The organism is Pseudomonadota bacterium (genome assembly GCA_016711215.1).
Lineage (GTDB): Bacteria > Myxococcota_A > Polyangia.
In genome coordinates, this window is the sequence record JADJTL010000001.1 from 1,179,731 (window position 1) to 1,237,272 (window position 57,542).

The 57,542-nt window shown below is 70.8% G+C and carries 42 protein-coding genes, 3 tRNA genes and 3 pseudogenes (2 of these 48 running past the window's edge); 29 read left to right on the forward strand and 19 right to left on the reverse strand.

The window, feature by feature from the left end; all coding sequences use genetic code 11:
- On the forward strand, positions 1–190 hold the 3' portion of the coding sequence (locus IPL40_04610) for a YbjN domain-containing protein (protein ID MBK8480443.1). Its footprint begins 296 nt before the window's first position; the window shows 190 of its 486 coding nt (coding positions 297–486); the start codon falls outside the window, past its left edge; the stop codon is at positions 188–190.
- 27 nt (positions 191–217) lie between these two features.
- Here IPL40_04610 and IPL40_04615 read toward each other — a convergent pair whose 3' ends face one another.
- The gene (locus IPL40_04615; protein MBK8480444.1) at positions 218–1,885 is read right to left on the reverse strand and encodes a glycerol-3-phosphate dehydrogenase/oxidase; all 1,668 of its coding nucleotides are present in this window, start codon (positions 1,883–1,885) and stop codon (positions 218–220) included.
- Positions 1,886–1,966: 81 nt separating this feature from the next.
- A complete protein-coding gene (aspS, locus tag IPL40_04620; protein MBK8480445.1) occupies positions 1,967–3,871 on the reverse strand; it encodes an aspartate--tRNA ligase in 1,905 nt (634 codons plus the stop codon).
- A 174-nt stretch (positions 3,872–4,045) separates the two neighbouring features.
- On the opposite strand from aspS, the gene IPL40_04625 reads away from it, so the two are divergent.
- A complete protein-coding gene (locus IPL40_04625; GenBank protein MBK8480446.1) occupies positions 4,046–4,951 on the forward strand; it encodes a metallophosphoesterase in 906 nt (301 codons plus the stop codon).
- A gap of 12 nt (positions 4,952–4,963) precedes the next feature.
- On the opposite strand, the gene amrB is transcribed toward IPL40_04625, so the two are convergent.
- Entirely contained in the window at positions 4,964–5,824 is an 861-nt protein-coding gene (amrB, locus tag IPL40_04630) for an AmmeMemoRadiSam system protein B (protein ID MBK8480447.1), read from the reverse strand.
- 190 nt (positions 5,825–6,014) lie between these two features.
- On the opposite strand from amrB, the gene IPL40_04635 reads away from it, so the two are divergent.
- The 7 genes from IPL40_04635 (at position 6,015) to IPL40_04665 (ending at position 12,869) form a co-directional block, all read left to right on the forward strand.
- Positions 6,015–7,340, forward strand: a complete 1,326-nt coding sequence (locus tag IPL40_04635) for a cyclic nucleotide-binding domain-containing protein (GenBank protein MBK8480448.1) — start codon at positions 6,015–6,017, stop codon at positions 7,338–7,340.
- Positions 7,341–7,452: 112 nt separating this feature from the next.
- On the forward strand, positions 7,453–8,796 hold the full coding sequence (locus IPL40_04640; GenBank protein ID MBK8480449.1) for a carbohydrate-binding family 9-like protein: 1,344 nt from the start codon (positions 7,453–7,455) through the stop codon (positions 8,794–8,796).
- Positions 8,797–9,140: 344 nt separating this feature from the next.
- Positions 9,141–10,322 carry a hypothetical protein gene (locus tag IPL40_04645; protein MBK8480450.1) on the forward strand — a complete coding sequence of 394 codons (1,182 nt, stop codon included), beginning with the start codon at positions 9,141–9,143 and terminating at the stop codon, positions 10,320–10,322.
- A gap of 101 nt (positions 10,323–10,423) precedes the next feature.
- Complete coding sequence (gene mtnP, locus IPL40_04650) at positions 10,424–11,323, forward strand: S-methyl-5'-thioadenosine phosphorylase (protein MBK8480451.1); 900 nt, start codon at positions 10,424–10,426, stop codon at positions 11,321–11,323.
- A complete protein-coding gene (locus IPL40_04655; GenBank protein ID MBK8480452.1) occupies positions 11,320–12,237 on the forward strand; it encodes a sugar kinase in 918 nt (305 codons plus the stop codon). Before mtnP ends, IPL40_04655 begins: the two co-directional genes overlap by 4 nt.
- Before the next feature lie 31 nt (positions 12,238–12,268).
- Entirely contained in the window at positions 12,269–12,754 is a 486-nt protein-coding gene (gene tsaE, locus IPL40_04660) for a tRNA (adenosine(37)-N6)-threonylcarbamoyltransferase complex ATPase subunit type 1 TsaE (GenBank protein MBK8480453.1), read from the forward strand.
- Between the two features lie 38 nt (positions 12,755–12,792).
- A tRNA-Arg gene (locus IPL40_04665) sits at positions 12,793–12,869 on the forward strand.
- 35 nt (positions 12,870–12,904) lie between these two features.
- Here IPL40_04665 and IPL40_04670 read toward each other — a convergent pair.
- The 3 genes and pseudogenes from IPL40_04670 to ychF all read right to left on the reverse strand — a co-directional run bounded on the left by IPL40_04670 (position 12,905) and on the right by ychF (position 18,990).
- Positions 12,905–15,096 (reverse strand): annotated as a pseudogene (locus IPL40_04670) (ATP-dependent RecD-like DNA helicase).
- Between the two features lie 307 nt (positions 15,097–15,403).
- Entirely contained in the window at positions 15,404–17,875 is a 2,472-nt protein-coding gene (locus tag IPL40_04675; protein ID MBK8480454.1) for a 4-alpha-glucanotransferase, read from the reverse strand.
- A 74-nt stretch (positions 17,876–17,949) separates the two neighbouring features.
- Positions 17,950–18,990: a redox-regulated ATPase YchF gene (gene ychF, locus IPL40_04680; protein MBK8480455.1), complete on the reverse strand. Its 1,041-nt coding sequence runs from the start codon at positions 18,988–18,990 to the stop codon at positions 17,950–17,952.
- Between the two features lie 297 nt (positions 18,991–19,287).
- Here ychF and IPL40_04685 point away from each other — a divergent pair, with 297 nt between their 5' ends.
- The 5 genes from IPL40_04685 (at position 19,288) to IPL40_04705 (ending at position 24,640) form a co-directional block, all read left to right on the forward strand.
- Complete coding sequence (locus tag IPL40_04685) at positions 19,288–20,262, forward strand: amidohydrolase (protein MBK8480456.1); 975 nt, start codon at positions 19,288–19,290, stop codon at positions 20,260–20,262.
- Positions 20,263–20,356: 94 nt separating this feature from the next.
- The gene (locus IPL40_04690; GenBank protein MBK8480457.1) at positions 20,357–20,956 is read left to right on the forward strand and encodes a DUF924 domain-containing protein; all 600 of its coding nucleotides are present in this window, start codon (positions 20,357–20,359) and stop codon (positions 20,954–20,956) included.
- Between the two features lie 134 nt (positions 20,957–21,090).
- Positions 21,091–21,654 carry an elongation factor P gene (gene efp / locus IPL40_04695; protein MBK8480458.1) on the forward strand — a complete coding sequence of 188 codons (564 nt, stop codon included), beginning with the start codon at positions 21,091–21,093 and terminating at the stop codon, positions 21,652–21,654.
- A 114-nt stretch (positions 21,655–21,768) separates the two neighbouring features.
- Positions 21,769–23,055 (forward strand): EF-P lysine aminoacylase GenX, encoded by a 1,287-nt coding sequence (locus tag IPL40_04700; protein MBK8480459.1) that lies wholly within the window; start codon positions 21,769–21,771, stop codon positions 23,053–23,055.
- A 436-nt stretch (positions 23,056–23,491) separates the two neighbouring features.
- Positions 23,492–24,640 (forward strand): hypothetical protein, encoded by a 1,149-nt coding sequence (locus tag IPL40_04705; protein MBK8480460.1) that lies wholly within the window; start codon positions 23,492–23,494, stop codon positions 24,638–24,640.
- Positions 24,641–24,719: 79 nt separating this feature from the next.
- Here the strand turns inward: IPL40_04705 and IPL40_04710 are convergent, their stop codons facing one another.
- The 4 genes from IPL40_04710 to IPL40_04725 all read right to left on the reverse strand — a co-directional run bounded on the left by IPL40_04710 (position 24,720) and on the right by IPL40_04725 (position 29,718).
- Complete coding sequence (locus IPL40_04710; protein MBK8480461.1) at positions 24,720–26,348, reverse strand: fumarate hydratase; 1,629 nt, start codon at positions 26,346–26,348, stop codon at positions 24,720–24,722.
- 185 nt (positions 26,349–26,533) lie between these two features.
- Positions 26,534–29,365: an excinuclease ABC subunit UvrA gene (gene uvrA / locus IPL40_04715; GenBank protein ID MBK8480462.1), complete on the reverse strand. Its 2,832-nt coding sequence runs from the start codon at positions 29,363–29,365 to the stop codon at positions 26,534–26,536.
- 30 nt (positions 29,366–29,395) lie between these two features.
- Positions 29,396–29,480: transfer RNA gene (locus IPL40_04720), tRNA-Leu, on the reverse strand.
- A 161-nt stretch (positions 29,481–29,641) separates the two neighbouring features.
- Positions 29,642–29,718, reverse strand: a tRNA-Met gene (locus tag IPL40_04725).
- Between IPL40_04725 and IPL40_04730 the strand changes: the two are divergent.
- A pseudogene (locus IPL40_04730) lies at positions 29,682–30,200 on the forward strand (hypothetical protein). The gene IPL40_04725 and the pseudogene IPL40_04730 overlap by 37 nt on opposite strands.
- Positions 30,178–30,651: pseudogene (locus IPL40_04735) on the forward strand (hypothetical protein). The pseudogenes IPL40_04730 and IPL40_04735 overlap by 23 nt, the downstream one beginning before the upstream one ends.
- Here the strand turns inward: IPL40_04735 and IPL40_04740 are convergent.
- Positions 30,555–32,237, reverse strand: a complete 1,683-nt coding sequence (locus tag IPL40_04740; GenBank protein MBK8480463.1) for an ABC transporter substrate-binding protein — start codon at positions 32,235–32,237, stop codon at positions 30,555–30,557. The pseudogene IPL40_04735 and the gene IPL40_04740 overlap by 97 nt on opposite strands.
- 50 nt (positions 32,238–32,287) lie before the next feature.
- Here IPL40_04740 and IPL40_04745 point away from each other — a divergent pair, with 50 nt between their 5' ends.
- From IPL40_04745 to IPL40_04755, 3 genes are all read left to right on the forward strand, one after another.
- Positions 32,288–33,421, forward strand: coding sequence for a tetratricopeptide repeat protein (locus IPL40_04745; GenBank protein MBK8480464.1), 1,134 nt, complete (start codon positions 32,288–32,290; stop codon positions 33,419–33,421).
- A gap of 23 nt (positions 33,422–33,444) precedes the next feature.
- The gene (gene rlmB / locus IPL40_04750) at positions 33,445–34,194 is read left to right on the forward strand and encodes a 23S rRNA (guanosine(2251)-2'-O)-methyltransferase RlmB (GenBank protein ID MBK8480465.1); all 750 of its coding nucleotides are present in this window, start codon (positions 33,445–33,447) and stop codon (positions 34,192–34,194) included.
- 85 nt (positions 34,195–34,279) lie between these two features.
- Positions 34,280–35,128 carry a hypothetical protein gene (locus tag IPL40_04755; GenBank protein MBK8480466.1) on the forward strand — a complete coding sequence of 283 codons (849 nt, stop codon included), beginning with the start codon at positions 34,280–34,282 and terminating at the stop codon, positions 35,126–35,128.
- Positions 35,129–35,239: 111 nt separating this feature from the next.
- On the opposite strand, the gene IPL40_04760 is transcribed toward IPL40_04755, so the two are convergent.
- The 7 genes from IPL40_04760 to IPL40_04790 all read right to left on the reverse strand — a co-directional run bounded on the left by IPL40_04760 (position 35,240) and on the right by IPL40_04790 (position 44,439).
- Positions 35,240–36,217 carry a DUF4340 domain-containing protein gene (locus IPL40_04760; protein MBK8480467.1) on the reverse strand — a complete coding sequence of 326 codons (978 nt, stop codon included), beginning with the start codon at positions 36,215–36,217 and terminating at the stop codon, positions 35,240–35,242.
- Positions 36,218–36,226: 9 nt separating this feature from the next.
- Positions 36,227–37,960: a GldG family protein gene (locus tag IPL40_04765; protein ID MBK8480468.1), complete on the reverse strand. Its 1,734-nt coding sequence runs from the start codon at positions 37,958–37,960 to the stop codon at positions 36,227–36,229.
- Positions 37,961–37,969: 9 nt separating this feature from the next.
- Positions 37,970–38,680, reverse strand: coding sequence for an ABC transporter permease subunit (locus tag IPL40_04770; GenBank protein MBK8480469.1), 711 nt, complete (start codon positions 38,678–38,680; stop codon positions 37,970–37,972).
- Positions 38,681–38,717: 37 nt separating this feature from the next.
- Positions 38,718–39,674 (reverse strand): ATP-binding cassette domain-containing protein, encoded by a 957-nt coding sequence (locus IPL40_04775; GenBank protein ID MBK8480470.1) that lies wholly within the window; start codon positions 39,672–39,674, stop codon positions 38,718–38,720.
- A 47-nt stretch (positions 39,675–39,721) separates the two neighbouring features.
- On the reverse strand, positions 39,722–41,359 hold the full coding sequence (locus tag IPL40_04780; protein MBK8480471.1) for a hypothetical protein: 1,638 nt from the start codon (positions 41,357–41,359) through the stop codon (positions 39,722–39,724).
- Positions 41,360–41,432: 73 nt separating this feature from the next.
- The gene (locus IPL40_04785; GenBank protein MBK8480472.1) at positions 41,433–41,921 is read right to left on the reverse strand and encodes a hypothetical protein; all 489 of its coding nucleotides are present in this window, start codon (positions 41,919–41,921) and stop codon (positions 41,433–41,435) included.
- 109 nt (positions 41,922–42,030) lie between these two features.
- A complete protein-coding gene (locus IPL40_04790) occupies positions 42,031–44,439 on the reverse strand; it encodes a hypothetical protein (protein MBK8480473.1) in 2,409 nt (802 codons plus the stop codon).
- Positions 44,440–44,604: 165 nt separating this feature from the next.
- Between IPL40_04790 and IPL40_04795 the strand changes: the two genes are divergently transcribed.
- The 3 genes from IPL40_04795 to IPL40_04805 are packed head-to-tail and all read left to right on the forward strand — an operon-like array spanning position 44,605 to position 48,882.
- Positions 44,605–45,207, forward strand: coding sequence for a gluconate 2-dehydrogenase subunit 3 family protein (locus tag IPL40_04795; GenBank protein MBK8480474.1), 603 nt, complete (start codon positions 44,605–44,607; stop codon positions 45,205–45,207).
- Entirely contained in the window at positions 45,204–46,919 is a 1,716-nt protein-coding gene (locus IPL40_04800; protein MBK8480475.1) for a GMC family oxidoreductase, read from the forward strand. The genes IPL40_04795 and IPL40_04800 overlap by 4 nt, the downstream gene beginning before the upstream one ends.
- Complete coding sequence (locus IPL40_04805; protein ID MBK8480476.1) at positions 46,849–48,882, forward strand: cellulase family glycosylhydrolase; 2,034 nt, start codon at positions 46,849–46,851, stop codon at positions 48,880–48,882. The genes IPL40_04800 and IPL40_04805 overlap by 71 nt, the downstream gene beginning before the upstream one ends.
- Here IPL40_04805 and IPL40_04810 read toward each other — a convergent pair.
- Positions 48,773–51,160 carry a hypothetical protein gene (locus tag IPL40_04810; protein ID MBK8480477.1) on the reverse strand — a complete coding sequence of 796 codons (2,388 nt, stop codon included), beginning with the start codon at positions 51,158–51,160 and terminating at the stop codon, positions 48,773–48,775. The genes IPL40_04805 and IPL40_04810 overlap by 110 nt on opposite strands.
- A gap of 63 nt (positions 51,161–51,223) precedes the next feature.
- Between IPL40_04810 and IPL40_04815 the strand changes: the two genes are divergently transcribed.
- The 7 genes from IPL40_04815 to IPL40_04845 form a co-directional block, all read left to right on the forward strand.
- The gene (locus IPL40_04815; protein MBK8480478.1) at positions 51,224–51,625 is read left to right on the forward strand and encodes a TIGR02266 family protein; all 402 of its coding nucleotides are present in this window, start codon (positions 51,224–51,226) and stop codon (positions 51,623–51,625) included.
- Between the two features lie 7 nt (positions 51,626–51,632).
- On the forward strand, positions 51,633–52,454 hold the full coding sequence (proC, locus tag IPL40_04820; protein MBK8480479.1) for a pyrroline-5-carboxylate reductase: 822 nt from the start codon (positions 51,633–51,635) through the stop codon (positions 52,452–52,454).
- 85 nt (positions 52,455–52,539) lie between these two features.
- Positions 52,540–52,884, forward strand: a complete 345-nt coding sequence (locus IPL40_04825; protein ID MBK8480480.1) for a DUF167 domain-containing protein — start codon at positions 52,540–52,542, stop codon at positions 52,882–52,884.
- Between the two features lies 1 nt (position 52,885).
- Positions 52,886–54,337: a tRNA lysidine(34) synthetase TilS gene (gene tilS / locus IPL40_04830; protein ID MBK8480481.1), complete on the forward strand. Its 1,452-nt coding sequence runs from the start codon at positions 52,886–52,888 to the stop codon at positions 54,335–54,337.
- A gap of 44 nt (positions 54,338–54,381) precedes the next feature.
- A complete protein-coding gene (gene ftsH, locus IPL40_04835) occupies positions 54,382–56,265 on the forward strand; it encodes an ATP-dependent zinc metalloprotease FtsH (protein ID MBK8480482.1) in 1,884 nt (627 codons plus the stop codon).
- Positions 56,266–56,346: 81 nt separating this feature from the next.
- Complete coding sequence (folP, locus tag IPL40_04840) at positions 56,347–57,177, forward strand: dihydropteroate synthase (protein MBK8480483.1); 831 nt, start codon at positions 56,347–56,349, stop codon at positions 57,175–57,177.
- 99 nt (positions 57,178–57,276) lie between these two features.
- Positions 57,277–57,542: the 5' portion of a phosphoglucosamine mutase gene (locus tag IPL40_04845; protein ID MBK8480484.1), read on the forward strand. The gene runs 1,087 nt beyond the window's last position; 266 of the gene's 1,353 nt are visible here — the first part of the coding sequence; the start codon lies at positions 57,277–57,279; the stop codon falls past the right edge of the window.

Consider the following 57,542-nt stretch of genomic DNA (forward strand, 5'->3'; position numbering starts at 1 on the left):
AATACCAACCGAGGGCCTGACCTATAGTCAGTTCCGCGATGGGCTCAACGCCGTCAGCTACTACGCTGACTGCCACTACCTCGATGTGATCAACCTGGCGCAAAGCGCGAGCTATGTGCCGGCGCCGGTCGCCGACGAGAAGTGGTGGGCGAGCGAGGTCGAGGCCTTCGAGCTAGAGAAGCCCAACTGAGCGCGATCGCAGCAGCGCGCCCCACCGCTAGCGCCGCCAGGCTCGATTGCGCGCCACGAGCTCGTGGTAGGCGACGACCTGGCGCGCGCGCTCGTCCGCGCTCCAGCCGAGCGCCTCGGCCAAAGCCTCCGCGACCGCTTCGCTGGCCGCCAGCCCCTGGTCGCTCGCTCGATAGAAGAGCTGGACGCGGCGCACCAGGACGTCGTCGAGGTTGAGCGCCAGCTCCTCGCGCGCGGCGTGCGCGACTTCGGCCCAAATGAAGGGCAGGCCGCTGACGATGCGCCGCCCGAGCGCCGGCCGCTCGGCGACCCGGGCGACCAGGCGCGTCGCGACGACGCCATAGGTCGTCGCCAGGTGGTGCGCGAGGCGCTCGTCGCCGCCGAGTCCCTCGCGCAGCCCGGCAACGAGGCGCTGCAGCTCCGCCTCGCTGCGCAGGCCGCTGGCGCCCGGCAAGGGTCGATCGGCGGTGGTGCTCGGTCCGCGGGGCGGGCGGTCGGCGTCGAGCAACGGACGCGCTGCCTCGAGGGTCTCAGCGGCCAGGCGACGGTAGGTCGTCAGCTTCCCTCCGGCGACGACGATGATCCCGTCGGCGCGGATCGCGATGCGGTGTTCGCGCGAGACGGCGCTCGTATTGCCGTGCTCGGACGTGGCCGACGCCAGCAGTGGACGCACGCCGCTCCAGCTGGCGAGGACGTCGTCGGCGCGCAGCCCGGCGTCCGGGAAGTAGTGGTTCGCCGCCGCCAGCAGGTATGCGACCTCCTCGGCCGCGGCCTGCGTGCCCGCGGCTGGCGCTTGGAGGTCGGTGTCGGTCGTGCCGACCACCGTATGCTCGAAGAAGGGAAGCACGAAGAGCACGCGAGCGTCCCGCGGATGGTAGGCCACCAGCGCGCGCGGCACGCTGAGGCGATCGCCCCGCAGGACGATGTGCACGCCCTTTGTCGGCCGCAGCCAGGGATGGTGTTGCGGATCGACCAGCGTCAGCAGCTCGTCGGTTTGTGGGCCGGCGGCGAGGACCCAACAGCGCCCCCTGATCTGCAGCCGCGCGCCGCTGAGTTGATCGCGCAGGGCTGCCGTCGCAACCCGACCCTGAAGCGTCTCGAACGCCTCGAGCGCGCAGTAGCTGGCAGCGGCCGCACCGGCTTGCCGGGCGTCGAGCACGTTCTCCAGCACGAGGCGCGCATCGTCCGTCTGGCCATCGTAGTAGAGGACACCGCCGCGCAGCTCCTGCTGGCGTAGCCCTGGCAGCAGTCCGACCAGGCGCCTCGGGCCGAAGTATTGGTGGCGCGCGTGGCCTTGGAAGAGCGCCAGCGCGTCGTAGATCCAGAGCCCGAGCTCGACGAGCGCGGCCGGCCAGCGATCACCGCGATAGACCGGCGCGACGAAGGGCAGCGGTCGCACGAGATGGCGCGCGAGTCGGCTCAGCTGTCGGCGCTCCGCCAGGCTCTCGGCGACCAAGGCCAGCTCGCCATGCTCGAGGTAGCGCAGACCGCCGTGGATCAGCCGACTCGAGCGGCTGGAGGTGCCCGACGCCCAGTCGCGGCGCTCGACGAGCGCGACGCGGTAACCGCGCAACGCAGCGTCGCGCGCGATCGCGGCGCCATTGATTCCGCCACCGACGACGACCAGGTCGAAGCACTCGGACGCCAAGCGCGCCAGCGTCGCACGTCGTTGATCGGGGGCCGAGGGTGGCTGCATCGTCGAATCGCGCCGGCGATGATAGCAGGGCACCCGCGCAAAAGGGGAGGTGCCCAGCGCGCGGCGCGGAGCCGCCGCCGATCAGTCGGCCAGCCGCACGTGCAGCTCGCGCAGCTGCGCCGCCTCCGCCGGGCCAGGAGCGCTGGTCAGCAGGCAGGTGCCCTTCTGGGTCTTGGGGAAGGCGATGACATCGCGCAGCGAGGTGGCGCCGCACATCAGCATCACCAGCCGATCGAGGCCGATGGCGATGCCGCCGTGCGGCGGGGGACCGAAGCGAAACGCCTCGAGCAGGAAGGAGAACTTGGCCTCGGCTTGTGCTGGGCTGAGGCCGATCGCGGTGAAGAGCTGCGCTTGGATCTCCGGCTCGTGATTGCGAATCGATCCGCCGGCGATCTCGACGCCGTTAAGCACGAAGTCGTAGGCGCGGGCGCGCACGGAGCCCTGCGCCGGGGTGCCGAGCAGCGGCAGGTCCTCCGGGCGCGGCGCGGTGAAGGGATGATGGCAGGCGACCCAGGCGCCAGCCTCGCTGCGCTCGAGCAGCGGAAAATCCGTGACCCAGAGCGGCGCCCAGGCAGCGTGGTCGATCAGCCCGAAGCGCTCGGCCATCTGCGCGCGCAGCAAGGCGAGCGCGTTGTTGGCGATGCCCGGTTGATCGGCGAGGAAGAGCAGCACGTCGCCCGCCGTGGCGCCGAGCCGGGCGTCGATCGCGCGCATCGTCTCCGGCCGCAAGGCCTTGGCGAAGGGGGCCTGCCAGCTCGTCTCGCCAGCGGCCGGCTGTAGGCGCGCATAGGCCACGCCCTTGGCGCCGACCGGACGCACCAGCTCAGGTAGGGCGTCGAGGTCCTTGCGCGAGAGCTCGCTTGCGCGGCCGGGCAGGCGCAGCGCCTTGACGATCCCCCCGGCCTCGATCGCGCCGTCGAAGACGCGGAACCCAGAGCCGGCGCAGAGATCGCTGACGTCGGTCAGGCGCAGGTCATAGCGCAGATCGGGCTTGTCGCAGCCGTAGCTGGCGATGGCCTCCTGATACGTCATCCGCGGAAAGGGCACGGGAAGCGTCACGCCGAGCGCCTGGGTGAAGAGCCGGGCCATCAGGCGCTCGACGATGCCGTAGAGCAGCTCTTCATGGGCGAAGGCCAGCTCGAGGTCGATCTGCGTGAACTCGGGCTGCCGGTCACCGCGCAGATCCTCATCGCGGAAGCAGCGCACGATCTGGAAATAGCGGTCGAAGCCAGCCACCATCAGCAGCTGCTTGAAGAGCTGCGGCGACTCCGCCAGCGCGTAGAACTGCTGTGGGTTGAGGCGACTCGGCACCAAGAAGTTCCGCGCTCCACCCGGCGTGTGCTTGATCAGCACCGGTGTCTCGAGCTCGAGAAAGCCCTCCGCGCTGAGCTGCTCACGCGTGGCGCTGCTAACCGCCGCCCGCAGCGCGAAGTTGCGCTGCAGGGCGGGGCGCCGCAGATCGAGGTAGCGGTAGCGCAGGCGCAGGCTTTCGCGCGTGTCGGTCTCGTCGTCGAGGGAGAAGGGCGGCGTTTGCGAGCGCGAGAGGATCTCGAGCTGCGCCACGCTGACCTCCACGGAGCCGGTTGGGAGCTTGGGATTGACGTTGTCGCCGCGGTCGGCGACGCGCCCGCGCACGGCGATGCAGAACTCGCCACGCAGATCGCCAGCCAGGCGATGAGCCTCGGCGCCGACATCCGCGCGAAAGACGAGCTGCGTGATGCCGTAGCGGTCGCGCAGGTCGACGAAGATCGCGCCGCCGTGATCGCGGCGGTTGGCGACCCAGCCCATCAGCACGACCTCCTGGTCGCGATGCTCGGGACGCAGGTCGCCGCAGGTATGGGTGCGACCGACCGCCAGCAGGACGCTCGGCGTCGTGGCCGCGGCCTGCGGTGCGGCGGCGGGGTCGGCCGTTGACGAGACTGCGGACGGTGGTGCGGTAGTCGCGGTAGTGATGTCGGACACGAGGACCTCCAGCGACCTCCTCATAGCCCGCTGCTCCCGGGCCCGTCAACGCAGCGGGTCGCTGCGCGATCGGTTCTTCGGCTCCTGGGCGCCAGGCGCCAGGCCGTGGCGCTGATCCCGCGCCGTCGGCAATGGGGCCTTACCAGTGGAGCATTGCCCGCGGGGCATTAGCGCTGGGGCATCGCATTGCCGTGGGCGATGAATAGTCATAGCGTACGCGCGATGCGCATCGCTCACCTCTCGGATCTGCATCTGCGCACCGACCTGCCGATACCGCGCAGGGCGTGGCTGAGTCAGCGGGTCCTCGGCGCGATCAACCTGTCGCTGAGGCGCGGGCGGGAGTACCCGGAGCGCCTCGTCGAGGTGCTTTGGGCCGAGCTGAGGCAGGTGGCGCCCGATCATCTGATCGTCTCGGGCGAACTGACGAACCTCTCGCTGGGCGGCGAGTTCGAGCGGGCGCGGCGCGCGCTCCTGGCCCTGGGCCTGCCGAGCGCGGCGATCACGGTCGTCCCGGGCAATCATGACGCCTATACCTGGGGCAGCGTGCGCGACGGCGACTTCGCGCGGGTGATGGCTGACTTCCTGCACACAGACCTGCCTAGCGGCAGTGCGGGGCCCTATCCGCTGGTGCATCTGCGCGGACCCGTCGCGATCGTCGGTCTCAGCAGCGCCGTATGGTCGCCGCCGCTGATGGCTACCGGCCGCGTGGGCGCGACCCAGCTCGCGGCCGCCGAGGCGCTGCTCGGCCATCCCGAGGTGCGCACGCGTACGCGAATCGTCGTCGTGCATCACCCGCCGCGCTCGCCGCATGCACACTGGCATAAGCGGCTGGTCGACGGCGCGTCGCTGCTCGCGATGCTTGAGCGGACCGGCGCCGACCTGCTGCTCCACGGCCATCTGCATCGAAGCTGCGCCGACAGTCTGCCCGGCCCCGCGGGCCAGGCGATCCGCGTGATCGGGCTGACCTCGAGCACCTGGCTCAGCCCGGATCCCGCGCGGCGGGCGCGCTACAACCTCTTGGAGGTCGACGCCCCGGGCGCGTCGCCAAGGGTAGGGTCGCGCCGCTTCGCCCCGGCGCTGCGGGCCTTCGTCGCCGATTCCTGAGCGCCGCGGTCGTCAGTAGACCACGCCGGCGTAGCCGACGAAGCTGGCATTGGGGCGCACGTCGGCGCTGGTGGCGTAGCGCAGGCGCTCGCCGCTGCTCGCGCCCAAGCGCTGTGCGCATTGCCAGGCGGCGGCCACGGCACCAGGGCAACACGCATTGCGGTGCAGGCGGCCGGTTTGCAGCACCTCGAGGGGCGTGCCCTCACAGGCTGCGGCGAGGAAGAGCGGGTCATTGGTCTCGCGCACCCAGCGCTCGGCGCCGGCGCCGCTGCCCTGTGGCGTCCAGCCGTAGTTCGGACCGTAGTGCGTCAAGTCCGTCGAGGCGATCACCGCGATCGGACGGCCGAGTCGTCTCGCGGCCTCGACCACGGCGTCCGCGAGCTGCAGCGTCGCGGCCCGCGGCGGCGCGCCGAGGATCACGAGGCGCGCGGCCGGGAAGAAATGCTTGATCAGCGGAAACACCACCTCGGCGGAGTTGTCCTGCGTGTGGTTGAGGGGGCTCTCCGCGCGCAGCGGCGCGGCGGTGGCGAGCTGCTGCACGAGGGCCTCATCGGTGTCGAGCGGGCCGAAGGGCGTCCAGCACTGGCCGTGCTGCATCACCGTGCTCGCGGCGTCGGGCCCGAGGTGGCCAGCGAAGAGCACGATCGTCTCGGAGGCGCTGGCGGCCGCAGCGAGCTCGCGCACGACGTTGTAGGCGATCGCGCCAGAGAAGGCCCAGCCGGCGTGCGGCACGATGCCCCCGACGAGCTGCGTGCGCTGGCTGTCGACCGCGCCGCGCTCGAAGCGACCGAAGCTCGCCTGGCAGCCCGCGGGCGTCGCGGGATACCAGCTTCCGGCCAACTCGGCCACGCGAAGCTGTTGCGGTCTGGCCATCGATCGCTCCCCGCGCGGCCGCGCGAGGTTCGCCCGCGCAACAGGTTTCGCCCGCGCAACACAGAGTGCCACTCGTGGCGGTGAGGTCAACGTTATCGCCCGGGCGGCCGGGGTCGTGGTGGCAGCGGGGCGTGTATACTCCCGCCCGAGGCGCGCGGCGCTTGACGGGGAACGCGCGCGGGATGGGGAGATGATGAACGCATTGGACGAGCGACTGGATCGGGCCGATGAGGCGTGGATCGCCGGACAACAGGCCGCGGCGCTGCGCCGCTACTGCGAGCTGCTGCGCGGGGCGCCTGATTCCCTCTACCTCTGGTATCGCACGGCGGCTGCTTTGGGCGCGCTGCAGGGCTGGGCGGAGGCCGCGCGGGGGCTCGAGCTCTGCGCAGAGGCGCTCGCGGAGCAGGGCCAGCTCCTGCTCGCCTTGGGCGCGGCGCAGGACCTCGGGCACGCCGATCCTGCTGCGGCTGCGCGGGTCCTGCGCGCGATCGCCGAGCGCTATGGTGCCGGCTCCCCGCGTCTGGCCACGGGGCGATCGAAGCCGCCCCCGCCACCGGCCCCCGACGCCATTGCTCCCGAGCCCGAGGAGCTGAGGGTGGCCGAGGGCCCGGCCTTGTTTGCGTTGGCGCATGAGCTTTGCGGCGACGCGCTCCAGCACTGGCGCCGGATCAGCGCGGAGCCCTCCCCGCTGCCGCCCCACGCGCTCCTTTCGGCGCTCAGCGCGGAGGATATCGTCGAGCTCGGTGGCCTCCTGCAGCGGCGCGAGCTGGCGGCGGGAACGGTGATCGTGCGGCAGGGCGACGCGGGGACCTCGCTCTTCCTGCTCGCGCATGGGCTGGTGGCGGTGGAGCGCGACGGCGTGACGCTGGCGCACCTGCGGCCCGGCGCGTTCTTCGGCGAGATGGCCCTGCTGACGCAGGAAGGGCGCCTGGCCAGCGTCACGGCTGAGCGGCCGGCGCTGGTCTTCGAGTTGGCGCGCGGCGCGCTCGAGGACGCCGTCAGCGGTGCACCGCGCCTGGCCGAGGGGCTCGCGCGTGCGGCGCGGCAGCGCCTGTTGCGGGCGCTGCTTGCGACCTCGCCGCTCTTTCGGCCCCTCGAGCCCGAGCGGCGCGAGGCGTTGGTCGCGCTCTTCAGCGCGCAGGTCTATGAACGCGGTGAGGTGGTCGTGCACGAGGGGGGGGCGGCCGAGGGGCTCTACGTCGTGCTCAGCGGCACCGTGCGCGTGGTTCGCGACGACCAGGGGGAGCCGCTGCTGCTGGCCGACTTCGGTCCGGGGCAGGTCTTCGGTGAGATCTCGCTGCTGCACCAACGTCCGGCCACAGCGACCGTGACAGCCGTCGACCGCGCCGTCGTGCTCTGTCTACCGCGCGCGGCCTTCAATGCGCACGTCAGTGAGTTCCCCGAAGTGGTGGCGCACGCCTATCAGCTCGCCCTCGAGCGCGAGGCCAGCAACGCCGAGCTGGGGCGGAGCCGACCGCTTCTCATCGACGAGCTCGATGGCGCAGTGATCGTCTAGTCGCGCGTCAGACGGGCGTCCTGATTCCGCGTGGCGGGAGCCTTGCCAAGGCTCCGGCTGCTGATCTAGAGAGCTGATCCCACAGGGGCGTGAAGCGAGGAGGAGGGGTCGAATGTTGCAGATAGGGACGAGGCGCGCGCTGCTCGCCTGTGTCGGTCTGGTGGGCGTGCTCGCGTGTGTCGAGCAAGAGCCCGATCGCCCGACCGCCACCGACTGGGCGGCGATCGGCAAGCAGTTGCTCAAGAGCGATCCCAAACCGCAGTTTCCGGTGAACGCCGACCTCGAGGGCAAGGTGATCTACCTCGGGCTCGATGTCAGCCCGCAGCCGATCATCGCCGGCAAGCCCTTCACGCTGACGCACTACTGGCGAGTCAAGCAACCGGTGCCGGGCTGGGAGACCTTTACGCATCTCACCGACCCCAGCCTGAAGCAGTTCATCAACGCCGACCACCGGGCGATCGGTGGTCGGTATCCGGCGAGCATGTGGAAGGCCGGCGACGTGATTCGCGACGAGCACACCGTCTCGCTGCCCGCAGGGTGGCCGGCGACCCGACTCGAGGTCTTCACGGGGCTCTGGCGCGAGAGCCTGCGGATGCGGATCAAGGGCCCGCAGGACGATAAGAGTCGCGTGCTCGCCGCTTCGATCCCCGTCGCTGCCGGCCCGACGACCCGTCAGGAGCGCCCAGCGTTGGTGCGTCTGATCGCGCGACAGGCCACGGGCGCGCTGAAGATCGATGGCAAGCTCGACGAGGCGAGCTGGCGCGCGGCCGCGCCCACCGGCGCCTTCGTCGATACCTTGACCGGCGCGGCCGGCGAGGTGAGGACGACCGCCCGGATGCTTTGGGACGCGCGCGGGCTCTATGTCGCCTTCGAGAACGCCGACAGCGACATCTGGACCACCCTGAAGCAGCGCGACGACAAGCTCTGGACCCAGGAGGCCGTCGAGATCTTCCTCGACGCCGACGGGGACGGGCGCGACTACATCGAGCTGCAGGTCAACCCAGCCGGCGCGATCTTCGACAGCTACCTGTCCGACTACCGCGAGAACGACAATGCGTGGAACTCGGCGATCGAGGCCGCAGTGCAGGTCGACGGCACGCTAGACCGGCGGGACGACGTGGACCGTAGCTGGACGGTGGAGCTCTTCTTGCCGTGGCGCGACGTGCGCGGCAAGGAGGGCGTGGTGGGCCTGGGCACACCCCCCTCCCTCGGCGACCGCTGGCGGATCAACTTCTTCCGGCTTGATGCCCCGAAGGGGAAGGCGCAGCTTGCGGTCGGATGGTCGCCCCCGCTGGTCGGCGACTTCCATAAGGTCGACCGCTTCGGTGAGCTGGTTTTCGGCGACGCGACCGGTGCCACCGTCGCCGCCACGGCCACGCCTCCAGCCCCTGCCGCAGCGGCGAAGGCCGCGCTCAGCACGACGAAGCAGAAGCAACACAGGCCGGCGCAGAAGTAGCAGCTCCCGTGGCGCTCTCAGCGGCGGCGGCGGATGCGCAGCCCGTTCTGCGCCCTGGCGTTAGCGCGCAGGAGCGGCGCAGGCGAGCCTTGCGGCGCGGCGCTGCGCTGGCCGTGGCCAGCGTTGGGTTGACGGCCTGCGCCTCCTCGCGCCCCCTCTCCCCAGGCGCCCGCCCGGCGCTGTCGCCAGGGCTGTCGCCAGGCGCGTCGGCCACGAGGTCGCGCGTCTCGCTCCGACCCGGTGGCGCGCCGGCGACCCACTACGGGCTGGCGTCACCCTGGCTACCTCAGGGCGTCGCCCTTCGCCTTGCCGCCGCAGTCGGGCGCGCAGCGCGCGATGCGCAGGTGCCGTCGCCATGGCTCGACCGCGAGGCGGTTCAGGCCGCGCGCGACGTTTGCCGCGGACTGCCGCGCGCAGGCCCGCCGTCCCCCCGGCTGCTGGAGTTCGCGCTGCGGACGCGGGGATTGATCGAGCCGTTGCCCGATGTCGTGGTCGGCGACTGGCTGGCTACCGGGACTGAGCATGCCGCGGAGGCGCTGCGAGAGCGCCTTGCCGGCCTGCTGAAGCGGACGCGCTACGCCCGGGCGGGCGTCGCGGTCTGTCGATCGCTGCTTCGACCCGAACGCCGGCGCGTCGTCGCGCTGCTCTTGGAGAGCGCTGTGCGACTGGAGCCAGTGCCGCGCCAGGCGGCACTGGGGCAGCGCCTGCGCCTCCGCTTCCTGCGCCGCCAGCCCGGTCCCGCCCTCGCGTTGACCGTGACCTTTCCAGACGGGAGCGTGCGCGGCCTGCCGCTGCAGGTCCGCCAGGGCGGCTACGATGCCCTGGTCACCTGCGAAGCGCGCGGAAGGTACCGGATCGAGATCAGCGGGGAGGGCCCCTACGGCGACGAGGTGCTGGCGAACTTCCCGCTCGATTGCGCCGCCGCGCCGCCCACCACGCTCGAATTGCCGCCGAGCGCGCCGACGCTTGGGGCTGGGCCATCGACTGGGCTATCGACTGGGCCATCGACTGGGCTATCGACTGGGCCATCGACTGGGCTATCGACTGGGCTATCGACTGGGCCCGCCGGATCGACGGCGGAGCAACTCGAGGCGGAGCTGTCGCTGCTGACGGCGACGCTACGCAGCCGATCGGGTCGGGCGGCGCTCGAGCCCGACGCGACGCTGGCCGGCGTGGCCCGCCGGCACGCGGAGGACATGCTAGCGCAGGGCTATCTCGGACATCGGGCGCCGCGCTTTGGCGGGCCGGTCGAGCGATTGCGCCGCGCTGGCCTGGCCTGTGCCGTGCTGCGCGAGAACGTCGCGCGTGGCTACGCTGTAGACGAGCTGTTGCACGCGTTGGCCGAGAGCCCTGCCCACCGCGCCAACCTGCTCGCCGAGGACGTCACGACCCTCGGCAGCGGCCTGGCCATTGACAGGGAGGCTCAGCCGCCCGTGCTCTTCGTGGCCCAGCTCTTCGCGGGGGGCCCCTGCACGCGTGTCACCCCCACGCCTGCTGCCTCCACGCCCGTCGCCCCCACGCGTTGACCGGCGGCGAAACCGCATGCTAGAGACCCGCGCGGCGGGTGGACGCCGTGTGCGAGGCCGCGACAGACCGCGACAGACCGCGACAGACGGGGAGTGTGCGAATGTCGGCTCCAGCCATTGGCGTGGTCGGTGGAAGCGGTCTCTACGAGATCGAGGGCCTCACCCAGGCGCGTGAGCTGCGGCTGGAGACGCCCTTTGGTGCGCCCTCGGACGCCTACGTCGTCGGCGAGCTCGCCGGGCGACGGGCAGTCTTCCTCCCACGGCATGGCCGCGGCCATCGCTTGCTGCCGGGCGAGATCAACTACCGCGCCAACGTGCACGGCTTCAAGCAGCTCGGCGTGCGCTGGCTGGTCTCTGTCAGCGCCGTCGGCAGCATGCGCGAGCAGATCGCGCCGGGTGAGCTGGTTATCGTCGATCAGTTCATCGATCGGACGCAGGGTCGCGCGGGCAGCTTCTTCGGCGAGGGCGTCGTCGGCCACGTTCAATTCGCGGATCCGATCTGTGGCGGGCTCGCCGCGGTGTTGGCCGCGGCGGCCGAGCAGAGCGGGGCAGTGGTGCATCGCGGTGGCACCTACCTTTGCATCGAGGGGCCCCAGTTCTCGACCCGCGCCGAGTCCCGGCTCTACCGGCAGTGGGGCGTGGACGTGATCGGCATGACCAACCTGCCCGAGGCGCGCCTGGCCCGCGAAGCCGGCATTTGCTACGCGACCTTGGCGATGGCCACCGACTATGACTGTTGGCATGAGGGCCACGAGGACGTCTCGGTGCAGGCCGTCCTCGCTGTCATGGCCGGCAACGTCCAGCGCGCGCGCGGTATTCTCGCCGCGACGATTCGCACCGTCGATCTCGGCGGCGCCTGTCCGCATGCCGAGGCTGGACGACGGGCGGTGGTGAGCTCGCCGGAGGGCCTCGACCCCCGCAGTCGATCGCGCTTGGACGTTATCCTCGGCGAGAGCATCGCCAGCGAAAATCGCCCCCAGGCAGAAGGACCTGCCAAATGAGCCTGCTCGTCGTCGGCAGCGTGGCGCTCGACTCGGTCACCACCCCCCTCGATGCTCGCGAAGAGATGCTCGGCGGCTCGGCGTCGTTCTTTGCCATGGTCGCCTCGCTGATTACGCCCGTGCGCCTGGTGGCGGTGGTCGGGGAGGACTTCCCCGCGGAACACCTGGCGCTCTTGCGCGAGCGCGGCGTTGACCTGGAGGGGTTGCAGCGGACGCCAGGACGCACCTTTCGCTGGCGCGGGCGCTACCTCCCCAACTTCGTCGACCGCGAGACGCTCGATACTCAGCTCAACGTCTTCGAGCACTTCCATCCGCGACTGCCCGCGCCTTGGCGCGACTCGCGCTACGTATTCCTCGGCAACATCGCTCCACAGCTGCAGCTCGAGGTGCTGCAGCAGGTCCAGCGACCGGCGCTGGTCGGCTGCGACACGATGAACTTCTGGCTGCACGAGCCCTGTGTGACGACGTTGAAGGAGGTGCTGAAACGCACCCAGGTGCTCTTCCTCAACGATGAGGAGGCGCGCCTGCTCTCGGGTCAGCATAACCTCGTCAAGGCGGCCGCGGCGATCCGCCTGCTCGGCGTGGATCATGTGGTGATCAAGCGCGGCGACGCCGGGGCGCTGCTCTTCGACGACGGTGGGCCCTTCTGGGCGCCGGCCCTTCCGCTCGCGCAGGTGGTCGACCCGACGGGCGCAGGGGACTGCTTTGCCGGCGGCTTCATGGCGTACCTGGCGCACACCGGCGACCTCGGCCTGGCCAATATCCGGCGCGCGATGATCTTCGGTAGCACGACGGCCTCCTTCGCCGTCGAGGATTTCAGCGTCGACCGCTTTCGCTCGGTGAGCCGCGCTGACCTGTTGCAGCGTTGTGCTGAGTTCGCGCGCCTCGTGCACTTCGATCCGGTGCAGCTCTAGGGCGCCGCGCGGGACGCGCCTCAGGTCGTTCGTGAACCACGACGTCGGCACGATTGCTTGCAACACCGCGCGGCGCACGCGCACCTGCGGCCGCCGGCTCGGGCTGCTGCTCCAGCCGGGCGACGTCGTCGGGCTCGAGGGCGAGCTGGGCGCTGGCAAGACGCTCTTCGTTGGCGGTGTGGCGGCTGGACTGGGCCTCGCGCCGGGCTACCGGGTGGCGAGCCCGACCTTCACCTTGATCAACGAGTACCCGGGCCGCTTGCCGATCGTTCATGTGGATCTCTATCGGCTCGACGACCAGGCCGAGATGCAGGAGATTGGCATCCTCGATTACCTCGGCGGTCCCTGCGTCTGCCTGGTCGAGTGGTTCGGTCGCCTCGCCGGCGCCCGGCTGCCCGACCATCTGCAGGTGACGATCGAGGTCACCGGCGACCACACGCGGCGCTTGAGGGTTGCGGGTAGCGGCCCGCGCGCGAGCGAGCTGGTGCGGCGCTGGATCGCCGCGTGCGCGTCTTGACGTTGGCGCGGCGTGCCGCCGATACTGCGGCGTGCGTTGCGCCCGTAGCTCAGTCGGATAGAGCGTCGGACTTCGAATCCGCAGGTCGGGTGTTCGAGTCACCCCGGGCGCACCAAGCCAGCCTCCGCCGCTACGACGCGCCCGGCCCCGGCGCAGGCGATCGCCGAGGCGGCTGCAACGCTGCTCGACGCGGTCGTTGCGGACGGCGATTCCCAGCGCCTTGCGGCTGCCGACGATGACCACCAGCCGTCGAGCGCGGGTCAGCCCGGTGTAGACCAGGTTGCGCTGAAGCATCGCATAGTGCTGCGTGTGCAGCGGCATGACGACGACGGGGTATTCGCTGCCCTGGGCCTTGTGGATCGAGCAAGCGTAGGCCAGCACGAGCTCGTCGAGCTGGCCGTGCTCGTAGCGCACCAGGCGCTCGTCATAGCTGACCGTGAGCTGCTGCTCGTCCTCGTCGATCGACGCGACCCGGCCGATGTCGCCGTTGAAGACGTCGAGATCGTAGTTGTTGCGGAGCTGCATCACCTTGTCGCCGATCCGCAGCAAGCGGCTACCGCGGACTAACGCCGGTCCCGTGGGATTGAGCAGGGACTGTAGCTCGGCGTTGAGGTTGATCACCCCGAGCAGCCCCTTTCGCATCGGCGTCAGCACCTGCACGCCGAGGGTCGGGTCGACCTTGAAGCGGCGCGGGATGCGCTCGCCGACGAGGTCCTTGATCGTCGCGAGGATCTGGTCTGGGTCGCCCCGCTCGATGAAGTAGAAGTCGCTGAGTTCTCCGCTCTCCTGCTCGCTCGTCATCGGCGGTAGCTCGCCGTGGTTGATGCGATGGGCGTTGACCACGATCTGGCTGCGCTGCGCTTGGCGAAAGATCTCGGTCAGGCGCACGACGCCGGCCCAACCCGAGCCGATGAGGTCGCGCAGCACGTTGCCCGGCCCGACCGAGGGGAGCTGATCGACGTCGCCGACGAGGATCAGCTGCGCCGCCGGCGGCAGCGCCTGCACCAGCGCGTGGAATAACACGATGTCGATCATCGAGGTCTCGTCGACGATCAGGGTGTCGACCTCGAGTGGACGCTCGCCGTCGCGCTCGAAGCGCTGCGTGCGCGGCGAGAACTCGAGCAGGCGGTGAATCGTGCGCGCCTCCTGGTCCGTGGTCTCGGCGAGGCGCTTGGCGGCGCGGCCCGTCGGGGCGCAGAGGAGGATACGGCGCCGTCCCCTACGAGCAGGCGCAGGATCGCATTGACGATCGTGGTCTTGCCGGTACCCGGGCCACCGGTGATCACCAGCACCTTGCGCCGGGTGGCCTCCTCCACGGCCTGGCGCTGCTGCTCGGCAAGAGCGAGCTCGCGTTCCCGCTCGAAGCCCTCGATCGCCAGCGCGGCCCCCGCCAGGGGCGCCAGCGGGACCTCGCCGAGCTCCAGCAGTCGGGCCGCGGCTCCGCTCTCCGCGGCGTGCAGGGCCTTGAGGTAGATCGCGTCGTCCTCGGGGAGGGGCTCGCGCACGAGGGTGCCGGCGGCGAGCTGCGCGGCGATGGCCTCTTCGACCGGCAGCACGTCGAGCTCGAGGAGCTGCGTGGCGGCCGCGACTAGCCGCTCGTGCGGGAAGAAGACATGGCCCTGGTCCGCCAACTCGCCGAGCAGGTAGCGCACCCCGGCCTCGGCCCGCTGGGGTGAGTCGCGCGGGATCCCGAGCGAGGCGGCGATCTTGTCGGTGCTCTTGAAGCCGATGCCGACGACGTCCGAGGCGAGCTGGTAGGGGTTCTGGCGCACGACGGCGATCGCTCGCTCGCCGTACTGCTTGAAGACCCGCACGGCGTAGGCGGTGGAGACCCCATGCGTCTGCAGGAAGATCATCACCTCCTTGATCGCGCGTTGCTCAAGCCAGGCCTCGCGAATGCGCAGCGAGCGCAGGGGTCCGATGCCCGCGACCTCCCGCAGACGCTCGGGCTGGTTCTCGATCACGTTGAGGGTCTCGAGCTGGAAGCGCTCCACCAGGCGCGCCGCGATGCCGCGACCGAGCCCCGGGACGAGGCCCGAGGCGAGGTACTTCTCGATGCCGACGAGCGTCGCCGGTTGGATCGTCAGGTAGCTGTGGACGCGGAACTGCTCGCCGTACTTGCGGTCGTTGACCCACCAGCCGCGCAGGCGCAGGTTTTCACCCGGCTGCACGCCGAGCAGGCTACCCACCGCGGTGACCGTGCGCTGCTGCTGCAGGACGGTGATCCGCACCACGCTCCAGGCCGTCTCTTCGTTGGCGTAAACGACGCGGTCGAGCGCACCCTCGAGGACCTCGGGCGGGTCGCCGACGGGAGCTTCGGCGCGATGGCGATGGCCAGACATGCCGCGGCATCCTAACAGGGCGCTCGCCGGGCCGAAACCGCCCCCCGGGGCGCTTGCGGCCCGGCGCGCTGGGGCTTGCGCGGCGGGTCGGCCGAGCGGCGGGCGAGACTGGCGATCGGCCGCCCTCGACATGCCGCGGGTTGTCGACCAGAGGCAGCGGCGGTTGCGTGCGGCAAGCCGAACGCGCCCACCTGCCGTCGCCGTGTGAGCGCTCCGGTGAAGGCCCGTCGTGCGCGCCAGCGGGTGCCGGCGTGCGTGGCGTCTCCCGTCTGTGGTCGTCAGCAGCCCGCGACCACCCGGCCGGGGCTCAGCGAGCCGGCCTTTCCTTTGGCCGCGCGCTCTCGGTGCCGAGGCGCAGGACGAGTTGATCGAAATCGCGCCGCGAAATGGGCCCTGTCCGGCCGCGGAAAGGGCGGAAGCCGCCGTCGCCCTCGGGTGGTGTGTGCTCGGAGAGCCCCGGCACGTTCCAGATACCCTTGGACTCACTATCGGCCGGATCGTTTGGCGGCAGGCAGGCAAGCAGCGGCGTGGCGACCATCTGAGAGGAGGCCTTGGCGAGCGCCCGCCGATACGCTGCGTCGAGCTCCGAGGTCCACGGCCCGTGGCCACCCGACGGGGGGTTCTGCGGATCGATTCCCGCCGGAAGCTCGCCGGCGCGCTCCAGCCAGGTGAGCAGCTCGTAGCGCCAATGCGGTAGGCGCGCTTGCCAGCGGCTCGCCTCCTCGTCGGAGATCTTGCCCAGGCGGCGGAGCAGCCGGAGGTCAGCGCCATTCCATACCGCCCCGACGGGCGGCATGTCCCAGGTGGAATACGCCGCCAGCGCGCTCGACTCGTAGGACCTCGGCGACGCGAGGGGTGGAACGACGCTCCCTCGGAAGGCGTCCCAGTCGTAGGCCCAGCGGGCCAGCGCGTAGCCGTAGAGCCCCGCCTGTCTTCTCTTCTCGTCGAAGCCAGCGGGTGGGGTGCCGAGGTTCTCGGCGATCACCAGGCAGTGATGGCGACGACTCAGGAGGGTGATCACCGCCATCAGCTCCGGGAAGGGGTAGGCCACGTAGCCAGATCGCGCTGCGTCAAAGGCGCCGTCGGCAGTCCAGGCCGGCGAGAAGAGCCCGTGGATCCAGAACGCGTTGTCGAGACGTAGCCCGCCGGCGTTCGCCATCGAGCGCGTCAGCCTCGCCGCGAAGCGCGTCAGCCCATCGCGGATCATCGCCAGCGGATTTCGGATTGATCCGCCCCAGTCCTGGGGCAGATTCGGCGAGGTATCGTCGGGTGGCGCCCCTGCGTGCATGCCGCGCAGGTAGCCGTCGGGCCATTGCTCAACCTGAGGACCATTGGTGACGACGGGCTGGTCCCTGATCCAACCGAGGGCCATCGGGGCTGCGCCGTCGGCGCGCGGATCGACGGCGGCCTCGCGAACTGCCAGCTCTTGCACCGCATAGGCCCACTCTGTGAAGAGCGCGAGCTCCGGATCGCGCAGCTTGCGGCGGCGGCCCAGGTCGAGGCCGGCGTCGCGTTGGGCTGGATGCTGGGCGACCCAGGCCTGGTACGCGCCCCAGGCCTTCCCCGGGACGCCGCCAGCGCCTGCCTGCGCCTTGAACCAACCCCAGAGAGTAACGAGCCCCTGCGTCGTCAGCCTCGAGATCAACGTGGGATTGAGCTGCCGAGCGCTAAGGGCCCTTGTGCGCCGCGAGGCAAGGGATCCCTGGAAGACCGGGTCTGAGAAGCCGATCTGCCGCGCCAGCACGCCGAGATCGACCATTCGCGGGTCGCCGTGACCGGTGTGCAGCGTGTCGTAGGGGCTCGCCGCGCTCGGGTTCACCATCGTCGTCGGTGGCGTCGACACGCCGTCAAAGCCGGCGCTGCGCGCCGCCGCCACGACCCGCCGCAAGGTCTCGAGATTCCCCGCGCCGACGCCCTGCGCGCCCTCGAGGTTGAGCGCCGCGATCGGCGTCTCGAGGATGGCGATGCGCTTGCCCGCGGGAAGCTCGTGCGCCCGCTGTGGCGCGATCACGAGCGTCATCGCGCCCGCTATGCTCCGAGGCGAACCGCCCAGCCCGTGGCTCACGCGAACCTGGTGCATGCCGAAGCGCCGCTCGCCGACCTCCGCAGTGAGGGTTCGCACCAGCGCGGGCACATCGAGCATCCGGTAAGCGGGTGCCGGCGACGCGTCCGACTCGGCACCACCAAAGGCTGTGCCTCCTGCGCGGCGGCGAGGCGCAGGCCGCAGGCGCGCGCTGATGTCCCTCCAGGCGCCTGCTTCCTTCGCTTCGTCCTCGAGGCGCAGCTCGACCTTGAGGCCAGACCACGCACCCGCTGCGCCACCCGCCAGGCCGAGGCGCAAGCGCGGCATGCCCTCCGTCTCCGGATGACCTTCCTGGAAGGCATGGAGCCAGGGCAACGCGTTGGCCCGCCGCTCGGCGTTCAGCGCCTTGAGCGCTGCGCCGAAGCCCATGCCCTCGCCGCGCCACGGCGCGATCACCGCCCCGCCGACGCGCTCGAAGAAGCGAGGGTCGGCGTGCACCTCGCGCCAATCGACCGAGCTCAGGTATTTGGGGTGGGCGAAATGCGCACCGAGGTGCCGCTGGGCACGGGCCTCAGCGGTCCGCTTCGCGCTTGGCTCGGCTGCAGCGACGTCCTGCGCCGCTGCCAGCGACAGGAGGGCCGCGAGCAGCAGGGCAGACGGGTCGGCCGCCGCCGCCCTAACCAAGGCCTGGCCCGCGACGATCGCTTGGCTGCGGTTGGCGCTCGCGTCTGGTGTTCGTGTCTGGCGCCATTCCAAGCTCCAGCGCTGAGTGAAAGGGGGCGCCGCTCCAATCAGCGCCGCCCGAGGGGGCGTGCATGCCCCGGCGGCCCTTACACGTTGAAGCGGTAGTTCACGACGTCGCCGTCCTGGATCTCGTAGTCTTTGCCTTCCAATCGGATCTTGCCGGCGGTCTTGAGGGCCGCTTCTGTGCCGAGGCGCTCGAGGTCCTCCAGACGATAGACCTCGGCGCGGATGAAGCCGCGTTCGATGTCGCTATGGACCTTGCCGGCCGCGCGCCGGGCCACGGTGCCTCGCCGCAGCGGCCAGGCCCGGCATTCATCCGGACCCGCGGTGAGGAAGCAGATCAGGTCGAGCAGTCGGTAGGCGGCGCGGATAAAGACGTTGCGCGCCGGCTCGCCCAACCCGAGCCCGACGAGAAACTCCTGCTGCTCCTCTGCAGGCAAATCGGCGATCTCGGCCTCGATCGCGCCGCAGAGGCCGAGCGAGAGGGCGGAGGGACCGCGCTCCTGAAGCTCTCGCAAGCTGGCCTGCGCCGGATCGCCCCACGCGGTTTCGCTCAGGCTGAAGAGGGTGATCGATGGCTTGATCGACAGGAGCTGGATACCGACGAAGGTGGCCTCCTCCTCATCGCTGAGCCCCAGCGCGCGCAGGGGCTGGCCCGCTTCGAGCTGCGCCACGCAGCGCTCGTTGATCGCCACCTCGGGACCCTTCTTTGACTCCTTGCGCAGTCGCTCCTGGCGGCGCTCGAGCACCTGCAGATCGTGAAGCACCAGCTCATCGCTGAAGAGGGCGTCGTCGCGCGCCGGATCGGCCGGGCGGGCAACCAGGGGGTTGTCGAAGCCGCGGACGACGTGCACCAAGACGTCGACGTTGCGCATGTGCTGCAGCACGTCAGGGCTGAAGGCCCCCGTATCGGCGCGGCCCCCTTCGCCACCGACGTCGACGAAGGTGACCTCGCCGTAGGTCTTGCGCTTGGGCGAGAAGATCGTGGCCAGGCGGTCGACGCGGACGTCGGGCACCTTGATATTGCCGAGCGCGACGCCGCCGCGGTCGCTGCGAGCGCCGGGCGCCAACGCCGAAAACACCGTCGATTTTCCAGAGCCGGCGTAACCGGCGAGTCCCACGCGCATGGCCAACCTCCCGACGCCGCTGCGCGGCCAGTGTCGTCTACAGCAGGGCGTGCGAGGCGTCCAGCGTTGGTTTGGCGCGGACGCGGTGTCGTACCGGCAGCGACGAGCAAGAGCAACCGCCCATGATCAAGGGCGAAGTCGTCGCCCTTGCCGCGCCTCTCAGGCACTGCGGGAGGTTAACCCGCTACAGCGCGCGCGGACTCCGCCTTCTACCGTCGTCGCCCCTCGCTTCGACCCCGCCCGCGCCGTGCAACCCTTTGCGATCGTACCCCTGCAGTGCAGGCGGGTGCAGCGCCGGTGCGTTGCTTCCGGCCACCCGGCGGTGCGCCCCGCGTAGTGGCGCCGGAGCTGCCAACGCCACTACTGGATGCGCACACGCACGTCTACAGCAGGCAGCTGGTGCGCCAGGTCAACGGGCGGTTGGGCCGGTCGGAGTTCACGGAATTCACCGCGGCACAACTGGTCGAGCGCCTTGACCGCCAGGGCATTCAACGCGCAATCGTCATCTCCGGCGCGTACCTCGCTGCGGCCGACGTCTACCCGAACGCGTTGCCGCCGAAGGAGGAGCTCGCAGCGACGCGCAGAGAGAACGACTTCGCCGCCGCTGAGGTCTCTGGCTGGTCCGATCGCCTGATCCTTTTTTGCAGCGTGAACCCCAAGCGCCCGTGGGCAGCCGACGAGGCTGCGCGTTGCCAGCGTGAGCTTGGCGCACGCGGGCTGAAACTGCACTTCTGGAACTCGCTGGTCGATCCGCAGGAGGCGAGTCACCGCACGGCGCTGCGTGCAGTGCTGATCCGAGCCGAGGCGCTCGACTTACCCGTGCTGCTGCACGCGTACAACGGCCAGCTAACGCACTTCGGTGCGCCCCAGATCGACTGCGTCGTCGCAGACACCCTCCAAGCGTGCCCGGAGCTACGTGTCTGTTTCGCTCACGTCGGAGGAGCGGGGGGCTTCGATCCCTCGGTGGAGGAAGCCTTCGAACGCCTGACCACCTTGGCCGCACGGCCGGCATTCGCCCAACGAAGCTGGGTCGACCTGGCAGCGGTGGCCTTCGCGCGGAGGACGCGAAGCTACGAGCGCTCCTCAGTGGCCCAGCTCTCCCGACTCGCCCGGCTACTTGCGCGCTGGGCTCCCGACCGCATCCTCTGGGGCAGCGACAACATCGAGGACTACCTGGCCCAGACTGCCGCCGTCTGGCCGCTGGCGCCCGAGGTTTGGCGGACCATCGCGCAGAGCGACGGGCACCACTTTGTCACGCGGGCGACACGGTAAGCGACGCCCCGTCGCGACGCCCCGCCTTCTGTAGAGGGCGTGCGCGCGCCTGGCGCGCTAGGCTGGGCGTCCCAGGTCCAGGAGGGCGAAGGCGATGGTCGAGGCAGCAGAGGTCCTAGCGTTTTGGTTCGGCGAGATCCGCGCGGATGGAAGCGTCGACGGCCAGCGCGCCGCGCTGTGGTGGAAGAAGGATCCCCTGACCGACGAGACCATCCGCGGGCGCTTCGAGCCGCTGGTGCGGCAGGCTGCGTCGGGAGAGCGCGACAGCTGGGCAGAGACGGCAGAGGGCCGGCTGGCGCTGATCATCTGCCTCGATCAGTTCCCCCGCAATATCTACCGCCAGGACCCACGCGCTTGGGCCTTCGACGCGATCGCCCAACGCCTCTGCCTGGAGGGCCTGGACCGCGGCCACGATCAGCGGCTACCGGTGATCCAGCGCGTCTTCCATTACATGCCGCTGGAGCACGCCGAGGATCGCGACTTGCAGCAGCGCTGCCTCGAGCGCTTCGAGCAGCTACAGGTCGACGCGCCGCCGGCGCTGCAGGAGGCCTGCGCCGCTTACCTGAGCTACGCCGAGCAGCATCACGCGATTATCCAGCGCTTTGGCCGCTTTCCGCACCGCAACCAGGTTTTGGGCCGGAAGTCGACCGAGGAGGAGACGGCGTTTCTCAAGCAACCCGGGTCGTCATTCTGACCTCGGGTCGTCGTTCTGACCTTCCCACGGCGAGCCGGCGTCGCTCCGGAGGCGAGCGCCCTGCCGCGCAACGAGACGGCTATTGACAGCCCGCGCGCAGGTTGCTCTACTGCGCCGCCGCCACGAGGGAACGCATGTACGATACCTCCGACTTCCGCAAGGGACTGAAGGTCCTGATCGACGGCCAGCCGTATATCGTCGTCGATTTTCAGTTCGTCAAGCCGGGCAAGGGCGTGGCCTTCACGCGCGCGCGCGTCAAGAACATGCTGACCGGCTCGGTGCTCGACAAGACCTACCGCTCCGGCGAAAAGCTCGAGCCCGCCAACATCGACGAGCGCCAGATGCAGTACCTCTACCAAGAGGGAGAGAACTACTGCTTCATGGACCAACAGAGCTTCGATCAGGTCTTCGTGCCGGGGGAGATCCTCGGCGACAGTGCCAAGTACCTCTCGGATAACCTAGAGGTCTCGGTCGTCTTTTTTGCAGAGCGCCCCGTCGACGTGACCTTGCCGAACTTTGTCACACTCGAGGTGGTCGAGACCGACCCCGGTTTCCGCGGCGACACGGCGACCGGCGCCACCAAACCCGCGCGGCTCTCGGCGGGCGCGGTGATCAACGTGCCGCTCTTCGTCGAGCAGGGCGAGTGGCTCAAGGTCGATACCCGCACGGGCAGCTACGTCGAGCGCGTGAAGCGCTGACGCAATTACGTCGAGCGCGTGAAGCGCTGACGCAATTACGTCGAGCGCGTTACGTCGAGCGCGTGAAGCGCTGACGCAATTACGTCGAGCGCGTGAAGCGCTGATCCCCTGACGATGGCCACGGCACGCTGCCTCTGCGCCGAGCTCGGTCCCGAGCGCCTGGCCCAGGGGGAGGCCTTCGTCTGTGGGCGCGTGTTGGGCGTCGATCCTGCGCGGCGTGAGCTGATCGTCGTCGACCGCTCAGGTCGGGCCTGCGTCGCCTTACCGGAGCCCTTGCCGCTGCCGAGCCCGGGGGACATCGCGCGCCTCGAGCTGGGCCCCGCGTGGCCGGCCTGCGCCGCCGCTCTTCAGGTGCTGACGCCCTATCGTCGCGCCGAGCCCTTTCCCTCGCCCGGCGCGGATTACTATCGGCTGAACGCGGGCACCAGCAGCCGCGCGGAGCGGCTTCGCTTGCGCGCGCGTTTGTTGGCCGCCGTGCGCGGGTTCTTCGACGCAAGGGGCTTCGTCGAGATTCAGAGCCCGCAGCGCGTCGCCTGTCCGGGGCTAGAGCCGCAGCTCCTGGCCGAGCCGGCGGGGGAGGGGTTCTTGATCACCTCCCCCGAGTATCAGCTCAAGCGCCTGTTGGTCGCCGGTTTCGAGCAAATCTACTTTCTCGGCGGCTGCTGGCGCGCCGACGAACGCGGACCGCTGCACCTCAATGAGCTCTGCATGCTCGAGTGGTACCAGGCCTACGATGAGCTCGAGGCGCTGCTGCTGCTGACCGAGGCGCTGCTGCGCGCGGTGGCGCAGCAGGTCCTCGGCACGCTGCGACTGCGCTGGGGCGGTATGGAGGTCGATCTCGGACAGCCCTTCCGCCGCCTGAGCGTCACGCAGGCGCTGCGCGAGCTCGCCGGGCTGCAGCTCCGCGGGCCGCTCGACGATCCGCGGATGCTGCGTGAGGCCGCGCTGGCGGCGGGTATCGGCCCCTTCGCTGCCGACGCCGACTACGACGAGGTCTTCTCGCGCATCGTCCTCGAGCGCATCGAGCCAGCCCTGGCGACGATGGGCGCCGTCTTCTTCACCGACTTCCCGGCCCCGCTCGCCGCGCTGGCCCGCCGCCACCCGCGCGATGCAGCGCTGGCGCGACGCTCTGAGCTCTATGTGGCGGGCGTCGAGCTGGCCAACGCCTTCGAGGAGCTCACCGATCCAGACGAGCAGCTCGCCCGACTCCGTGCTGATCAGGCGCTGCGCGCGCGCCGTGGGCTGCCCATCTACCCGATCGATCAACGCTTCATCGAGGCGCTGCGCGAAGGCATGCCACCGAGCAGCGGTATCGCCCTCGGCGTCGACCGCCTACTGCTGCTGCTGAGCGGCGCGAGCCACATCGACGAGACGGTGGCCTTCGCCACCCCTGAGCTTTGAGGGCGCTGACCGAGGCGTCTTCGCTCCGGATCGCCTGCGGCAGCGAAGGGCCAAGCCGTTGGCGGCGCGGATGTTGCATTGCGATTGCAAGATGTTGCAATTATTCTCTCGGATGGTGGCCCAGGGCAGAATCCCCTCTCGTTTTCAGCGAGCAGCGTCGGCGATGCAAGCGACAACAAGAGCGACCGGGCAAACGACAGGGCGGCGAAGACTGCTGGCGGCGCTGGTCGCAGCGCTCGTTGCACCCCAGTTGCCATCGCTTGGCGCCAACCGCGGGCCGCAGGGGCGGGCCTGGATCAGGCTGGCCGCGGCTCGGCCTCAACCCAGGGCGCGCCGCCTCTCCGCCGCGGCGTGGGCGATCGCGGAGCACGCGCCACAGACCTTGGCACGGGCCAGATGGGCTTATGGCGTGGTCTGGATGGGAGATATCACGCCGGTGCAGCTCATGGCGCACGCGCTGCTGGAGAATGCCTACGCGACTGCGTCGACCGCTCCTGCGGCGGCCAAGCTCTATCCCTACGAGACCTTCCTGGCGTGGCGCCTTCGCGACCTCAGCCTGGTGGAAATCCTGCAAGTGCGGCGCGCGGTGAAGGCCGGGGCGAGGCAGTGGGCCGAAGCGGCAAGGATTCGGGGACCCAGAGCGAAGCCGGAGGGCAGGAGTGATCGGGGCAGCGAGGTGGATGCGGTGGTCCGGACCCGTCGGCTGGCGCTGGAACTGACGCGTAGGGCGTGGCACGACGCGGCGAGCATGGAGCGCTTGCTGCGCGCATCGCTGCCGCCACAGACCCTTCGAGCGCATGACGAGCCGTTGGCCGCGTCGCTCGCGACCGCCGCGGACTTGCGCCCTGGGGGAGCGAGGGTTGGGCTCCTCGGGGCGCTCGCCTGGAAGGTCGATACAGCCCGAAGATCGCTTATCCCCCCCGCGCTGCGTCCGAGGGAAATCGAGCGGTGGGTCGAGGCGCTGCATGGCGACCTGAAGCTGCGCGTTGGATTGGGCGACGGTTCAGCGGGCCCGGTCAGAGTGCTGGTCGGATCACTGAGCGAGGTGTCGTGCCCGACGCCTAATGTGAACGGCTCATACGCCTTCACCACCGGCGAGGCGGAGACGATGCACCGATCGGCTGAGCGCCGGCGGCAGCTCGCTGAGGTTATGGTGGATACCTTGCTGCACGGGAGGTGTCCTCGCGAAGTTCTGCCCCGCGCGCGGGACGCGATAGTTCGTCTTGCTGGGCACTTTGAGAGGGATCTCAAGGAGGCTTTCCCGGGCGAGGGCGGCGCCCCTGACCTCACTGACGGCCAACCCGGCGTCGAAGCGCGCCTGCGCCGCGTCGAAGCGCGCCTGAGCACAGCCGTGCAGGCGCTGCCCGCTGACTTGCACGAGCTCCTCCGTCCTCTGGGCGAAGTGGCGACCGAAAGCGCTGGATCAGCAAATGGCGAGGCTTCGCCTGGGGAAGGGTGCTGGTCGCGGCTGGATCGCCATTGGACCGCCCTCGAGGCGCTGGTCGAGGCCCAGGATGACCTCGAGGCTTGGGCTGAGGTCGCCGCTGCCCTTGAACCGGAGCGACCCCGCCGCGTTCGCGAGTGAGCGGCCCGCGTTAGCCGCAGTCGGCGCGGGGCGCCCGCCCCCGACGGGGTCGACCAGATCAGTCGCGGGTGCGACCGGATCAGTCGTGGGCGTCGATGTTGAGGGCGGCGAAGAAGTCGTGGCCCTTGTCGTCGATCACGATGAAGGCCGGGAAGTCGACGACCGCGATCTTCCAAACAGCCTCCATGCCGAGCTCCGGGTACTCCAGCACCTCGACGTGCTTGATGCAGTCCTTCGCCAGCCGGGCCGCCGGTCCGCCGATCGAGCCGAGGTAGAAGCCGCCGTATTGCTGGCAAGCCTTGGTGACCGCCCGCGAGCGGTTGCCCTTGGCCAGCATCACCAGGCTGGCGCCCTGCGCCTGAAATAGCTCGACGTAGGCATCCATCCGGCCGGCGGTGGTCGGGCCGAAGCTGCCCGAGGCGTAGCCGCTGGGGGTCTTGGCCGGACCGGCGTAGTAGACCATGTAGTCCCTGAAGTAATCGGGCAGGCCCTCGCCGCGCTCGAGGCGCTCCTTGAGCTTGGCGTGGGCGATGTCGCGGGCGACGATCATCGGGCCGCTGAGCGCGAGCCGCGTCTTGACCGGGTAGCGCGAGAGGTCGGCGCGCAGCGCCGCCATCGGGCGATTGAGGTCGAGCCGCACCACCTCGCCGCCGAGCGACGCGTCGGTAACCTCGGGGAGAAAGCGCGCCGGATCGGTCTCGAGCTGCTCGAGGAAGATCCCGTCGGCGGTGATCTTCCCCAGCGCTTGGCGGTCGGCGGAGCACGAGACCGCGAGGCCGACCGGGCAGGAGGCGCCATGGCGTGGCAGCCGGATCACGCGCACGTCGTGGCAGAAATACTTGCCGCCGAACTGCGCCCCGATGCCCATCGTGCGCGTCAGGGCGAGCACCTTGCCCTCCAGCTCCGGGTCGCGGAAAGCGCGCCCGAGCGCATTGCCGGCGGTCGGCAGGCTGTCGAGGTAGCGCGCCGAGGCGAGCTTGGCCACCTTCAGCGTCATCTCGGCCGAGGTGCCGCCGATCACGACCGCCAGGTGATAGGGCGGGCAGGCCGCCGTGCCGAGGTTGCGGATCTTCTGCTCGAGGAAGCGCAGCAGGCTCTCGGGGTTGAGCAGCGCCTTGGTCTCCTGGAAGAGGAAGCTCTTGTTGGCCGACCCGCCGCCCTTGGCCATGAAGAGGAACTTGTAGCTCTCACCGCCGGTGGCGAAGAGCTCGATCTGCGCCGGCAGGTTGGTGCCGGTGTTGACCTCGCGATAGAGGTCGAGCGGCGCGAGCTGCGAGTAGCGCAGGCTCGTGTCCTGGTAGGTCTCGAAGATGCCGCGGGCGATCGCCTCGGCGTCGTCGTCGCCGCTGAAGACGCGCTGGCCCTTCTTGCCGAGCACGATCGCCGTGCCGGTGTCCTGGCAAGAGGGCAGCACGCGCGCCCCGGCGATGCAGGCGTTCTTCAGCAGCTCGGTGGCGACGAAGCGGTCGTTGGTCGAGGCCTCCGGGTCCTGGAGGATCTGCGAGAGCTGCTCGAGGTGCCCGCTGCGCAGCAGGTGCGCGATGTCATGCATCGCCTCGCGCGTCAGCCGCGTCAGGCCGGCGGGCTCGACCTTGAGCCAGCGCCCGAGCGGCGTAGCGACGGTCGAGACATGATCCGTGGTGACGAGCCGATAAGGCGTGGTGTCGTCCCCGAGCGGCAGCATTTCCTGATAGGCGAAGTCGGTCATGTGAGGATCCCCCGCCGGCCTTTTTAGCGCGAGGGAGGGTTTGACTCCAGTGGCACGGTGGCCTCCTCAGCGTCCCCTAATCAGCGCGAGACGGGTCAGCTCAGCGCGAGACTGATCAGCGCGAGGCGGCTGCTGTGCCCCAGGGCAAACTCGAAAATGAAGGGGCCTCGGCCGGCATCCTTCGCTCAGCCCAGCAGCTCGCGCAGGTAGTGGCCGGTGATCGAGGCGGGGTGGGCGGCGAGTTGTTCGGGGGTGCCGGCGCAGACGATCGCTCCGCCGCGTTCGCCACCCTCGGGGCCGAGGTCGAGGACGTGATCGGCGCACTTGATCACGTCGAGGTTATGCTCGATCACGATCACGGTGTTGCCGCCCTCGACCAGGCGATCGAGCACGGCGAGCAGCTTGCGGATGTCCTCGAAGTGCAGGCCGGTGGTCGGCTCATCGAGCACGTAGAGCGTCTTGCCGGTGCTGCGCTTGGCCAGCTCGCGGCTGAGCTTGACGCGCTGCGCCTCGCCGCCCGAGAGGGTCGGCGCCCCCTGGCCGAGGTGCATGTACTCGAGGCCGACGTCGCGCAGCGTCTCGAGGATGCCGCGCAGGCGCGGGTAGACGGCGAAGCGCTCCAGCGCCTCGGCGACGCTCAGCTCGAGCACGTCGGCGATGTTCAGCCCGTGGTAACGCACCTCGAGGGTGGCGGCGTTGTAGCGCCGGCCCCGACAGACCTCGCAGGGGACATAGACGTCGGGGAGAAAGTGCATCTCGACGCGCCGCACGCCGTCGCCGTCGCAGGCCTCGCAGCGGCCGCCGGCGACGTTGAAGGAGAAGCGCCCGGGACCGTAGCCGCGCGCGCGGGCATCGGCGGTGCGCGAAAAGACGGCGCGGAGCTCGTCGAAGGCCTTGGTGTAGGTCGCCGGGTTCGAGCGCGGGGTGCGCCCGATCGGCGCCTGGTCGATGTGAATGACCTTGTCGAGCTGCTCCAGCCCGCGCAGCGCGTCGTGGGCGCCGACGGGGGCGCGGCCGCCGTGGAGCTGGCGGCAGAGCGCGGGATAGAGCGTGGCGGTGATCAGCGAGCTCTTGCCGGCACCCGACACCCCCGTGACCGCGACGAAGGTGCCGAGCGGGAAGTCGCAGGTGACCTGTTTGAGGTTGTGCTCGCGCGCGCCGACGAGAGTGAGCATGCCGTGGCCGGTGCGGCGCCGCGCCGGCAGGGCGATCTTGGCCCGCCCGCCCAGGTAGCGGCCGGTCAGCGTGTCGGCCCGGCGCAGCGCGCGCGGGCTGCCCGCGAAGACGACCTTGCCGCCCGCGCGCCCGGCACCCGGGCCGAAGTCGACCACGTGATCGGCGCTCTCGATCGTCTCGCGGTCGTGCTCGACGACGACGACCGTGTTGCCGCCGTCGCGCAGGCGCAGCAGCGTGTCGATCAGCCGGCGATTGTCGCGCTGGTGCAGGCCGATCGAGGGCTCGTCGAGCACGTAGGTGACGCCGGAGAGCTCGCTGCCGAGCTGGCTGGCCAGGCGAATGCGCTGCGCCTCACCGCCGGCCAGCGTCGGTCCCGGGCGCTCGAGGGTCAGGTAGTCGAGCCCGACGGCGCGCAGGAAGTCGAGGCGCGCGCCGATCTCCTTGAGCAGCTCGCCGGCGATGGTGGCGTCCGCTCCCGTCAGCGCGAGGCCCTGCAGCCGCTCGGTCGCGCGCCCGACGGGCAGGGCCACCAGCTCAGGCAGGCTGAGGCCGGCGACGCGCACGGCGCGTGATTCGGGGCGCAGCCGGCTGCCCGCGCAGTCGCGACAGGCATGGTCGGAGAGAAAGCGCTGGTAGTAGTCGCGCATCGCGTCCGACTTGGTCTCGCGCAGGCGCCGCATCAGCGTGGGCACGACGCCCTCGAAGCGGGTGCGCCACTGACCGGTGCTGCGGGCGCCACGCCAGCGCACGCGCAGCTCGGCCTCGCCCGTGCCGTGCAGCACCAGCTCGCGCTGCGCCGCGGGGAGCTCGGCCCATGGGCGGTCGAGATCGAGGCCGTGCTGCCGCTCCAGGGCCTGAAAGATGCCGAAGCTCCAGCCGCTGCCGCGCTCCATCGTCGCGGCCCAGGGCTCCAGCGCGCCGCCGCGGATCGAGCGCGAGGGATCGGGGACGACCAGCGCGGGGTCGATCTCCAGCGCGCGTCCCAGGCCGTTGCACGTCGGGCACATGCCGAGCGGGCTGTTGAAGGAGAAGGACTGCGGCGAGAGCGCGGGCAGGCCGATGCCGCAGTCGGCGCAGGCGCGCTCTTGGCTCAGGCGCAGCGCAGTCGGCGCCTCGGCCGGGCCGGCCGGGATCGCGAGCAACACGCCACGGCCCTCGCGCAGCACCGTCTCGACGGCGTCGGCCAGGCGCTCGCGCGGCGTGCGACTGGGGTCGACGCGGTCGACGACCAGCTCGATCGTATGCTTGCGGCGCTTGTCGAGCGCCGGCAGGGCGTCGGCGTCGAGGCGGCAGAGGGCGCCATCGATGCGCGCGCGAGCAAAGCCGCGCTGGCCGCGTTCGAGCAGCAGCTCGCGATACTCGCCTTTGCGATGCTCGACGAGGGGGGCGGCGAGGAGCTGAGGGCCCCTGAGCTGCTGCAGGCGGGCGATGATTTGATCGGTAGAGAGCGACGCGACGACGCGCGTGCAGCTCGGGCAGTGCTGTACGCCGACGCGCGCGTAGAGCACGCGCAGGTAGTCGTAGACCTCGGTGATCGTGCCGACGGTGGAACGTGGGTTGTTCGAGGCGCTCTTCTGCTCGATCGCGATCGTCGGGGTGAGGCCCCGGATGTGCTCGTAGGCCGGCTTGTCCATCTGCCCGAGAAACTGCCGCGCGTAGCTGGAGAGCGACTCGACATAGCGCCGCTGTCCCTCGGCGTAGATCGTGTCGAAGGCGAGCGAGGACTTGCCCGAGCCGCTGACGCCGGTGAAGACGACGAGCTGCTTCTTGGGCACGCGCAGCTCGTCGACGGCCAGGTTATGCTGCCGGGCGCCCCGGATCAGGATGTGGTCCAGCTCCATGGCGGGTCCTTAGCATGGGGCTGCGCGCGGTGCCCGGGGCGGGAATCGAACCCGCACGCCCTATACGGGCAAGGGATTTTAAGTCCCTCGTGTCTGCCTGTTCCACCACCCGGGCAACTGCGGTCGCGGCGGCCCCAGCAGGACGCCCAGAGCTCAGCAGGGCTCCCAGAACGCACCAGGGCTCCCAGAAAGGCGAAGGCCCCGTCGGGTATCCCGACAGGGCCTTCAGCTTCGTACCTTCTTGATCGCTTCATCTCCCTCGAGACGCCTCGACCGTGGTAGCGGGGGCCGGATTTGAACCGACGACCTTCGGGTTATGAGCCCGACGAGCTACCGGGCTGCTCCACCCCGCAACAAGTTGGACGTGTACTACCCGAGCGATCAGCACTTGTCAAGTCCGCGCCGATCGCTGCACGCTGCGGCGATGCAGGGCCTGGGCGCAGAGCTGGAGGTGGCCATAGCCGCGGCGGAAGCGGCAGGGGTGATCTTGCGCGGCTACTTTCGGCAGGCGGTGGTGGTCGAGCATAAGGCCGGGGGCGAGCCGGTCAGCGTCGCCGATCGAGCGGCGGAGGCCCTGATTCTCGAGCGGCTGCGCTCCCACTTCCCGAGCGATGGGGTGTTGGCCGAGGAGCAGGCCGATCGCGCAGGCTGGCTGCAACATGAGCGCGCCTGGTTGGTCGACCCGCTCGATGGGACGCGCGACTTCCTCGCCGGCCGCGAGGGCTTCTGCGTGATGATCGGCCTGCTCGTGGCGGCCCGCCCCGTCCTCGGCGTGGTTCACGCCCCGATCACGGGGCGCACCTACTGCGGGGGCGCGGGGCTGCCGGCGTTGGTGCTCCACCAGGGCGAGCGAAGGCCGCGCGCGCAGCGCGGTGGCCAATCCCACCGAGGCGCGCCTGGTCACGAGCTACTCGCATCGCAGCCGCCGCACCGAGGCTGCGCGTGCCGCGGTGGGTGCGCGCGAAGAGCATCGGCTGGGCAGCGTCGGGCTAAAGGTGGCGCGGATCGCGGGCGGCGAGAGCGACCTCTATGTCAATCCCGACGGGCACTGCAAGCTCTGGGATACCTGCGCGCCCGAGGCGCTGCTGCTGGCCGCCGGAGGCTGCATGACCGACCTCCGGGGTCGCGCGCTCGTCTACGACGACCCGGGGCGGCTGCGGCTAGAGGGCGGAATCGTGGCCAGCAACGGTCATTGCCACGCGGCCGTGCTTGCGCGCCTGGCGCCCCTCGCGGGGGAGACCACCGCCGCCGAGACGGGTACCACGGACTCGTCGCGGACCTCGTAGAGCTGCGGTTGATCGCCCCGCTCCCCCAGCGCCTCGAAGAAGAGCGGCCCGGTGAGCATCGGCATCCCAGCGGGCGGGCGTCGATGCAAGGCCGTCGAGAGCGCAGCAGGTGTCTGCGCGCCGGTCGCCAGGCGCAGGCGCAGGGCGAGGACGGCGTCATGCGCCAGGGCGTCGATCAGGCGCGGTGCCTGCCCCTGCCGGGCCGTGTAGCGCGCCATCAGGGCGGTGGTCAGCGGATCGGCGCTGACGGGATAGAACCCAGGTGCGAGCACGGCGCCTCTGAGATAGCGCGCATGGTGGCGCAGATACTCCGCGCCGACGCCGTCGGCGGTGGCGACGAGCAAGGGGCCACCGGACCCTGCGATGGGCGCGGTCGGCGCGGCCGTCGAGGCGGCGCCGATCCCCGCGAGGGCCAGCGACGGGGCGATCAGCGCGAGGCGCTGGGCGCTGTCGGCGACGAAGAGCACGTCCGGTTTGAGGCGTGCGACCTCGGCCGCGATCCCGCGAAAAGCCACCGCGGCCGGCGGATAATAGAGCACGCGCAGCGCTCGGAGGCCGTCCAGCGTGGCCCGCTCGACGAAGGACCGGGCCATCTCCCGACCGAAGGCGCTCTCCGGCGCCAGCGCGATCAGCCTTCCCCGTGGCCGAGCGCGGGCCGCGTGGTCCGCGAGGGCGCGGGCGCGCGCCGCATTATCCGGCAGCAGGCGCAGCGTTGTCGGCGTCGCTCGCCCCGCCGCCGCGGGGGCCAGCGAGAGCCAGGGTAGGCCGTGGCGCTCGGCAACCACCGCGACGGCGGCCGACGCAGCGGGCCCGCAGGCACCGATCAGCGCCAAGGGTGACGCCTCGCGCAGCAGGGTCTCGGCAGTCATCGCGGCATCCGATCCGAGGGGCCGCAGCACGAGTTCAACCTCAGCCAGCGTGCCCGTCACGGGATGACCGACAGCGACGAGGGCGCCCTTCAAGGCGCTCTCCGCGATGGCGCGATAAGGACCGCTGGCGCTCCAGAGCACGCCGATCACGGGTGGCCGGGCAGCGCCTGGCTGCTCGCTGGAGGCGGCGACCGCCCTTCGTTGGGCGATCCGCTGCCGGGCGAGGGTGCCGGCGAGGTCTGCGCGGGGCGCGTCTGCGCGGGCGAGCGCCAGCAGTTCGTCGGGGCGCAGGTGCTCGTTGACGAGCTGCGTGACGCGCCGCGCCGCGTAGGCGCGCTCGCCTTCGTGCCGGCCAAGCGCCTGGAGCCGGGACCAGTGACGCGCGGCGGCGAGGTACGCGCCCGTGGCCTCCTCGGCCTGGGCCAGCGCCGTCAGCGCCTCCGGGTACGCTGCCTCCTGGCCAGCCTCGGCCCAGGGGCCGAGCGCGCACCGCGCGCCAGCGTAGTCGCCGCTGCGTGCGGCGGCGAGCCCAGCAGCGAGACTCTCGTTTTCGGGCTGCACTGCCGATGGGGCGCTCGGCCGCAGCAGCGGTGCGGCAGGGTGGAGGGGGGGACGGGCGCAGCCGGCGAGCCCCAGCCCCAGCAGCAGCAGCGCCGCCCTTCGAGGGCGCACCGACCTGCCGAGCGCGGGTCCGCTCTTAGCGTCACTGGCTCGCATGACCGCATGCTATACTCCGCGCCGCCATGGTGGAAGAGAGCCCTATCGATATGGACGAGCTGACTGCACATCTCGACCGCGGCTGGGATTTACTCGGTCGCGGCGACCTATTGGCGGCGCGGGTCTCAGCCGAACGCGTCCTCGATCTCGACGCTGATAGCCCCGAGGGAAATACGCTGCTCGGGGCGATTGTGGCGGCCGATGGCGACGCGGAAGAGGCGCTCGAGCTCTTTCGTCACGCCCTCGAGGTCGATCCCGAAAACGTCGACGCGATGATCTACGCCGCCGACGTTGCCCTGCATCCGCTGCGGCAGTATGCCCTCGCCCTGCAGTATCTCGAGGACGCGGCGGCCATCGCCTCGGACGATGATCAGCTCGACCTCGGACTGCTCCGCGCGGAGGCCCACGTCGGCCTCGGCGATCTCGACCACGCCCGCCGCATCGTCGATCGCCTGCCCGGACCGCCTTACGCCGATCCGGCGAACCTGCTGCGCCTCGGCCGCCTCTGCGTCGACCTCGACCGATACGATCGCGCAGTGGAGCTGCTGCAGCAGGCCAGCGAGCAGGAGGCGACCCGCGTCGATGCGCTCTACTTCCTCGGCATCGTGCGCGACATCGGCGGCGATCTCGAGGGAGCGCAGGCCTGCTTCTTGGCGGTGCACGCCGCCGAGGAGGTGCAGCCGGCGCCACCATGGGCGCTCTCGACGGAGGACTTCGCGGCGGTCGCGCACGAGGCATTGGCGAGGGTGCCGACTGACCTTGGCGAGCGCCTGCGCGCCGCGCCGCTGCATCTGCGCGCGATGCCGCCGATCGAGCTGGTCGTCGAGGGGCTCGATCCGCGCGTGCCCGTGCTCTTCGCCGGCAGCCCCGCGGGCGCCGAGGATTCGGGCTCCAGCCCCGGGACGGGCAGTAGCCCGAGCAGTGGCCCGAGCAGTGGCCCGAGCACCAGTAGCGCCAGCAATGGGCGGCGCGTGCGGCGCGAGAGCGAGTCGCCGCCTCAACCGGAGCTGTCCGCGATTTTCATCTATCAGCGCAACGTCGAGCGCTTCGCCGGCTTTGCCGATGCCGAGGGTGAGGAGCTCTTTCGCGCGCTGATCGACGAGGCCTCCGGCTTCTTCGCCCTTTCAGCCGAGGAGACTGAGCGTCTGCTCGACGCCCCAGCCGCCGACGCGCCGTCGGCCTAGCGCGAGCCGCGCGCGGGGGATCCATGTCGCGCCTGGTCTACGGCGTGCGCCCGGTCGGCGAGTTGCTGCGGCGGCGCGCGAGTGAGATTCAAAGCCTGTGGCTGGCGGCTGAGCGCAACGCTGCGGCCGAGCCGATCCAGGCGCTGCGCGGCGTCGCCGAGGCGCAGGGGCTGGCGCCGCAGATAGTGCCGCGCGAGCAGCTCGACGCGCTCTGCGGCGGCGAGTCGCATCAGGGCGTCGCGGCGATTGTCTGCGACTTCGACTACGTCGATCTCGAAGACCTGGTGCCTGCGGGCGCCACGCCCGCGCCGCTGATCATCGCGGTCGACGGGGTGACCGATCCACAGAACCTCGGGGCCATGTTCCGCGCCGGCGCCGTGCTCGGTGCGACGGGCATCGTGCTGACCAAGGACCGCTGCGCGAGCGTCAGCCCGGCGGTGGTTCGTGTCTCCTCAGGGGCCACGGAGCATCTGCCCTGCGCGCGCGTGACCAACCTGACGCGCGCCCTGGAGCGGCTCAAGGAGCTCGGCGTTTGGGTCGCGGGGACGGTCGAGCGCGGTGGGCAGGCGCCCGCCGACGTCGACCTGGCGGGGCCGCTCGCGCTCGTGCTCGGCAGCGAAGAGCGGGGGATGCGGCCTGGGGTGGCCAAGGCCTGCGACTATCGACTGACGATCCCGACGCCAGGAGCGATGGCCGCGCTGAACGTCGCCAGCGCGACCGCCATTCTGATCTACGAGGCTGCACGACAACGACGGCGCCAGAGCGCGGGCTAGCGGCCCGCCGACGCGGCGTAGGACGCTTGGTCAGCGAAGGGTACGGTTCCTTGCCCGCGCGCAGCGCGGTCGTTAGGCTTCACCCATGACGCAGCGCAGCGTGGGCGGTGGGGCTGGCCGCCCGCCGACGGATTTCGATCGCTTCGAGGGCGAGATCGAGCTCGATCAGAGCCGGCCGGCGCGCGTCGCGGGGGGCAACCCGCCGGTGAGGCCCTTGGCGTCCCCGGTCGCACCCGATCCCGTGGGCTCGCGACGGCCGACCGGCTCAGGGCTGCAGCGCAGCGTCGTCGATCAGCGCGCCGCGCTCGGGCATGGAAACGCGTCGACCGCGCGGCCGGGGCGGTCGACCGCGCGGCTGGAACGATCGACCGCAGGAGGCCGTGGCGCCTGGGCGCTTCCGCTGATCGCGCTCGCGGTGGTCGCGCTGCTGGGGCTGGCTGGCTACCGGCTATACAGCTCCTACCGCGCCAACCAGCTGCGCTTCGCCTTCCACGCGCGGGCGCAGGACCTGCGGCAGGCGCTGCTGCAGCTCGGGCACCCGCCGGGTCGAGGCGAGATCAGCGCCGCGGTCGGGCGCTTCGCGCGCGACACCGGTGTGACCCTCGAGCAGATCGAGCCCTCGATCGAGCCGCTCAACGATGTGACCGTCAACAAGCTGCCGCAGCCGACGCGCATTGCGCTGGGTATTGCGGCAAAGCTGCCGCGATACCGCCTGCCCTACGCAGTGGTCGGGTTTCGCGCCCGGCTCAGCGCCCGCTACGGCATGACCGTGCAGCGCTTCGACGCGCGGCACTACACGCACTTCGATAGCGAGGTCGCCGGCGACGGGGGTCGCCCCGGCGGCGGTGACGCCACGCCCGCGGCGATCGGTCGCCAGGTGGAGGAGCAGCTCCAACGCCGAATGAAGCGCGCGCTCGGGCCAGACGCGCTCTGAGCCACGAGGCGGCCGGGCAGCCTCGACCACGTTGCTCCCCCCGCTTGGCCACGATCGCGCGTCGAGCGCCGCGAGCGAGGACTGCGGTCAGGGTGCGCGATCAGCGCGGTCTCACGGGCTGCCGGGGACGAGCAGGGGGCTGTTCGTGATCGCGGCGCTCGTCGTCGTGGAGATGACGAAGATCTGCGAGTGGTCGTCACGGCGGAGGAGCAAGCCCTCCTCCTCCGGATGGGGCGATCGGACGATCGTCAGGGTCAGGCCGCTGGTCGGCGTTGATCCCTTGGCGGCGGCCAGCTCGATGCGGACCCGCGCGAGGGGTGCGGCGAAGGCCCCGAGACTGGCGCTGTCGGGATCGTCCAGGAAGCCCTCCGCAGTCAGCGTCGAGAGTGCCAGGAGCCAGCGGTCGACCGCGCTCGAATCGATCGGAGCCTCCGCTGGCGCTGTGCTCGCCGCGCTCCACGGGCTCGCCGCCGCCGCGCGCTCCAGACGCAGCGCCCCGGCGGCACTCTCGATCGCCAACCTGCGGGCGTCGTTGACGTCAAAGGCCAAGACGCGCCGATCGCGCCAGAAGCGCCAGGAAGGCACGGCCAGCGCCTTCAGGTCGCCAACGGCTTGCCATACCGGCTCGGCCTTTGCTGCGCGCACCATCGTATGCCCATCGATCACACGGCCCAGAAGCAAGTCCGCCAGCGGGGCAGAGGCGGAGAAGAGGCGGATCCGCGTGCCCGTCACCTGGTCGACACCCAGCGCGGCATGGCGGCTGACCCTTTCTGTCACGCGGTCGCGGAGACGCATCCCGACGATGGCGCTGATCAGCCGCGCGACGGTCTGCCCGTCGGCCAGCGGCCGCCGCGCAAGGACGAGGCGCCAAGGGCTGCGCTTGCGCGTAGCGCGCGCGATCGTTATCGCTCCCGTCGGGCCGCTGATCACGATGCGCGTCAGGGTTTGCGGGCTGAAGGCCGAGAAGAGCCGTCTGGCGGCCACCCCAGGGGTCGGTCGATGATCGCTCCCGCGCTCCAACACGAGCCAAACGCCGAAGAGCGTCAGGAAGGTCGTTAATGCCAGCAGCGTGCGCGATCCTCGTCTCATCGCCGAACCTCAGGACCCTGCCGGTGGCGGGTGATTGCGGCCAAGGCGGGTCGCCGGGGCCAATGACCACCGCGCGCGGCCGGCGATCAGCGCGGCGGCTTGAAGGCGCCGCCGGCGCTGGCGCAGGGCCCAGGACGCGAGGCCGAGCAGCAACACGAGCAGCGGCGGCCCAAGGCCGGTCGCGTGTTGCAGCAGGCGCGCGGCCGACTCGTCGATTTGATGCAGCGGGCGACGCAGGTGTTGCTTGCTGCGCAGCGCGACCAGGTCGTCGTCGCCGCTGACGACGTCGACCAGATTGCGCAGCAGGAGCAGACCGGTGGGGCTGGTGTGTAGGTGACGATCGTGGACGAAGTCGCCATCGCCAAAGACGACGAGCTGCGCCGAGGGCAAGCTGTGGCGCGCGACGAGCGCCGCGCCCTGCTGCCGCTGATCCTCCGCGGACGCGGAGGCCGTCGCTGCCGTCCCAGCGGCCTCCGGGTCGGAGGCAGACGCATCGCTGAAGAAGCTGCGGAAGACACCCCGCCGATAGACGGCGACGGAGAAGGGACCGCGCGCGGCCTGGGCGGGTGCCGGCTGCCGCGGGTCGAAGACCAGCGGGCCGACGTGGCGCCAGCTCGCCGGCGAGGTGCGTGCCAGCACCGCGCCCGATCCACCCGCGATCGTGCTCCGCGGGGCCAGCCCGACGGCAGTCGGCAGCACCAGCACCAGCTCGCGCAGGGTGCGCGTCGCAGCGTGGTCGCGGGAGAGGTCCGTGATCAGCGGAAAGACCGGATTGTGGACCAAGATCGCGCGGTCCTGCGCCACCGCCAGCGGCAGCGCACGGGTCTGCGGGTCGAGGATCGGCTGCGCGCCGAGCTGAACGCCGTAACGCGCCAACTGGCGATCGAGGCCTGTCGCACGCTCCTCGGCGCGGAGGGTCAGCTCACCGCCGCTCGAGACGCTGGCCCGCAGGTCGAGGCTCGCATGGTCGAGCAGCAAGATCAGCGCCTTGCCACGCATCAAGAACGAATCGAGGGCGCGCTGCGCGCTGCGGGCGAAGGGTCGCCGGGGCGACACGACGATCAGCAGATCCAGATCGTCGGGGATCGGCCCCGCGGCGGGGTCAAGGGGCACTGTCGCCAGCACATGATCACTGAGCGCGCGCGCGGCGGCGCTCAGCCCGTCGTCCAGGGTCGGTTCTCCGTGGCCCGCGCTGAAGCCCACGTGCACCGCTGTCGTCTGGCGCAGGCGCTTGATCGCCGCGCTGAGTGGATACTCGAGATCGCCGACGCTGAGCAGATTCGGCACCGCCTCGATGCGCCCGCCGTACTGCAGCGAGACGCCCAGGTAGCCGAGCTGCACGCTGCGCCTGGTGCGCGAGCGAAGTCCGAGCTGGAGCGGAGGGATCTTGGCGCGCGCCGCCTCGCGCTGGCCGCTGGCCGTCAGCCCCGGGTCGACCGCCTCGACCGCGATCCGTCCATGCGCGCGCGCCGCATACTCGAGCAAGAGGTCGCGGGCCTTGCGGCCGATCGCCGCCGCGGAGGGCGGCAGGTCCCGACTCAGAAAGATCTTGATCGTCAAGCGGTCGTTGAGCCCCTTGGCCAGCCGCGCCGAGGCCGGGTCGAGGCTGAAGTGCCCGTCGGCGGTCAGGTCGGCGCGGAAGAAGCGCTGTCCGGCGATCAGATTCGCGAGCACGAGGCTGCCGATCACGAGCAGCGGATAGGCGAGGCGGTGGCGATGATGGTTGCGCATCCGCTGCAGCATGGCCGCGCCTCAGTCGCGCTCGCGCTGCTCGAGCGCTTGCGTGGCGAGAAAGAGGCAGGCGATCGTCAAGGTCAGGTAGTAGACCAGATCGCGGCTGTCGACGATACCGCGCGCCAGGTTGTCGAAGTGGCGTCCCAGATCGAGGGCGCTCAGCAACGCGCGGGGTCCCGGGGGGAAGGCCTCGGCGATCGCGCCGACGACGTAGAGGGGCAGGGAGATCGCCAGCGCACCGACGAGGGCGAGCGCCTGGTTCGAGGTCCAGCTCGAGGCCAAGATCCCGATCGCCAGGTAGCTCGACCCCATCAGGAGCAGGCCCAGATACCCGCCCGCGACCGGGCCCCAATCGAGGTCCCCAAGCTCGTTGAGGGCCAGAGGGTAGGCCAGGGTCGGCAAGAGCACCGCGCCGAGCACCGCGAGCGCGGCGAGGTGCTTGCCAAGCACCAACTCCCACTCGTTGAGCGGCAGGCTGAGCAGCATCTCGAAGGTTCGACTGCGGCGCTCTTCGGCCAGCAAGCGCATTGTCAACGCCGGCGCCAGCAGGAGAAAGAGCCGGGGACAGAGCTCGAAGAAATCGCGCAGTGAGGCCTCGCCAGCGCTGAAGACCTGGCCGAAGAACGTATACCCTGCCACCGTGAGGAACACCGTCGCCGCGACGTAGGCGACGGGGGCCGTCGAATAGCTGGCAAGCTCGCGTCGGGCAATCACCCAGGTGCCGTGCATCGTGCTCTTCCCTCGGCCGCGTCATCACGCGCGGCCGTTACTCCGTGGTCAGCCGGCGAAAGACATCCTCGAGCGTGGCCGCTGGTCGGTGCAACTCGAGCAGGATCCAACCGCGGTCGCGCGCGCAACAGAAGAGCTCTCGTCGCAGATCGCGCTGTTCGGGCAGCGCCCGCAGCGAAATTGCGACGGCGCCGAGAGGTGCCGCCTCGTTGGCGTAGGGGGGCGCCAGCGTAACGTCCTCCACGCCCTTCAGTCCCCGCAGCGCCGCAACGATAACCTCGCTGTCCTCGCTGCTGCGATCAATCACCAGCCGGTAGCACCCACCAGCGTGGCGGGCGGCGAGGGTGTTCGGCTCTCCGTCGGCAACGATCGCACCATCGCTGATGATCAAGACGCGGCTGCAGCTCGCCTGCACCTCGGAGAGCACGTGCGTCGAAACGATCACGGTCTTGTGGCGACCGATCTCGCGGATCAGCTCGCGGATGCCCCGGATCTGATTCGGGTCGAGCCCGCTGGTGGGTTCGTCCAGCAGCAGAATCGCCGGATCGTGCAGCAGCGCCTGCGCCAGCCCCACGCGTTGTCGCAGGCCCTTGGAGAGCTCACCAGCCGGGCGCGCGAGCACGTCGAAGAGGCCGCAGACCTCGGCGGCATCACCGATGCGCCGCTCGCGCTCGCGCGCTTCGATGCGCCGCAGGTCGGCCACGAGCTGGAGGTGCTCGAGGGCCGTCATCTCCGGGTAGAGCGGTGCGTCCTCGGTCAGCACGCCGATCTGGCGCCTCACCTGCAGCGACTGGCGCTGCACATCATGGCCCGCGACGATGGCGATGCCAGAGGTCGGCCGGAGGTAACCGGCGAGAATACGCAGCGTCGTGGTCTTGCCGGCGCCGTTTGGCCCGAGGAAGCCCAGCACCTCGCCGCGGCCAATCTCGAAGGTAATCTCCCGTAGCGCCTGCACCTCGCCGAAGCGCTTGCTCAGCTTCTGCACCTGCACCATCGGTCCGGCGACGACCGCGGGATAGGCATCGGTGAAGAACCGCCGGATCATCGCAGATCCGTGGCCACCCAGACACGCTTGACGAAGCGCGGATCGATCGCGACATCGCTCAGCGCGCTCAGCTCGCGATGCAGCGCCATCAACCAGCCCTCGATCAGGGCCAACGTCGGGGCGGCGGGCGGCGCTTTCAGCCTCAGCGTCGCGACGCGGTCGGCCGCCGCAAAGAACTCTGCGTCCGGTCGTGCCGTCCCGGCGAGGCGATCGCGTAGCGTGTGGAGGCCCGCTCGATCGAGCGCCCCGTCGCGGCCCAGCGCCTCGCTGGCGACGGCGGTGCAGAAGAGCGACGCGAGGGTGGCGGATTCCGGCAGCGGGACGGGGCGTGCGGAGGGCGGCACGAGTGCCAGCGCCAGCGCTACCTCGTCGATCGATCCCGCAACGGCGTCGAGGTCGGCCGCCGCCGCGAAGGGCCGCCGGAGGGCGTGCGGTGGCGCGTACATCGGCGGGGTCGCGAGCAGCGCGCCGATTGCGGCGTGCCACGGGGTGTCGAGCAGGCCGACCGGATCGTTGCCATGGCGGAGCTGGCCGTCGCGCAGCAGCGGCGGCAGCCGCCGCTGTTGCTGCAACACCAGGCTGTGCCCGAGGCGGGCCACGCGCAGCAGAGCGACTTGCCGCAGGGCGGCTGGCGCCGCGGCGGGGACGCCCTTGCAGAGGCGCTCCAGGCCAAGGCTGAGCCGCCCCCGCAGGTGCTCGAGCGTGCGAGTGACCCGCTCGAGGTCGGCGGGGTCGACGCGATCGGCCGCCAAGTTGACGTTGGAGAGCACGACGAGGGCGCCGCCGATCCGCCGCCGTTCCGCGGCGTCGACCACCTCGGCCAGACCGCGGTTCCAGAAGCAATCCGGGTCGGGAGGAATCGCCGTCGCCAGCTCCCCCGCGCCCGCGGGCTCTGGATCCGCGCGCAGCGGCTGGTCGGCGGTGCCGTCGTGATCCGCGCTGACCCGCGCTGGGTCGAGGTAGGTGTAGATTCGCAGCGCCTCGTTCACGTCACCGAAGCCGAGATCCTCGAGGCGACGGCGGCGCCAGCGTGCCGCTGTTTCCTCGAGCTCGGTGGGCAGCTCGGCGATCAGGTTGTGCAGCAGGCGCCGCGCGTCGTCCGGCCCGTCGCGGTAGAGCGCAGCGACCAGCGCGGCGATCTGGTCGTTTTGCGTCTCGTTTTCACCCAGCAGATCGAGCGCAAACCAGCCGTCCGGCGTGGCGAGGGGGCGGCCCTCCGGATCTGGGGGCGGCTCCTCGTCCTGGAGCAGGGACACGCGCGTCGTGCGCAGCAGCAGCAGCGCGATCAGCTCAACGTCGAGGGCTCGGTAGTGGCGGTGGAAGGCGCCCTCGGTGAGCTGGCTCAGCGCCGACAGCCACTCCAGCAGCTTGGCGACGTCGACCTCGACCGGGTCACGCCAGACCTGTAAGTCGACCGTGTCGCGGACCTGCTCGCCGCGGGCCAGCTCGAGCAGCGGGAGGCTTTCGATCAGCCCGGCCCGCCGCGTCAGTTGGTGCAGATCGAGCGCCGCGAGCTCGCGCACGGCCGCCGGCTGCTGGACCAGCGCCTCGATCCGCTCCGCCAAGGCGGAGTCGTCCGTAGACCCGTTGGAACTCGCCACCAAGCGCAGCTCGGCGCGCCGTGTTTCCGTCATCGAGGACTCCAGGCTGGGCTGGCCACCGAGGCCGCGTGTCGTGAGGCGCTTCAGATCGTGCCGTCGACGCGGGTCACCTCGACCCGCATGAGGTAACCACCAGATGGTCGCCAGGCTCGATCACCGTTTCCTCGACCGAGAAGACGTTGTCGGCTCCCGCCCGCTGGAACAGATCCTGGGCGCCAATCTCGCGCGAAAGCTGGTAGCGGTACTGGTCGGTGCAGCCGGGCTCGTACCAGTTGACCTCCGTTTCGAAGCCCGGCGATCGCCCCGTGCCATCGGGCGCCAGGAAGAGCACCACCTTGATCGTCCAGTCGCCGGGCGCCGTCTCGACCAGCACGGATTGGCCGCCAGGGAAGACGCCCTCGAGGTAGCTGCCTTCGTCGAGCGTGCACCCCGCGCGCTTGCCGAGACAGGTCTGATAGACGCCCTGGCAGAGCTTCTTGCCGCGCCCGCCGGTGAAGGCCGCCTCGGAGGTGGTCGGCAGGCAGCCCGTGCTTCCGGCGCCGAGCGCCGTGAGCTGTAACGCGAACACGAGCCAAGAGGGCGAATAGCGCGACACGGAAACCTCTTCGAGGAAGGGTGTACGTCGGGTGCCGTGACAGTCTACGGCATCGAATCAGGGGGCGGCAAGGCGGCGGGCGATTCGGCGCAGGAGCGCCGGCGACCGCTCAGCGAGACTCCCAGAGCCAGGCCCCCGCGGCGCCCGCGTAGACCGCGGCCGCAAGCGCCAGCACACCCGTGAAGCCGACGACGGTGGCGGCGATCACCGCCAGCACCGCGCCGACCACACTCGTCACTGCGTTGAGTCCCCAGGCCCAGGGAATCAGCCCGGGCCGACGCTCGCCGGCGTGGCGCAGCCCGAGCGGGAAGGCGGCGCCGAGTAGGATCCCGAGCGGCGTCAGCAGGGCGGCGACGGTGATCAGGCGGGTGGCGAGCGACCAGGCCAACGCATGCCGCAAGAGGAGATTTGTGGCGCCGCTGACGAGCAGCAGGGCCAGGGCAATCGAGAGCAAGAGGCCTAGCAAGCGCGGGCGCAGCCGGGTGGTCCGCGGTGCCCAGCGCTGGCTCAGCCCGCTGCCGACGCCTGAGCTGAGCAGCAGCGCACCGATGACCGTGGCGAAGGCGTGCACCGGCTGGCCGATGAACAAGGTCAAGCGCTGGATCAGGGCCACCTCGGCCAGCATGAAGCCGAGGCCGAGGGCCGAGAAGTAGAGCAGCAGCGGCAGGCTGCCACGCTCGATCAGGGCGCCGCGGCGCCGCCCGAGCGCCAAGGGGACGACGATCAGCAGCAGCGCGAGCAGCAGCGATTGCGCCAACACGGCCAGGAGCACGACCTCAGCGACCGGCTGATCCTCGAGCGCCATCCGCTCACGCTGCTGCTGGCGGAAGGCCCCCGCGACGTCGACCCAGCGCAGAGCGCCCCAGCGACCATGTTGGTTGAAGAAGGGCCGGTCATCGGTCGTGGGTTCCAGCGCCCGGCGGCTCTTGCGAAAGAGCGCCGCCAGCGCCGCAGCGTCGTCCCGCAGCAGCGACCGAAAAATGGGGGGTCCTGCGCTCTCGCCGGGGAGGTAGAGCGTGCGGAGCCGGTGGGCGCCGAGGCGTTGGCGTGCCTCCGTCAGCCACTCGGCGGGGAGCGGCCGAGCGCCGACATAGACGCCGCCGAAGAAACTCGGACTGCCATCCGGCGTCCGGCTGGCGTAGACGGCGACGTGACGCCAGGGCTGCGCGCGCCCGCGGGCGCCGAGCGCCGCGCGGACCGTCGCCACCAGACGCGGGAGCTGGGGCTCGGGCCGGGTAATCCACAAGACGCCCTCGGCGCTGAGGTGGTCAAGCAAGCTCGTCACCGCCTCGACCGTGAGGAGGTAGCTCTCGGCCAGGCTGAGCGCGCCGGCCGCTGTCGCGGCATTGCTGATCGTGTGGGCGGCGACGATCGCGTCGAAGCGCTCGGTTTGGCGCGCGATGAAGCTGCGCGCCTCGTCCGTGTGCAACTCGACGCGGGGATCGGCGAAGAGCTCGCCGATGTAACCGGCCATCGGCCCGCGCACGAGCGCGTTGATCAACGGGTTGACCTCGACGGCGACGACGCGCTGGACGCCGTTGCGCAGCGCAGCGAGCACCTCGACGCCCCCGCCCGACCCGATAATCAAGGCGCTGCGCGTGCGCTGCGGGCGCAGCGCCAAGGCGTGAGCATCCTCTACCGGCGCCAGGCTCGCCAGCGGACCCCTGACGCGGGGCAGCCGGGTGAAGGCGGTCCCCGCATCGATCGAGATCATCCTGCTCTCGCGCAGGCCGATCACGTCGACGCGCGAGAAGGTATTCCATCCGGTGTAGAGGCGATGGCGACTCCCGAGCGCCGCAGCGATCGGCTGGGTGCCGAGACGTTTGGTCGGCGAGATGCGCAGCGGCAGCGCCCGTTCCGCGACGCAGCAGAGCCCCAGCAAGAGGGCCAACCCAGCGCTCACGCCGCGTCGCGCCCGACCGGTGGCGAAGACTGCCGCCGCCGCACAGGCCAGCGCCGCGCTGACGGCGATCGCCGTCGAGACGCCCGCGGGCATCACCGCGACCAGCAAGAGCGCACCGACACCGGCGCCGACGAGATCGAAGAGGTAGATCGTGCCGGCCTGGGCCGGATGCCGGCCCAGGAGCAAGGCGGCGATCAGCCCACTGCAGACGAAGGGCGCCGCCAGTGCGAGCACGTAGAGCGGTCCATAGACGAGCTGCCGCGCGTCCGCCAACAGGGCGAAGGGGGCGAAGGGTATATGATTGGCGGCGAGGAAGCCGAGCAGCGCCGCGGCTGCCTGGGCCACCGCGAGCACCCAGAGCGCGCGGTCGAGCGGTACCGCAGCCCACCAACGCCGGCCGAGCGTGAGCAACACGCCGCTGACGCCGAACCCGAGCATCGCCGTGCTGATGACGAGGAAGGCGAAGTGGTACCAGAGGGCCACCGAGAGCGCACGCGTCCAGCTGATTTGCAGCAGCATCGTCGCCGCCGAGACCATCCCCAGCCCCCATTGATAGGCACGCAGTCGGGGAGGGGCGGCGGGCGCGGCGCTGGAGGGCATGGCGCGGCGCAGCATAGCATGCTGCGCGACCGGCAAGAGCGGGGCCCCTGGCGCGCTTGACGCGCCAGCGCACGTGGGTAACCGTTCGCGCTCGGCGCGCAGCCCTGCGGGCGGCGGCGCCCGCGCGCCGCCTGGAAGGCGCGGACTGCCGAGGATCGCCGGCGGAGGCGAGAGGACGCGATGGAACGACGCCGGTTCTTGCGATATGCGGTGGCGGCCCCGCTGCTGGGGGCTGCCGCCTGTCGCCTGCGTCCAGGTGAGCCGCGATCGTCAGCGCTCGATGCGGGCGCGGTCGCTCCGGCGGCGCCCTGCGCGGTAGAGTTCGTCGAGGCCGCGCGAGCGCGCGTCTTGAGCGCCAGTGAATGGCAGACGCTCGAGGCTCTTTGCGAGCGCCTCTTGCCCCGTGATGCCGATCCTGGCGCCAGCGACGCGGGGGTCATCAACTATATCGACGCGCAGCTCGGTCACGCGCCCGTGAGCGCCTATTTGCCGATGTTTCGCTTTGCCGCCCGGCACCTGCAGGCCCAGGCGCGACGGCACGGGAGTAGCAGCTTCGCCGCGCTGCCGGTTGGCAAGCAGGACCAGCTCTTGCGCGAGGTTGCCGGCGGACGGCTCGGACCGGTGGCCGGCCTGCGTTTCGTGCGGGTCTTGCTAGCTCTGACGCTCGAGGGCTTCCTCTGCGATCCGATCTACGGCGGAAACCGGGACGGCGTAGGCTGGCGCACGGTGGGCTTCGAGCCGATCGAGCCGCGGGCACACTGCCCGTACCGGGGGCGCGCGTGAACGAGGAGCAGCAGCGCTGGCGCGAGCCGCTCGGCCCCGACGTCGTCCGCGACGGCGCCGTCGATGTCGTCGTCGTCGGCAGCGGCGCGGGTGGCGGCCCGGTGGCGTTGACCCTGGCACGGGCCGGTTGGCGCGTGCTGGTGCTCGAGAAGGGGCCGGCCTACGACCAGCGTGATTTCGTCTTCGACGAGCTGCGCTCGGCGCGGCGGGACTTCTTCGTGCCCGCCCCGACGACCGAACCGCATGTGGCGATCCGACCCGGCAGTGCGCCGGAGCAGACGACGGATGGCTGGACCGCCAACTGCGTCGGGGGCGCCACGGTCCACTTCTCTGGTTTTACCTATCGCCTGCACCCGATCGATCTCGAACAGCGCTCGCGGCTGGGGCCGGTTGCGGGCGCGGCGGTCGCCGACTGGCCGCTGCGCTGGTCCGAGCTCGAGCCGTATTACGAGCGCGCCGAGTACCTGATCGGCGTCTCCGGCGCCGCCGCGCGCAACCCCTTCGAGACCTTTCGCCGACCGCTGCCGCTGCCGCCGCTGGCCGAACACGGCTTTGCCGGGCTGCTCGACCAGACCTGCACGGCGCTCGGCCTGCATAGCTACCCGACGGCGCGGGCGATCCTCTCCCTGCCCTGGAACGGGCGCGCCTCCTGCCGCCGCAAGCCGATGTGCGGCAGCTACGGCTGCGAGACCGGGGCGAAGTCCTCGGCCCTGGCCGCGCTCATCATTCCTGCCCTGGCCACGGGCAATTGCCAGGTGCGGCCCTCGAGCATGGTGCATGCGATCGAGACCGACGAGCGCGGCGCAGCGCGCGCCGTGCGCTATTTCGACAGTGACGGGCGGGAGCAGCGGGTCAAGGCTGCGGTGGTGGTCCTCGCTTGCTCGGCGATCGAAACGGCCAGGCTGCTGCTGCTCTCGCGGGGCAAGGCGCATCCCGAGGGGCTCGGCAATCAGCACGATCAGGTCGGCCGCCACCTGATGTTCACCGGCGCCGGGGCCGGGCAGGTCGACTTCGATCGCAGCGACCCGCGCCTGAGGACCATGGATTGGCGCGAGCCCTTCGTCGATCGCTCCTTGCAGGACTACTACCTGCTGCAGCGTAACGGGCGGCCCTGGCGCAAAGGCGGCACGCTCTGCTTCCTGTTGCCCCACGGCAATCCGATTTTCGGGGCCGAACAGCTGGCGACGGCCGGCGGCCGCCTGCGCTGGGGCGCCGAGCTGAAGGACGCGCTGCGCCGCCGCTTTCGCGAGGTCCGCACCCTCGAGTTCGAGGTCTTCTCGGAGGCGCTGCCGCTGGCCGATTCCCGCGTCACCCTCGATCCCTCCGTCAAGGATCGCTGGGGGCTGCCGGCTGCGCGCTTCGTGCGCCTGCAACACGCCCAGGATCGTGAAGTGGGCGAGTGGCTCGTCGACCGTGGTCTCGAGGTGCTGCGCGCGCTCGGCGGCGCCACGCCGGTCGCCACGCGGCGCGCGGGCCAGACGCCCTGGCTGCAGGCCGGCACCTGTCGCTTCGGCAGCGATCCGCGGCAGTCCGTGCTCGACCGCGACTGTCGCGTGCACAGCGCCGCCAATGTCCTCGTCACCGACGGGAGCTTCATGCCGAGCAGCGGCGGTGTGCCCAATACCCTGACGATCGAGGCCAATGCGTTGCGCGTGGCGGATCGAATCGTCGCGCTCGGGCGGCAGCAGCGGCAGCAGGGTCCGCGCGGCTAGCGCCTTGGGGATCCTCGCTCCAACCGCGCGGCAGGCGCGCGGGGCGCGCCCGCCCGGCCTCGGCCTGGCCCTTGCGCTGAGTCTGCTCGCGCCGCTGGCCCTCGCCGGTGAGCGCGCGACTGCGGCCCCGACTGCGGCCCCGACCCCGGCCCCGACCCAGCCTGACGTGAGCACGCCCGAGCCCTTCGTGCGCGTCGAGGGCACGCGGTTCTTGGTCGGCGACGCGCCCTTCGCCTTCGTCGGCGCCAACGCGCATGTCCTGCACGGCCCAGAGGCACGGACCCAGACCGACGCCACGCTGAGGGCTGTCGCGGCCGACGGGCTGCGCGTGGCTCGGGTCTGGGCGCTCGGCGAGGCAGCCGCCGACGCCCAGCCCTGGGAGCGGCAGCACTTCGCCTTTCGCGCCGGACCCGAGGGTTGGAACGACGAGGCCTTCCGCCACCTCGACCGCGTGCTGCAGACCGCCCGCGGGCTCGGCCTGCGACTGATCCTCACGCTCTCGAATCATTGGCGCGACTATGGCGGGATTCCGATGTACCTGCGGTGGGCGGGGCAGCTCGACCAGAGCGCCTACGGCTACAGCGATCGCTTCTTCACTGACCCGCGCGTGCGCGGCTGGTTTCTCGATCACGTGCGGCGCCTCGTCACTCGCGTCAACGCGCTGACCGGGGTGCGCTACGCCGACGATCCGACGATCATGGCCTGGGAGCTGCAAAACGAGCTCCACGGCACACCTGAGGCTGCGGGCGCGCGTCGCGCGTGGGTCGTGGCGATGTCGCGCGCGGTGCGCGGCTTCGGCGCGCGCCAGCTCGTGGTGCCGGGCGCGCTGGGCTACGATCTCCAGCTCGAGCGCGACGAATGGATCGCCCTTTGTCAGCTACCCGAGGTCTCCTATTGCGATCACCACGTCTATCCGGCGTCGCGGCTGCAAAGCGCCACCGCAGCGCGTCTACGGCGCTATATCGACGATCGGACGCAGCTCGCGCTCTTCGTCGTCGGCAAGCCGCTCGTCTGGGGCGAGTTCGGCTTCGCTCAAGAGACGACCGGCGGATCGCGAGCCACCTGGCACGCGCGCTTCCTCGAGCGGGCGTTTTTCGACGGCGCCAGCGGGGCCCTGGTCTGGATCTACCAGCCGAGCCTGCCCTGGAAGGGCACCTACCGCATCACCGTTGGCCAGCCGCAATACCGGCCCGTGCGCCGCGTCCTCGCGCGCTTCGCGCGGCGGGTGGCCGAGCGCGCTGTCGAGCCGCAGAACCTGGCGCTGGGTCCCGCGCGCGGCCGCGCGCTGATTAATCCGACGCACGTGCTGCTGCGCGGCTGGGCGGGCGTCCATCGCGCCTGGCAGCGGGAGCCGGGTGGAGGCTGGCGCCTGCAGATCGACGTCGATCGCTTCGGGCGGGCCTGGTTCGAGGAAGCTGGCGCCTGGGACGGCGGCGTGCTCGTGCATGCCTACGGCCGGCGCACGGGCTGGTTCGAGTACCGCTTCGTTGCCCCGCCGGCGGCGACGGGACGCCTGCTGCTGCGCGTCCGAGCTTCCTCGGAGTACCCGGGCTCGGCGTCCCCGCCGGAGGGCTGGACCGCCGCGCACGTCGAGCTCGACGGCCAACGCGTCGGACCAACGCTCGACGCCCCGGCGGACGACGGCCTGGGGGCCTGGCGCGAATTGATCCTACTCGAAGGCTCCGCCGACCGGGCGCTGTCGCCGGGAATCCATCGCCTGCGTTTCGTCGTCGAGCCCGGTCCGCAGGCGCACGGGCTCGCGCTCTACGGTCGCGAGGGTCCCCTCAATCGCGAGCCGGTCGAGGGCGGCAGCGGTCCGATCGAGCTACACCTGGAAGCGCTGCCGCGATCGCTCAGTCGCGCTGCTGCGCCCGCAGCCAAGCGACGCGGGCGAGCCCATCCTCGAGCTCTTCTCGCAGCGCCGGCTGGCCGGCCGCCAGCGGCTGGGATCGCAGCTCGCTGAAGGCGCGGGACGCCCGGTCGAGCTGGCCCGCCCAGGTGGCGCAATAGCCGCTGATCAGTAGCGCCTCGACGCGGAAGTCTTCATCGGGCAGGCCAAGCTCCAGCGCGCGCCGCAGGGGTTCGAGCGCATCGGCGCAACCCTCGACGGCGTGCGAAAGCTGCCGTCCGACAAGATAGAAGCCGAGACCCGAGCTGGGCCAAGCTCGGGCGAGCTCGTGGGCGAGATGCACGGCCTGGGCGCGCGCGCTGGCCTCGGGGAGCGCTCCCGGCAGCAGATAGCGTCGCAGGAGCTCGCTGCGCTCGCCACCCTGCCGCAGGGCGAGGCGCTTGACGAGCAGCAGTCGTCGCTCGCTGGCCGCCGTGGCGCGGGCTGCAGCGAGGGCGTAGCGCGCGCGCGCGGCTTCGCGCCGACCAAGCGCCCAGAGCAGGTCGCCCGCCCGATGTGGACCGCGGGGGTCGTCCGCGTCGCCGAGGGGTCCATCGGCCGCCAAGCGTTCCAGCAGCGCGAGCGCGGCCGCGGGCCCCTTCGTCCTCTCGACCGCCCCAACCCAGGCCAGTGCGTTCGGCGCGGCCCCAGGGTCGAGGGCGCAGGCCTGACGCAGCAGCGGCACGGCGCGGCTCGCAGCGCCGGATTGCAGCGCCTGCGCCGCGGCGGCGACCAGGTTGGCGACCTGATGCGGACAGGCCCGCGCGAAGATCGCGCGCCGGGCGAAGGCGCGGCGCGCGCCTGCGAGTTGCCGCGGGTCGAGGGGCAGCGCTGCGAGGCGCGCCCGCCACTGGCGCGCCAACACCGCCAGCGGCTGACGATAGACCTGCGCGAACTCGCCGCCGCTGCGGTAGAGCGCCAGCAGCCGGCGCGCGCCGTAGCGCTCGAGGAGGTGGCGGCAGAACGAGCCCGCCACCGCGTAGCCGCGCGGACCCGCGGCCGTGAGAAACCCGACGCCCAGCAGGCGATCCAGCGCGGGCGCGAGGCCGAGCCGCAAGAGCGTCGCCGCCCGCTGATGGACCGTCAACCCGTCCTCGGGCTGGTCCGCGACGGCAACGGCGAAGCCCTCGACCAAGCCGAGGTTGGGCTGCGGGATCAGCGCCATCCCGCGCCAGCGCGTCCAACGAATGCTGATCCCGAGCAGCGGATCCCCGGCCCCTGCGGCGAAGACGTGGGCCAGTTCGTGGCCCAGTGCGCGCAGCGGAACGCTGCCGGCGATCATGTAGACCTCACGGCGCCACGGCTTGGCGACGAAGACAGCGCCGCCTCCGATCAGCGCGCGCTTCTCTGTCGCGCTCCGGAAGAGATAGGCCCGCACGTGGCCTGGTGCCTGCCCGAGCCGGGCGGCGAGCTGCGCATAGCGAAACTCGAAATCTGCGGCGAGACGCCGGACCTCGGCCGGCGCGAGCTCGCGCGGGTAGACCAGCGTAAAATGCCGCGTGCGCTGTACACCGCCGAGGGCCGCGGTGATCGTCGGCGTCGCCGCCACGACCCCGAGACGGGGCGCGGCCCAGCTCAGGCTCGCTGCGAGCGGCAGCAAGAGGAAGAGGGCGGGGGTGGCCCGGCGTTGCCAGTGCGGACGCTCGAGCACCAGCGCGCTGCGCTCGGGCGCAAAGAAGTGGGCCGCCACCGCGACGACCGTGCCGATCCAGGCCAGCTGCTCCGCGCGGGCGACGAGCAGGGCGGCGCGCACGCCCACGGCCTCGTCGTAGAGCGGCCCGGCCACGTAGCCGAAGAAGGGGCCGTAGGCGAAGAGCGCCGGCGTCGCGTAGAAGCGATAGAGCGCGACGCCAAACGATCCGAAGACGATCAGCAGCGCGGCGGTGGTGGCCCAAGTGGGGCGTCGAAAGGCAATCCCGCAGAGGACACCGAGGGTGGCGGCCAAGGGCGCGCTGAGTCCCGGAAGCAAGGCATAGAAGGCCAGCCCCTGGCCCAGCTCGCAGAGGCGGGTGGTGAGGCCGTTGGCCAAGGCCACGATGAGGGGCGCGACCAGCACCAGCAGCGCCCAGACCACGCCGCGAGCGACGAGCTGCTGCAGCGCGGGGCCGGCGCTGACGCCGCTGGGGCGCGCCGCGCGCGCCGCAGCAACCACCAGCGATCCAAGGTGCGCGCCGGCCACGCTGCCGACCAGGGCGAGCAGCAGTCCCAGCTCGTAGCCGGGCACCGAGCACAGGGGCACCCAGCGCAGAGCAACGGTTCCCGACGCCAGCAGCAGGGCCCAGGCGCGGACGCACCGCTGGTCAAGGCCCAGGCGAAGGCTGGAGGAGAGCGTCCCTAGCTGCGAAAGGAGCATGGCCTTGACCCTCGTGGGCGCCCCGCGCATAGTGGGCAGCGCCCGTCGGCGGAACGGTCGATTATGAGTTCTGTCAGTAACGAACAGCGCGCGACGCCGCGCACGCCGATCGAACTCAAGGTCGAGTACAAACGTCTTAATACGTTTTTCTATGACTACACGCGCAACATCTCGCGTGGGGGCACGTTCATCAAGACCACCCGGCCGCTGGCGGCAGGGACGCAGTTCATCTTCACGCTGATCGTGCCGCAGCTCGGTCCGCCGCTCTCCTTGCGCGGTCGGGTGAAGTGGGTGGTCGCGGAAGACCAGGCCGGTCTGGATGCCCTCCGCCCCGAGCCTGGCATGGGCATCGAGTTCATTTATGAGGACGACGCCGAGCACGATCGCGTGGCCGCGGCGGTCGAGGCGCTGATGGTCAAGTACCTCGGCGATCGCGCGGCGAGCGCGCTCCTGCACCCTTCGTGAGAGAGCCATGAAAATCGACGGTAAAATAGCCTTCTTGGGCGCTGGCAACATGGGGCAGGCGCTGATCCGGGGCCTGCTCGAGGCCAAGCGCGTGACCGCTGAGCAGCTCGTGGCGAGCGACACCCGGGCCGAGCAGCGCACGACCTGCTGGGAGCGCTACGGGATTCACACCTCGGCGAGCAACCAGGATGCCGCGCGCGGAGCGGCCGTCGTGGTCCTGGCGGTCAAGCCGCAGGTTGTAGTCGCGGTCCTCGATGAGGTGCGGGAGACCCTCGAGCCTGAGGCGCTGGTGATCTCGATCGCTGCTGGCGTGACGATCGCCAGCCTCGAGGCACGGCTACGCCCCGGCGGCCACGTCGTTCGCACGATGCCGAATGTCTGCAGCCTGGTCCGCGAGGGCGCGACCGCGCTCTCGGCCGGCGCCCACGCCACGGACCGAGACCTCGACACGGCCCGGCGAATCTTCGACTCGGTCGGGCTCAGCGTCGTCGTCGATGAGTCGCTGATGGATGCCGTAACCGGTCTGAGCGGCAGCGGGCCGGCCTACATCTTCATGGTGATCGAGGCGCTGAGCGACGCGGGCGTCAAGGCCGGCCTGGCACGTGCGGACGCCCATGCGCTCGCTTGCCAAACCGTGCTTGGCGCCGCCAAGCTGGCGCTCGAGACCAAGGAACACCCTGGTCGCCTGAAGGACATGGTCTGCTCGCCGGGCGGGACGGCGATCGCCGCCGTGCATGAGCTCGAGAAGGGTGGTCTGCGCACCACGCTGATCAACGCGGTCGAGGTCGCCGCAAACCGAGCGGCGGACCTCGGTGGGCGTCGGCGCTGAGGTCCCGCGACGCGCGGCAAAACCGCAGCGCAGCGCGAACCATCGATCGACCGCCCGCTGCGCTGCTGATACGTCAAACAACGCCGTGGCACCCTCGGACGACAGCGCGGCGGCAATTCACGAGCACGGCGACTGCGTGACCCTGCAGCTTCAGGTTCAGCCGCGTGCGGCGCGCGCGCGCTTCGGCCCGCTTTGTGGCGCCGCGATCAAGGTGGCGGTGCTGGCGCCGCCGGCCGAGGGTGCCGCCAATCTGGCCGTAGCCACGCTCGTCGCGCAGGTGCTCGGCCTTCGCCTCAGCGATGTGGTCCTGCTGACCGGTAGCCGGGGTCGTCGGAAGCTCGTCCGCGCGCGCGGTACGACGCGCGAGGCGGTGCTCAAGGCGCTCGAAGCCGCTCCCCCGGGTCGCGCGCGGCGCGACCGGCGAGGCTAGAATGCCCGCGCTCCTCTCACGCCTACGGGCCTGGATCGACGGACAGGACCTGATCGCCCGCGGCAGCCATGGGTTGGTCGCCTTTTCGGGCGGCCCCGACTCGCTCTGTCTCTTGGACCTGCTGCTGATGCTCGGGCGCGAACGCGGCATCAGCCTGCGGGCCCTTCATGTCGACCATCGACTGCGGCCTGACTCGGCCAGCCAGGCGCAACAGGCAGCGGCGCAGGCCCGTGGCCTCGGCGCGACGGTCGTCGTGCACGCGCTGACGGGGCTCGACCCTGGCGCGGGCAACCTGCAGGAGCGCGCTCGCCTAGCCCGCCGCGCCGCGCTCGAGCAGGCGGCGCAAGCGTCCGCTGCGCAGTGGATCGCCCTCGGCCACACAGCCGATGACCAGGCCGAGACCGTCTTGATGCGCCTGCTGCGCGGGAGCGGCGTGGGTGGCCTGGCGGCGATGGCGCCCGTGGACGCACCCTGGGTCCGACCGCTGCTGACGACCACCCGGGCCGAAATCTTGGCGCACCTCGAGGCGCGCGGCCTGAGCGCCCTGGCCGACCCCAGCAATGCGGATCCGCGCCACCTCCGCAGCCGGGTGCGCCACCTGCTCCTGCCGGCGCTGACCCGCGAGAACCCGGCGCTGAGCGCAGCCTTCGGCCGCCTGGCCCAGCATTGCCGCGAAGAGGATCAGGCGCTCGACACGATCGCGCGCGCGCTCTTCGCGAGTCACCGCGGCCCTGAGGGGCTGCGCCTCTTGGGGCTGCGGGAGCTGCCGGTAGCGATCTTGCATCGGGTGCTGCGCCTGCACTATGCGGCGACCGTCGGCAGTCTCCGCGGACTCAGCCGCGCGCATGTTCAGCAGCTCGCCGCGCTGGTGGGGCGCTGCCGTGGCAGCGAGCGTCTCGACCTGCCGATGGCGCGGGCCGAGCGGCGCTACGACACGCTCGTCCTCGCGCCTCGCGTGCCGGCGACGACGCCGCGGCCGGGTGGCCTGCGGCTCGAGCGCGAGGGGCGCAGCGCGCTGGCCGACGGCCGCAGCCTCGAGCTCCGGCGGCTAGCGCCGGGCGAGACGGCAGCTTGCGCTGAGGTCTTGCCCCTGCGTGCGCTGAATCGCGGCCTCGAGCTGCGATCGCCTCGTTCCGGCGATCGAATCGCGATCGCGGCGGGTCGCCACCGTCGCGTCGCTCGCCTGCTGATCGACCTCAAGGTGCCCCGGGCGGAGCGAGCCGACGTGCTGCTCGTCTGCGCCGAAGGCGAGGTGTTGCTGGTCCTCGGGCTGCGCCGTGCCTTCGGCCAGGCGCCGGGCCCGGACGAAGCCAGTCTGCACTTCGCCCTCGATCCACCGCCGTCGGCCGCGGCCGAGCGCCGCGATCGTCGGCCGGGAGCGCCGCTGGCGCCGGCGTCGGTTGACGCTGAGGTAGCCTGCGCTAATAATCCGCCCAGCGGAGGTCGCGTTTGAAGCAGTCGCATAAGACGGTTCTGCTGTGGGTCGTGCTGATCCTGATGTTCTTGAGCGTCTACCACCTCTTCGAGACGCCCGCGAAGAACGATGGGCGCATCGATTTCTCCGAGTTCGTGCAGGACGTTACAAAGAGCCCGGAGAAGATTCGCAAGGTACTGGTGAAGGGCACGCGCTACACCGTCGAGTACGCCGACCGGCGCGTGCGCACGACCGGCCAGGAGCTCGACAGCGACCTGCGCGAGCGGCTCGACAGGGCTAGCATCCCCTACGCAATCGAGGAGCGCGAGGAGACGGGCTTCTGGCAGTCGCTGCTGGTCTCCTGGTTGCCGATGGTCTTCATCTTCGTGATCTTCTTTGTCTTCATGCGGCAGCTCCAGGCCGGTGGGGGCAAGGCCATGACCTTCGGCAAGTCACGCGCGAAGCTCCTCTCCGACCATCACCATAAGGTGACCTTCGCCGATGTCGCCGGCGCCGAGGAGGCCAAGCACGAGGTGCAGGAGATCGTCGAGTTTCTCCGCGATCCGAAGCGTTTCACCCGGCTCGGCGGTCGAATCCCCAAGGGTGTGCTGATGATCGGCCCGCCGGGCACGGGCAAGACCCTGCTCGCGCGCGCCATCGCCGGCGAGGCCGGCGTGCCCTTCTTTTCGATCTCGGGCTCCGATTTCGTCGAGATGTTCGTCGGCGTTGGGGCCTCGCGCGTGCGCGACCTCTTCGAGCAGGGCAAGAAGAACGCGCCGTGCATCATCTTCATCGACGAGATCGACGCGGTCGGCCGGCACCGTGGGGCAGGTCTGGGGGGCGGTCACGATGAACGTGAGCAGACCCTCAACCAGCTCTTGGTCGAGATGGACGGCTTCGAAAGCAACGAAGGCGTCATCTTGATCGCGGCGACCAATCGACCCGACGTGCTCGACCCAGCGCTGCTGCGTCCCGGACGCTTCGACCGCCGCATCACCGTACCGCGCCCCGATGTGCGCGGACGGGAGGCCATCTTGGAGGTCCACACGCGGCGGACACCGATCAGCTCCGACGTCAACCTGGCGGTGCTGGCGCGCGGCACGCCCGGCTTCTCCGGGGCCGACCTCGAGAGCATGGTCAACGAAGCGGCGTTGCAGGCGGCGCGCGTCAATAAGGACCATATCGAGCAGCACGACTTCGAGTACGCCAAGGATAAGGTCATGATGGGCGCCGAGCGCCGATCCCTGTTCATCTCGGACAAAGAGAAGCGCAATACCGCGACGCACGAGGCTGGCCACGTGCTGGTCGCCAAGTCGATGGCCCAGGCCGATCCGGTGCATAAGGTGACGATCATTCCGCGCGGCCAGGCGCTCGGCCTGACCCAGCAGCTGCCGGAAGAGGATCGGATGAGCCTCAACGAGTCCTATGCACGCACCCTGATCGCGATCCTGATGGGGGGACGCGTCGCCGAGGAGCTGGTCTTCGGCGAGGTCTCCACCGGCGGCGGCAATGACATCGAGCGCGCGACCGACCTCGCGCATAAGATGGTCTGCGAGTGGGGCATGAGCCCCAAGCTCGGTCCGCTGGCCTATGGCAAGCGCGAGGAGCCGATCTTCCTCGGCCGGGAGCTGACGCGCGCCCGGGACTACAGCGAGCGGACCGCGGAGGCCATCGACAGCGAGGTGCGCGGAATCGTCGAGGGGGCGCATCAACAGGCGCGCGAGGTGCTCGAGCGCAGCCGGGTCCAGCTCGACGCCCTGGCCACCGCGCTGCTCGAGTTCGAAACGCTCGATGGCCAGCAGATCGACGACGTCATGGCCGGGCGGGCCGTGCGTGTGCCGCCGCCCCCGGCAAGCGGCGGCAAGACGGCGACCGAGGGCAAGCGAGCCGCCGCGCGGGGCGACGCGGGCGCAGCGGCGCCACTGATCGCCACGTCAGGGCTTTCGGGCGATCCAGAGCAGGCCTGAGCGGGCAGCGGGCGGCTGGCTCGCCGCCCCGGGTCGAGGCCAGCGCGGGAGGTCGCCATGTCGCTCGTATTCCCCCCCGTGATGCTTGGACGGCTGGCCTGGGACTGGTCACGTACCTGCGTCTTCGGCGTGTTGAACGTCACGCCGGACTCGTTCTTCGACGGCGGGCGGCACGCCACGCCGGAGAGCGCAGTCGCGCATGCCCTGGCGCTCGCCGACGAGGGTGCCGAGGTCATCGACATCGGTGGCGAGTCGACCCGTCCGGGGGCAGCGCCCGTGCCCTTGGCGCAGGAGCTCGATCGCGTGCTGCCGGTCATCGGCGCGCTCGTCGGGCGACTGCGTGTGCCGATCGCCGTCGACACCTATAAGGCCGAGGTGGCGAGCGCTGCGTTGCGCGCCGGCGCCACGATCGTCAACGACATCAGTGGCGGACGGATCGACGACGCGCTGCTGGGGGTCGTCGCCGCGGCGGAGGCGACGGTAATCCTCGGCCACCTGCGGGGGCTACCGGCGACGATGCAGCAGGACATCGTCTTTGGTGACGTCGTCGCCGAGGTGATCATCGAGCTGAAGCAGCGGGTGCGCGCGGCCATCGCGGCAGGGGTGCGCGCCGATCGCATCTGGGTCGACCCGGGTCTCGGCTTCGGCAAGCGCGCCGACCACGTCATGAGCTTGCTGCACGCGCTCGGGCGAGTGCGCGAGGAGGTCGGCTATCCGCTGCTGATCGGACCCTCACGCAAGTCGTTCATCGCCGCGGTCACCGGGCAGTCCGTCGGCGAGCGGCTGATCGGCAGCTGCGGCGCCGCGGTCGCGGGCGTGATCAACGGCGCCGACGGCGTGCGTTTGCACGATGTGCTCGAGCTGCTGCCGGCGATACGCGTGGCCGACGCGATCCGCCGCGCTTCGGCTTGACAGCTCGGCGACCTCGGCCCCATCTTGCCCGCGGCCACCTCGCCGCGCTCCTGGCGGTGAGGGCTTCAGCGGCGGGTCATCGCCGCGGCGAGGGATCGGATGCGCAAGCTCTTCGGAACTGATGGGATCCGCGGCGTGGCCAATGTCCCGCCGATGACGGTTGAAACCGCGCTGGACCTGGGGCGCGCCGTGGCGTTCCTCTTCCGCAACGACGGACACCAGCGGCGCATCGTCGTCGGGAAGGACACGCGTCGGTCGTGCTACATGTTCGAGACCGCCCTGGCAGCGGGTATTTGCTCGATGGGCGCCGACTGCTGGCTCTGCGGTCCACTGCCGACGCCAGGGGTGGCCCACCTGACCTCCAG

Excerpts from the sequence above, each read along its gene's own strand:
- IPL40_04615 (MBK8480444.1), bottom strand. The coding sequence starts at position 1,885 with ATGCAGCCACCCTCGGCCCCCGATCAACGACGTGCGACGCTGGCGCGC.
- aspS (MBK8480445.1), bottom strand. The coding sequence starts at position 3,871 with ATGAGGAGGTCGCTGGAGGTCCTCGTGTCCGACATCACTACCGCGACT.
- IPL40_04625 (MBK8480446.1), top strand. The coding sequence starts at position 4,046 with ATGAATAGTCATAGCGTACGCGCGATGCGCATCGCTCACCTCTCGGAT.
- amrB (MBK8480447.1), bottom strand. The coding sequence starts at position 5,824 with ATGGCCAGACCGCAACAGCTTCGCGTGGCCGAGTTGGCCGGAAGCTGG.
- IPL40_04635 (MBK8480448.1), top strand. The coding sequence starts at position 6,015 with ATGATGAACGCATTGGACGAGCGACTGGATCGGGCCGATGAGGCGTGG.
- IPL40_04640 (MBK8480449.1), top strand. The coding sequence starts at position 7,453 with ATGTTGCAGATAGGGACGAGGCGCGCGCTGCTCGCCTGTGTCGGTCTG.
- mtnP (MBK8480451.1), top strand. The coding sequence starts at position 10,424 with ATGTCGGCTCCAGCCATTGGCGTGGTCGGTGGAAGCGGTCTCTACGAG.
- IPL40_04655 (MBK8480452.1), top strand. The coding sequence starts at position 11,320 with ATGAGCCTGCTCGTCGTCGGCAGCGTGGCGCTCGACTCGGTCACCACC.
- ychF (MBK8480455.1), bottom strand. The coding sequence starts at position 18,990 with ATGCGCGTGGGACTCGCCGGTTACGCCGGCTCTGGAAAATCGACGGTG.
- IPL40_04690 (MBK8480457.1), top strand. The coding sequence starts at position 20,357 with ATGGTCGAGGCAGCAGAGGTCCTAGCGTTTTGGTTCGGCGAGATCCGC.
- efp (MBK8480458.1), top strand. The coding sequence starts at position 21,091 with ATGTACGATACCTCCGACTTCCGCAAGGGACTGAAGGTCCTGATCGAC.
- IPL40_04700 (MBK8480459.1), top strand. The coding sequence starts at position 21,769 with ATGGCCACGGCACGCTGCCTCTGCGCCGAGCTCGGTCCCGAGCGCCTG.
- IPL40_04710 (MBK8480461.1), bottom strand. The coding sequence starts at position 26,348 with ATGACCGACTTCGCCTATCAGGAAATGCTGCCGCTCGGGGACGACACC.
- uvrA (MBK8480462.1), bottom strand. The coding sequence starts at position 29,365 with ATGGAGCTGGACCACATCCTGATCCGGGGCGCCCGGCAGCATAACCTG.
- IPL40_04740 (MBK8480463.1), bottom strand. The coding sequence starts at position 32,237 with ATGCGAGCCAGTGACGCTAAGAGCGGACCCGCGCTCGGCAGGTCGGTG.
- IPL40_04745 (MBK8480464.1), top strand. The coding sequence starts at position 32,288 with ATGGACGAGCTGACTGCACATCTCGACCGCGGCTGGGATTTACTCGGT.
- rlmB (MBK8480465.1), top strand. The coding sequence starts at position 33,445 with ATGTCGCGCCTGGTCTACGGCGTGCGCCCGGTCGGCGAGTTGCTGCGG.
- IPL40_04755 (MBK8480466.1), top strand. The coding sequence starts at position 34,280 with ATGACGCAGCGCAGCGTGGGCGGTGGGGCTGGCCGCCCGCCGACGGAT.
- IPL40_04760 (MBK8480467.1), bottom strand. The coding sequence starts at position 36,217 with ATGAGACGAGGATCGCGCACGCTGCTGGCATTAACGACCTTCCTGACG.
- IPL40_04765 (MBK8480468.1), bottom strand. The coding sequence starts at position 37,960 with ATGCTGCAGCGGATGCGCAACCATCATCGCCACCGCCTCGCCTATCCG.
- IPL40_04770 (MBK8480469.1), bottom strand. The coding sequence starts at position 38,680 with ATGCACGGCACCTGGGTGATTGCCCGACGCGAGCTTGCCAGCTATTCG.
- IPL40_04775 (MBK8480470.1), bottom strand. The coding sequence starts at position 39,674 with ATGGTGCAGGTGCAGAAGCTGAGCAAGCGCTTCGGCGAGGTGCAGGCG.
- IPL40_04780 (MBK8480471.1), bottom strand. The coding sequence starts at position 41,359 with ATGACGGAAACACGGCGCGCCGAGCTGCGCTTGGTGGCGAGTTCCAAC.
- IPL40_04790 (MBK8480473.1), bottom strand. The coding sequence starts at position 44,439 with ATGCTGCGCCGCGCCATGCCCTCCAGCGCCGCGCCCGCCGCCCCTCCC.
- IPL40_04795 (MBK8480474.1), top strand. The coding sequence starts at position 44,605 with ATGGAACGACGCCGGTTCTTGCGATATGCGGTGGCGGCCCCGCTGCTG.
- IPL40_04805 (MBK8480476.1), top strand. The coding sequence starts at position 46,849 with ATGCGTTGCGCGTGGCGGATCGAATCGTCGCGCTCGGGCGGCAGCAGC.
- IPL40_04810 (MBK8480477.1), bottom strand. The coding sequence starts at position 51,160 with ATGCTCCTTTCGCAGCTAGGGACGCTCTCCTCCAGCCTTCGCCTGGGC.
- IPL40_04815 (MBK8480478.1), top strand. The coding sequence starts at position 51,224 with ATGAGTTCTGTCAGTAACGAACAGCGCGCGACGCCGCGCACGCCGATC.
- proC (MBK8480479.1), top strand. The coding sequence starts at position 51,633 with ATGAAAATCGACGGTAAAATAGCCTTCTTGGGCGCTGGCAACATGGGG.
- tilS (MBK8480481.1), top strand. The coding sequence starts at position 52,886 with ATGCCCGCGCTCCTCTCACGCCTACGGGCCTGGATCGACGGACAGGAC.
- ftsH (MBK8480482.1), top strand. The coding sequence starts at position 54,382 with ATGTTCTTGAGCGTCTACCACCTCTTCGAGACGCCCGCGAAGAACGAT.
- folP (MBK8480483.1), top strand. The coding sequence starts at position 56,347 with ATGCTTGGACGGCTGGCCTGGGACTGGTCACGTACCTGCGTCTTCGGC.